The following is a 57,671-nucleotide window of genomic DNA, read 5'->3' as shown; positions in this document are numbered from 1 at the left end:
AACATAACAAATTGATCTGCCACCATCGCAATGATGAATGAAAATAGAAAGATCGTACTCCCAACGTAAATATACGTCTTTTGAGACTGCCATGTGAACAACTTTAATAAAGGCTGACCAAGCACAATTAGAAACCCATTAATTGCCCATAATGTACTGTATTGTTCTAGCGGAATACCTATATCTTGTGTATGTGATGCTATCGTTGATTGCCATTGACTATAAGCAAACCAAACAACAAAAAAGCCACTACACAGAATGAGAAGGGATCGAAAGGCCGACTTATTTTCAATCTTTTTGCTTTGCTCAATAACAGTCGTGTGCATTTGACGATCACGTTCCTCATCCATTCCACGAAAGAAAAACAATACCATTAACAGAAAAACAAAAAACAATGATGCATTCGCGATGAAAATATAGTTAAATGAAATACTTGCCACAAATCCACCAATTGTTGCACCAAGAGCAACACCTAAGTTTTGCGCAACGTATATTGCATTAAATGCGCGGCGTCCCCCTTCTGGCCAAATTGAACCAGCCATCGCAAACATAACTGGCCAAGTAGCACCTGTTCCAAATCCGATAAGAATCAGCATAATGGAATAAGGTACAATCGTATGATGAAACGAAAGGAATATTGCAGCCGAAGTTACGAGCAATGTGGAGTATAAAATCGTTTTATAAGGGCTAAATTTATCAAAAAGCGCTCCACCAATTAAATTACCTACGATAGCTGCTCCTTGATTCAACATTAAAATGACCCCAGCAAAAGCAAGACTTTTACCAAGTTCATTATGCATATAAATTGTATTGAGCGGCCATAAAAATGATCCTCCGGTTACATTAATCGTTGTAGCTATAACTAATAGCCAAATATATTTAGGCATCCCCATCATCTCTCATTCTTCTGCAAATTCTATTGATGCTTGTATCCAAACATATAAATTATTCATTTATTTTAATACAATTATGATAGGTAGGCAATGTCAAATAATAGGCATTATGATAATGAATTATCTTTTCCAAGTGCGTTTTGAAAATCAACAGGAATTACTTCACCAAAAGCTTTATAATCGTAAAATAATTCGACGTTGGGAAGTACAAAATCAATTCAAAGCTCCGTAGCATTCATCTTTTCCATTTGTCACCTCAATTCCATAACCTTCCCTACGACGATCATAGCACACTTATTGAAAATCTTCTCTGTTCACAACGACTAAAGCATGCCATAAGTATTACTTTCACCTTTTTTGACACGCTTTTTTCATATTTAACTATCAACCCTACGAATGCTAGACTTTTGCTTATCCGTTCCTACTCATCATCTAACACATATTTATTTCGCCCAGCTCCAAATCCAAACAGCATAACGAATACAGATACAGAAATGAGTATAATTAATGGAATGGTCCACGCCTCCGTTATATCAAATAAAAACCCGATAATAATAGGGCCAACTGCTGCCAATATATAGCCTAATGCTTGAGCCATTCCTGAAAGCTCTGCTGCCTGTTTCGCATTTTTTGCGCGTAACCCTAAAAAAGCCAGTGCTAAAGCAAAGCTACCACTTAACGATATTCCAATTAGAATAACACTGAAAACCATCGTGATTTCTGACTTACCTACGAGTAAGCCGCCATAGCCCCCAACCGATATACACGTCATCACAAATACAATTCCACGCTGAGACTTTAATTTACCGGCAATCATTGGCACAATAAAGCTTGCTGGAAGTCCAATAAACTGACAAAATGAAAGCATCCATCCCGCAGTTGCCATATCTACACCATAATTATGTAAAATCTCTGGTAGCCAAGAAACTGTTACGTAAAATAAGAATGATTGCAATCCTAGAAAGGAAGCAACCTGCCATGCAAGCGGCGACTTCCAAATTCGATTATCATTTGTTGTTACATAACGAAGCCCTTGACTTTTTTCTTTACCATTTTTCTTCAGCAGATATATCCAAACAGGAATTCCTAAAATAGCAGGGATGATCCAGAAGAGTAAGGAAAGCTGCCATCCAAGTCCATAATTTACAGCTAGCGGAATACTTACTCCAGATGCAGTTGCCGCCAGCACTCCCATACTTGTTGAATAAATACTTGTCATGATTCCTACCTTTGTCGGGAACTTATCCTTAATAACACCTGGAAGCAACACATTACAAACCGCAATACCTAGTCCGATTAGTAACGTACCACCAAATAAAAGGAATGTCACTGCAATTGAACGAAGAGATATCCCAACCGATAGCACAATTAAACCGAGTAATAACAGCATTTCATTAGAAAAACGATTTGCTAGTCTAGGTACAACTGGAGATAAAAGCGCAAAAGCAATTAATGGGAGACTCGTTAATAAACCAGCACTCCAATTAGAAAGTGCTAAATCATCACGAATAAAACGAATTAACGGGCCAACTGATGTAATTGCTGGACGTAAATTAAAGGATACGAACACGATACCAACTACTAATAATATCCGATACCATTGCTTTGTACGTTGCTGTTTGTTTTGTAATTGCAAAGGAGCTACTCCCTTCTAGATTTCCAACTTTGCTTTTATCATAGCATATCACGGAAAAGGAAGAAAAAAGAAGTGCGAAAGGCCTATGCTTTCCGTTCTATCCATAACAAAAAAGATCTCCTGATTCTGACAGGAAATCTTTTTTGTTTTTAACGCTATAGCATCTGATAGAGAAGACCAAACCGCATTGCATGTTCAATTTCATCTGTCATAGCGAGAAAAAACGTATCTCGAATCATTTGATCGTTAGACAACAGATAATCATCCCGGTAAGTTTCATACGCCTCTAGCTCATCATTATACGCAACCCATACCCCTTCCTTGAAATTCGAAAATTTCGTTCGAGGTGTTTTATATTTCGGTGTTTTTCCAGTTAACGCTTTATAAAGTTCCACAAAAGCTTCTAGATGTTTTTTTTCATCATTTAAAGCATGCTCTACTACGTCTTTCGCCATTTTATTCGGTGCCATTGTAGCTAGTCGCGTATAAAAATCGATTGCTCCGCTTTCCCCCTCCATGGCATGGATTAATGCCTTTAAGACTTGTTCATTCTGGCCTTGCACACGAGGATCCATTGGATATTCCCAATAAGATTGTGCACGCGGAACAGCAGTTTGATTCATTGCATAACCATTTGGATACATATAATAATACATCCTTCATCCCCTTCCACGGCGTTTTCTCTACTACTATATGCATGAAGGAGATATTGGGTTATTATCTATCTTATATATTTACGGTTAGCCTGCTTAAATCATTAAACTGCTGCTCTTTGTGATACTTCACCATTTTTTCGATTTCTTTGCAATAACCAAACTATCGCCATCAATAAGAAGCCAGCTACATTCGAATAAACTTCGGGATGAATCATGAGTAATCCTCCTAACATCAATAGGACACGTTCCCAAATGCGTGAATTGCTTACAAAAAAACCAATCATTGCACTACTTACAGCCAACATTCCAAGGAATGCGGTTACGACCGCTAATACAAAATGCGGAATCGTTACATCAACCAGCAAGAGGATTGGATCATAAATAAAGATATATGGAATAATGAACGCTGCGATAGCGAGCTTTACTGCATTTAATCCGGTACGAAAAGGATTCGCTTTTGCAATTCCGGCTCCAGCATATGCTGCCAAACAGACTGGTGGCGTTATATCGGCAACGATACCAAAATAAAATACAAACATATGTACAGCGATTGGTTCTAATCCAAACGTATTAATTAAAGCAGGAGCAGCTACCGTTGCAGTAACAACATAATTTGCTGTTGTCGGCAATCCCATACCAAGAATAATACAAGCAACCATTGTTAGCATTAATGCAAATGGAAGAATACCGCCAGATAAAGCGATAATACCCGTGGCAAATTTAGCACCTAATCCAGTAATACTGACGACGCCTGCGATAATTCCAGCAGTTGCAACTGCTGCGATTACAGGAAGTGCTACGCGTGCACCTTCCTCTAGTACATATATCGTTTGCTTCAAGGATAATCTACTTTCCTTCCGAATCAAACTAATAAGATATGCAGAAACAATACCGATTATTGCTGCTCGCTGTGGGGTAAAGCCAATCATTATTGTTCCTACAATAACAATTAGCGGTAATAGCATATATCCATTTCGTAGCATGAGCTTTTTAAAATTTGGCAATGCCTCCTTTGGTAGTCCCACAATACCTCGTTTTTTTGCTTCAAAGTGTGTTCCAATAAAGATTCCTGTAAAATAAAGCATTGCAGGAACAAGTGCTGCAAGCATAATAGTAGAAAAGTCTACACCTAAATATTCCATCATAATAAAGGCAGCAGCCCCCATCAATGGAGGCATAATCTGCCCACCAGTTGATGCCGAAGCTTCTGTAGCCGCCGCAAACTCTGGTTTAAAGCCTGCTTTTTTCATCATTGGTATGGTAAATGAACCAGAAGCTACTGTATTGCCAACTGAACTACCCGAAACCATTCCTTGTAACGCAGATGCAGATACAGCAGCTTTTGCTGTGCCACCGGTATAGCGACCTGTTAGTGAGAAAGCAAGATCATTAAAAAATGCACCGATCTTCGTATGAACAAGCATTACCCCAAAAAACAAAAAGAGAAAAATAAATTTCGAGGATATCTGAATTGGTGTTCCAAAAACACCACTTTCCTGGTACCACAAATTCGTGGCAATCCGATCAATAGAAAAGCCAGGATGCGATAAAAGCTGTGTCGGGATATATTTCCCAAAAATAGTATATAAGATGGTAATTCCAGCAACAATCACAATTGGTAACCCTACCGTTCGACGTGTTGCTTCGAGTACAAGCAAAATACCAACAATCGATAAAATCATATCAAATGGATGATATCCAGTAATTCTACTTTGAAGAATAGAATCCAAGAAAATGACCTTATGATAGGAAATGTACATTGCTAGAAAAGCGAGGATAATATCATACCAGGGAACAGTTTTTTGATGTTTTTGCATTCCTTTCTTTGCTGGAAACAATAAGAATATTAGACCTAGCGCAGTACCTAAATGAATTGCACCTTGCTTTTGTGAAGGTAACACACCAAAGTAGCCTGTATATAGATGAAAGACTGTTAAATAAACACCTAAAAAGGTAACAATCAAACCCCACTTTCCGAGATTCAATCGAAACTGGCTTTCTCGATCATATTTTTCTAGTATAGCTTGTGCTCCTGATTCTCTTGGCTGGCTTTCTCTCATTCGACCACCATCCATTTCAATAGGAACAGAATGGGGAAATCACACCAATCTGTTCCTAAATAAATACCAGTGAAACGCTTTTCCGTTTGATTCCCTTTATTAATCTACTACTTTTTTAAATCATCCAGACTTTCTATACCAGTGTTCTCTCGCGTTATAATTTGCACAACCTCTGGATAAATATGACCAATAAACGCTGCATTGGTGACCTTATTTCCCTCAAAATCTCCTGCTCCCTCGATTGCATTTAATGCAGGGACATGAACGGTCATTCCAAGGTCCATTTTTCCATCTCGAATGGAAGCAAGATTTTCGATAGATGCTCCTGTTTCTGTATTCGTTACATTAATCCCATCTATATGATTATTCCAAACACCTGCCATTTCTCCTCCGAGTGGATAATATGTTCCACCAGAACTACCTGTTCCTAGAATGAATTCTTCTTTTTCCCCTTCTATCTGAAGTTTAGCAATAGGATTATCAAATGATAAGCCTTGCTCTTTATAGTACTTTGCTGCTCCAGGATGAATTGGCAATCCTTTAGCACCATTTAGCGCATTTTCAAGCGTCATTTGGACTCCTTGCGCATGGGTTATTTCGCTAGCCTTTTCAACCATTGCTTTGGCCAATTCATAGCCAAGCTCTTCACTAATCGTGTTTGTATTTGCCATCAGGATCGCGTAAGCAGTCACTGTTTCAATGTCTTTATCCATAAAATCATACGTATCTTTTGGAATCGTATGGCGTTTATAGCCGCTATTCTTCTCCATATATGCTATTGCTTCATCTGAAAGCTCTAACATTTTCACATCACCAGCAGAAGCGTGCAAGCTCTCAATGCTCCCCGCTGGAAGACCTAGTATACCTATCGATACATCAACATTGCCATCTTGCACTTGATCTGCCGCATCTCCAAATCCCTCCTGAAACGCTTCATAATCCCCTTCCTCCAGTCCATATGCCTTTAATATTTGCTTGGATACAGCATTCGTTTCACTTGCTGGTGGTCCAATAGCGATGTTGCTTCCACCACCTCCACAAGCTGATAGCAGTAGCATTCCAAAAAATAGTAACAGAACACTCGTCCTCTTTTTTCTTTTCATTGTCTTCCCCCTTTTAGTCATTAAACATAGTTTTTGATAACGCTTTCATTAAGAACTGCAAGTAGTGTTTTTTTAAGCTTACTATGAAATAAACGGAATATCAATAATATTTTTAGTATTTTCAGATTATTGTGCTATTAATTGTGTATTTTAAAAAGAGAAGTTATTTAGATTTATTGGGGTAATTCAATAAATCCATTTTAGAAACTTTTTCGAGTGGTATTTTCGTTGATTGGGCGATTAGCTTCAAGGATGTTTGCGGGTGATATTTAATAAAATGAAGGACCTTCTCACTTTCGGTAAGACAAGTATTACACATTGAAAAAGGACTAAACTCTATTTCGTTATCACATAAACGACATTTTTTTACGATTACTCCCATTTCTCCACCCCTTCTCCTATTTTTCTTTATAATACGCTTTTTACTGATTATTATAAATATATTAATTTATCAAATAAAATGTTTTATTAAAAGAAATTATGATTAAAAAATCCCCTTTCCATCAAGAGATAGAAAGAGGATTTGCATTCATTTATTTTTCAGAGTCCGACAAATAAAGTTTACAGTTTAAATCTTCCCACTAATTCATTTAGTTGCTCTGCTTGCTTTGCTAATTGATCAGAGCTTCCTGCTACTTCTTGCATTGAACTGCTTGCTTGCTGTACAGTTGCAGCTGTTTCCTCTACCCCTGCTGCAGACTCTTCCGATACTGATGCGATTTCATCAATGGAATGATTAATCTTCTCTGTGTTTTCAGCAATATTAGCAAGATTCTCGGAAACAAAGGTAATACTTTCCGCCATGTTTGAAACTGCAGAGCTGATTTTTCCAAACGTAACCCCAGTCGATTCAATTTGTTCACTACCTTGCTCTACTTCTTTATACCCTTCCTTCAAGGAAGTCGTTACTAGATTGGTTTCCTGTTGAATTCGTTCGACGATACCAGAAATATCTGTAACGGATAAGGAAACTTGTTCAGCTAGCTTTCGTACCTCATCTGCTACTACGGCAAAGCCTCTTCCTTGTTCTCCTGCCCGAGCCGCTTCGATTGCAGCATTCAATGCAAGCAAATTGGTTTGATCGGCAATATCATTAATGACAGAAACAAGATTTGAAATTTCCTGTGATTGTGCATCAAGTCCTTCTACTTTTGTAACCGTATCACGAACCATATGGTCGATTCGTTTCATTTGGTTTGTAGAAGCATTCATTAAGTCACTACCTTCAGAGGTCATCTCAATTACCTCGTCTGCATATTGCTTAATTTGCTCGCCATTTTCATTTGTTTCCTTAACTGTCGAAGCAAATGTTCCCATAATGGAAGCGACATCACTAGCACTATTTGCTTGTGTTTCAGATCCTGTAGCTAATTCCTGCATCGTCGTTGCTACCTGCTCTGTACCGTGCATCACTTCATTGGCAGACTGTGTTAATTCTTCACTATGTGCTGCAACCGTATTTGATACATTAGATATACTCGTTAAAATATCTCGCATTTTCGCGTTCATTTCATTTGTAGCACGGGTTAATTGACCAATTTCGTCTACTGATGTTGTTTCCAATGCTTCGTGGTTCAATTCACCACTTGCAATTTGACTCATTCGTTTCGTAACTTTAATAACTGGCTTCGAAACCATACGTGCTGTTAATAATGCAATAGTAATAATAAACACTGTTGTTAAATTAGAAAACACTAAACTTGTAATTCGAGCTGTTTCTCCAGATTGAATCGTTTCATTTCCGATTTGTTCAATTCGTTCATGACTTTCTTGTGTTAGCTTTTCATAGCCATTAATAATTTCCGCTGTTTGTTCCATTGTGGCTACAAGTTTTTGATATGCTTTGTCTTTATTTCCAAGATCATAATCAACAAAAATATCATCCGTGACTATTTTTCGCCATTCCACTGTTTTTTCTATCAATTGATCAAACTCATCAGAATCATTAATTTCTCGAATGATTTCTTCATTCTCTAACCCAAGCTCTGTATATTCACTAAACGCCTTTTTATGCTCTATCGATCCTGTTAAAATATATCCTCGTGCGGCTGCAATTCTGCCGAGCATCGACTGTGTCATATTTTGATTGGCGGTTAATAATTCAAGCTCTTCTTCAATTACTTGTTTAATGGCTATGTTTGTCCCTTTCATTGCAAAGTAATTCGTTGCAGATATTGCGAATACAAGAAGCATCACAAAAGCAAAGCCAAATAGTATTTTTGTCCGTATATGTTTAAAGTTAAATAGTTTTTTCATGAATCTTCCTTCTTCCTAGTGAGTTATATTACTCGGTAGTGATTTCTTTTACTTCATCTGTTTCTTCGAGGTTTAATACTTGCTTTAAGTCTAAAAGTAAAATAAGCGTCTCTTCTACTTTAGCAACTCCTTGTAAAAATTCCTTGTCTATCCCTCGTACGATTTGTGGTGGTTCTTCAATCGCGCCATTTGCAATATCCTTTACATCTGTCGCAGCATCAACAATTAGTCCAACTTGAACTGTATCTACATCTACGACTAATATACGGTTTTCCATCGTTTCTTCTGTTATTGGGAGTGACAGTCGTTCCTTTAAATCAATAATTGGTGTTGTTTCGCCTCGAAGCGTCATCACTCCTTTAATAAAAGTTGATGTTTTCGGTACAGATGTAACTTCACCTGTTTTTTCAATCGAAACAATTTGATTCACACCCACGCCAAATTGCTGTCCATTTAATGTGAAAATAATTATTTTTCTTAGAGTTTCCATGTATTCACTCCTCACCATTATTTTATTAAAGCATTTGCATCAATAATTAAGGCAACATTTCCATCGCCAAGTATTGTTGCACCTGAGATCCCACGTACGTCACCAAGATATTCCCCTAAGGATTTTAAAACAACTTCTTTTTGCCCAATAAAGGAATCAACGATAAATCCTGTTAATTTTTCTCCTTTTTTCACAATAACAATAGCGTGCTCTTTTGCATTCTCGTTGTCGTACTCAGGTACAGAAAACACTTCCCCAAGTGCAACAATCGGTACGACATGTCCACGGAAATCGATTACTTTTTGACCACTTACATACATCATTTCACTTTCTGAAATCACAAGTGTTTCCATAATGGATGATAGTGGAATAGCAAAAATTTCAGCTTTTACTTCTACAAGTAACGTAGACAAAATTGACAACGTTAACGGTAACTGAATTGAAAATATGCTTCCTTTTCCTTTTTCCGATTCAATTGTTATGCTCCCACCAAGGGATTCAATCTTACTTTTCACAACATCAAGTCCGACACCACGGCCCGATATATCCGAAATTTGATCAGCGGTACTAAAACCAGATGCCATGATATAAGGAAATACCTCATCATCCGATAATTCGCGCCCTTGTTCTTTGGTTACTAACCCTTTTTCAATTGCTTTCTCCAATACTTTTTCTCGATTGATTCCCGCACCATCATCTTCAATATCAATGAAAACATGATTTCCACTATGGTATGCACGTAATGTTAGCGTTCCTTCTGTAGACTTTCCAGCTTGCTTTCGTAAATCTGGTGTTTCAATACCATGATCAATAGAGTTCCGGATTAAATGCACAAGTGGGTCGCCAATTTCATCGATGACCGTGCGATCAAGCTCTGTATCTACCCCAACCAATTGGAGATTAATTTCTTTTCCTAAATCCTTGGCAAGTCCTCTAACCATGCGTGGGAAACGATTGAACACTTGTTCAACAGGAACCATCCGCATGGATAAAATAATATTTTGCATGTTTTCAGCTACATAAGAAATATGCTCTACCGTTTCTGTTAACTCGTGACTTTTGATTTTCTGTGCATGATCCTCTAAACGACTTCGATCAATTACAATTTCCTCAAACAGATTCATCAAGTGCTCTATACGCTCTAAATTAACTCGAATCGTTTTTGAACCATTGCTTTTCTTCGAAGTATCTGTTGTTTTTTGCTCAAGCTGTTCATTCGTACTCGCTACTTCTTTTATTTCTTCTTTCTTCTTATCGGTCGCTTCTAATGAAAGCGATGTGATAATAACATCTTTTATTTCAGAAACCTTGAAAATCATTGCTTTTATTTCGCTGTCTTCCAGTTGGGATAAGAAAGCAATGGAAAATCCATCTTCAAAGGTTCCTTCTTCAATTTCTTCAACTGTTGGGTACGTCTTTATAACATCTCCAGCGTTTTCTAATAACTCGAAGACCATATAAGCTCGTGCACCTTTCAACACGCACTTGTCCTCAAGCTGTACTTGAATATGATAAGGCTTATATCCTTGATCCAATGCTTGTTTGATTACGGTTAACTGATATTCATCAAGATCTATTTCATTACTTACCGCTTGGTGTTCCTTTGACACTGTTTTTTCCATATTTGTTCCATTTTCAATCGAGTCAAGCCGTGCTACTAACTCTGTAACGTCTTTTTTTCCACTGTTTCCTTCACTAATTTCATTTGTCATTTCTTCTAAGTATTCAACCGCTGTAAAGGTCACATCAATAACATCTGCTGTTACATTCAATTCATTATTTCGCATCTTATCTAGCACATTCTCCATCTTATGTGTTAAGGAAGCAATGTCCTCAAACCCCATCGTTGCAGCCATTCCCTTTAATGTATGTGCTGAGCGAAAGATGTCATTAACAATTCCTATGTTTTCAGGTTCTTTTTCTAATTTTAATAAATTATCATTTACGGCTTGCAAATGCTCTCGACTTTCATCAAGGAATACTTCGATATACTGATCCGTATCCATTTTTTTCAGTCCCCTTCTTTACGCCGATTTTCACCCTAGGTACCCTATTTCAGAACAGGCTACTTGCGTGTTTTTCGATGCATTGGCTTGAATTTCTGATAAAATTCTAATTTTTCCGGCCTACCGAGAAAGAAGCCTTGTATAAATTGAATCCCTAGTTGCTTTCCAATTATGTAGTCTTCCTCGCGCTCGACACCTTCTAAGATAAACGCAACCTGATTTTTGAATTGCTTTAGCAATTGTTCAATAAACAGTTTTTTTTCATTGGATTGCGATAAATCTTCCGCATAAAAACGATCAAGCTTTGCGATATCTGGTTGAATCTCTACAATGGACTGTGTGGTTGTTTCTCCTTTTCCTACATCATCCAATGCAATCAGAAATCCCATGCTTCGTAACTGGTCCACTCTATTCAAGAGTGGATTTAATGCCAACACCTTTTCTGCCTCACTTATTTCGATGACAATGTTACTCGGACTAACACCTGTGCTTTTTACAATTTGTTTTATATGCTTAATAAAGCTTTTATTCATTAGGGTTGAGGGAAACGTATTAATAAACAGTTTCCCTTCACTACCTAAAAGCTTTAAATCCAACTGGCATATTTGAAAAATAGAGCCCATGTCTATTTCATAAAGTAATTCTTTTTCTTTTGCATAGCGAAAAAACAATTCTGGATTTGTAAAACCTTTTGGCCGAATAAGCGCCTCATAACCAGCTACTTGTTCCTCAGAAACATTCCATATCGGCTGAAAAACGTGATGAAAATCTATGTTGTCAATTTCCAAATCCTCCATCAGCATTTTCATACAACCATCCTTTATACTCTAGCTTCTTGATACAACTTTGTTCAAACTATAGTTTAAAACGTTGAACGAGTTGTTGTAATTCCTCTGCCGTTTTTGCAAGCTGGTCTGCACTACCAGCGATTTCTTCCATTGAACCACTTGCTTGCTGCGCAGAGGCTGCTGTTTCTTCAACACCTGCAGCCGCTTGTTCAGAAACAGAGGCAATTTCCTCAACGGAACCATTCATTTCTTGACTATTCGCAGTGATCTCAGAAAGGTTATTTCCAACAGCTTGGATATTCGTAACCATTTCTGTTAAAAAGCTATGAATATTATCAAACGTTTTTCTTGTCGTATTAATTTGTGCTGTTCCTTGCTCTACTTCTTTATAACCATTTTGCAAGGAAGTCGTAACAATCCCTGAGTCACTTTGGATTTGTGAAACAATTCCAGTTATATCATTTACCGAATGGGATACTTGTTCTGCAAGCTTTCGCACTTCATCCGCAACAACAGCAAACCCTTTCCCGTGCTCTCCTGCTCTAGCAGCCTCAATAGCAGCATTTAGTGCTAGTAGATTCGTTTGCTCTGCCACATCTTGAATGACAGTAACAAGCTTTGAAATTTCTTGTGATTGCTTATCGAGCCCTGCCATTTTATTTACCGCGTCTTGTACAATTTGATCGATTTTTTCCATTTGACTTGTAGAAGCAGCCATCAAGCCTCTTCCTTCTTCTGTCATCTCAAGAACTTTATCAGAGTTTAATTGGATTTGTTCCCCATTTTCATTTGTTTCGGCAATCTTTTCCGCAAACGCAGTCATGATACTTGCTAAATTACTTGCACTGTTTGCCTGTGTTTCTGCTCCTGTTGCTAATTCTTCCATTGTAACGGCTACTTGCTCTGTACCTGCTTTTACTTCGCTTGCAGATTGCGTTAATTCTTCACTATGACTTGTCACCGTCTGCGAAACAGAATTAATTTGCTCAAGCATTCCGCGTGTGTTGGCAGCCATTGTATTCGTTGCGTTTACAAGCTGTGCAATCTCGTCTCTTCCTTTTGTTTGTAATGGCTCATCATTTAAATTACCATCCGCAATTGTATTCATTCGATCCATTAACGTGCGAACTGGTCTTATTATAGAACGAGATGTTAGCAATGCGGTTGTAATTCCTGCTATTAAAATCAATGCCGAACCGATGAGGCTAAGTATGACCGACATATCTCCTCGTGCAATAATTGCTGCACTGCTCTGCTTCATTTTTTCCTCTTCAGAAGCAGTGAGCTTCTCTACTTCCTGAACGATTTCTCCGGATATGTTCTTCGCTCCTTCGAGAACATTCAAAGCCGCATCCACATTTCCTTTTTCATAATCAATAATCGCTTGGCCTACGATATCTTCCCATTGCTTCTTTTTATCTAAGATAACCGCGACACTTTCATCACCTGTTAGCTCTTTTAATTGTGCAGCTAGTTCGTCACTATTCTTAACAGTTGCTTCATATACTTGTTTAAGCTCCTTATCTCCATATAGGAAATAACCACGAATAACTGATCTACTGTCTGCTAAGTCGTATGCCAAATCATTGCTTAAACGTACAACTTCAAACTCTTGGTCCATGGTAAGCTTCGTCTGTTCGTTAATACTTTCCATCGAATAATAATAGTATGTGCTCGTAGTTGCCGAGATTGAAATAACAATAATAAAGCCTAAAAATATCTTTGTACCAATACTTTTAAAACGAAATAATTTCCCCATTTCTTCATTTCTCCTCTGTTAATCATATCTATGCTAACCGAATAAACCTGCTCGTGAGCTTTAATCAAGTAGTAAATAAATATCCATTACTCCTGTGTTTTCAAAGTTTGTTGTTAGATGTAGCGCTTTTTCATACCCAGACAATGTCGTTTTTCCTTGCATAATCGTTGGGGCGGTAATATCTGTTTGGATACCATCCTTAGCAATCGTCGTTGCGATGCTTCCTGCTAACATATTTCCTAGCTCACCACTAAAGGAAGCAAGCATATCGCCTTCTAATGGCATTCCAAACATTCCTTCACCAAGCTTGGCAAACAAATTTGTATCACCAGCAAAAATGAGCTTTCCTTTTACATCACCAGTTACTCCAATTAATACGCCATATTGAAGATGAAGTGAATTCCCTAGCAATTCGGGTTTGCTTAATTGATGATTTACAGGTACAACCGTTTTTAACCCAACAACCGTTGCATTAAGTAGTGCTGTAATTATTTGACCTTTCGTTCTTTCCGTTGTGATCGTCATAAACAAAAACTCCTTTAATTCTTCCTTTTTCTTCAGAAACAATATTTTTCTATTTCGTTTCTTGTTTTTTATCATCAGTTGTTGCTTTATCTGTTGTTATTTCTACATTTGGCAATATAAGTACTTCTACGCGTCTATTTTTCGCCATGTTTTCAGTTGTTGTATTTGGTACAATTGGACGATTATCTCCAAACCCTTTCGCACTAAACCTTTCTGGATCTAACTCCTTGTTCTCCAGTACAAGCTTCATAAAATTCACAGCACGAATAACACTTAATTCCCAGTTTGATGCAAACACAGCATTATGAATCGGTCGATCATCCGCATGTCCACTAATAACAATTTCATGTGGTGGATTGGTAACGAGAAAAGCAGAAACTTCTTTCGCAATCTTTTTCCCATCGTCATTTACTGTTGCACGACCACTTTCAAAGGTGACATCCGTCAAAATAGAAATTAACAAGCCTTCGTCCGTGAGCTTTGTCGCAATTGCCTCTGTTAAGTTTCGTTCTTCGATATAACCATTAATTTGCATTTGAAGTGTTTGTAAATGCTCAAGCTCCTGTTGTTTCGCATCCTTCTTCTCTTTTTCATCTGTTTTACCTGAATCCTTTTTTAGTTCGACCGCATCTGATCCTTCTTTCATTGGACCTTTCCCACCTGAAAACTCACTTTTAAAAACTGCCGCCAGGTCTTCATATTTCTGAACATTAATTTCACTCATGGCAAATAAAACAATAAACAAGGCAAGCAATAATGTAAGGAGGTCCGCATACGGTAGTAACCAGCTTTCACTCATCTCTTCATCATGTTTTTGCTTATTTTTCCGGCGCATCGGCTTCCATCCTTACTGCTTCATATTCCTTTGTTGACAAATAAGAGCTAAGCTTGTCTCGAACAACGATAGCTGAATCTCCGTTTGTAATGGATAAAATCCCTTCAACCATGATTTCTTTTATTTCAATCTCACGCTTAGATTTTTCTTTCAACTTATTTGCAAAGGGATGCCAAAGCACATATCCAGTAAAAATACCGAACAATGTAGCAATAAACGCGGCTGAAATAGCGGCTCCCAATGTTTCAATATCCGCTAGATCGCCTAAAGCCGCGATTAATCCAATAACTGCTCCTAATACCCCTAATGTTGGGGCATATGTACCCGCTTGTGTGAAAATAGCGGCACCTTCCTGATGTCGTCTTTCCATTGCTTCAATCTTCTCTAGCATGATTTCACGAATAAAGTCCGGTGTTTGCCCATCGATAGATAGCTGCAAACCAGAAGCTAAAAAAGCATCATTTACACTTGTAACCTGCTTTTCGAGAGATAAAATTCCTTCTTTTCGCGTTTGTTCTGCCCACTCCGTGAACATAACAATTAAATCCTTCACATTTTGTTGTTTTTCTTCTACGAACACCTTTTTGATTAACATAGGTACCTTTCGAATTGCTGATGCAGGAAATGCAATTAATACAGATGCTGCAGTTCCTAAAAATATAATTAATATCGCGGCTGGATTAAATAGTGCAATAACTTGTACTCCTTTTAATACCATCCCGACCCCAACAGCTACAATTCCTAAAATAATTCCTATCCATGATGTCTTATCCATGTGTTACCCTCCATTTTCTATTTAAAAATGACTATGTTTTATCATTCCATAGCCAAACATAAGCAGCATGTTTTTCATTTGGCAACGATTTATTCATCACAACTATGTGACTCTGCCTCTTATTTTTATGTTCCACCCTTTCAAATGGTTTTTCTTTTTAACATACAAAATCAGCTTTATTTCGTTCTTCCAACAAATGATTTTCTATTTATAGTTCGTTAGATAAGAACATTATTTTTCGATATTTTCACCCTAAAACTATTATTCTCCTTTATTTAGCATGAACATTTTTGTAGTAGACAACTTGTCTAGTCCCTGTATTATATATCGGACAGATTCCAATCAATATGTAGGTATTTTGTAATAGAAAGAATTAACTGAAAATTCATTCATAGATATTAAGACCTATCAAAGAGATAATACGCATGAGAAAAGTCTGTAATTAAAGGGGTTCTAGGTATATTTAACTGTTAAACCATGCATCTTTTTTTAAATAAAAAAGCGAGAAAGGAAAACGACAAATCGTTTCTTTCTCGCAATAGTTCCAGAGGACTTTTTCAGTGCCCTATGTAGCCTACTTCTGTTTTTTTTATGCTATAAACTTACCCATTTATTTTTAACTGCCATTAAAATAGCATTCGTTCGATCCTTAACTTTTAACTTTTTCTTAATTGATGTAACATGATTCGTTACTGTATGTCTAGAGATATAATGCTTAAGCGCGATTTCATCACTATTATATCCAAGCGCCATTTCCTCAAGAATGATCCATTCTCTTCTCGTTAACAGGCCTATTGGACGTTGTTTTTTACACTGAAAAGTTGAACGATAATCCTTCAGTAGTCTTTGTGAAAGCAATGGATGAATATATGTATTGCCTTGAACCATTATTTTAATCGATTGCATAATCTCTTCTTTTTCCATATGTAAGAGCAGATAACCATGAAGATGCATTTGAAAAAATTTCTCTCGATTCTCACTTTTCTCATCTGTCATCATAACTGCAATTGGTACATTATTTTCTTGAAAGAAAGAAATCAATCCATCTACATCTCCATCATATTCTTCATGAATGATAGCTAAATTACATTGGTATGATTTCTGTTCTAGATTTTCTTGCAATGTATCATCATACAATTTACAAGTGAAGGTTGGCAGTTCTCTTTCAATAACTTGGACAAGTCCCTCCGCCATTGTTTTATATCTATTAATGATTACAATATTACCCAATATCTTTTCACTCCCTAAAAAAAATCACAATGTATATTGTAAACGTTGTTCTCGTACGGAGCAAGAAAACGTAAATGTATGATATTGGAAAAAGAATGAAACACTATGCGTTTAATACATGCATTATCGGTAAGTCATTGGCATAATCTATTACATAATTTTTTTTACTAGATTGGATAACAATTTTACCTCGATGCTTGAATGGTTTTTTTTCAAAAGTTACTGTATTTTCTCCCATAACACACTCAAACAGCTTTATAAAATCTGCATGAAGACCATGACCAGTTGAATAGAAAGTAGAATGATCTACCTTCGAATTATCTATGAGACGAAATTGACAATGCGCAATCGAATCACAAAACCTTCTTTTATCATTCATATTAACTAGTTCGTCTGATATACCTTGATAACATATGATGTTAGCATTGTTATTAAACCCTTTATAAAGCGTTGTTAAATTTAATACAGCTTTATCATACTGGAAGGTATTTGCAAAATAAGGAAACTTAATATACAGTTTTAGCCCCGCTATCTCTTGAACTAAAAATCTCGGTGTTTCAATGTATACTGGCTTCAACCATGCAGAATTATCAATGATTAAAGAAAATAGCTGAGGAGCCATTCGATTACATAAATAAGCTAAATACGCACCATGTGAATGACCATATGCTATTACTTTATGCTCGTTAAAGGATAACCCATTATCCTTTAAAATAGCTCGGACTGCATAAAAGGAAGATAATATGTCCAACGCTTGCATAAACCCCATATCATTAAAGGAATGAACATTCTCATCCATGACCTCGGTTACAAGTAACGCGGGTAACGTATGAGACAGTACTTCTAGTACATGCTCCGTCAAACCTTCTTTTTCAAGTAAATCTTTGTGTTTATCTGGCAGCTTCTGTTTTAATGCATCCATCTCTTTTTCTGCTAAACGAACTTCTTTCGCCTTTTGCATATAGGCATTACCAAAGTAATCACATTGAATAACAACAAGATTATACTTATCGGCAAATTGTAAACGCATTTTTTTATACACTTTTGATTGTGCATTGCCTCCAAAACCTGGAATAGTTATTAGGATACCTGTGTTTTCATTTATTCCATTTGAAGGCTCTGTAAAATAAACTTGAAGGTTTCGTGGTTCTTGTGATTCTGTGTAAATATTATAATGTGCAGGCAGTGAAAATTGATGCTCAATAGCCAAAGCAGTTCCTCCAATACTAGTCTTGTATACCTTCGATAACGCTTGGTATCAAGTCTTCTAATTCCCTACTTCCATTTTTACATTGTTGTAGAAAAGTGGCAAAGGTTGCCGCAATTCGTTTTCCCTTGATAAGAAAATCCCTTTCTCCATTCAATTCATTAATTTCGTTGGATAAAAAGGTTACATGCACACGTATAAAATAAGAAAGAAAATAGTTAAAATACGTATTTTTAACCATTTCCGCATAAAGGGAATCAAAGCTTTGTAAATGCTTTTGCATTTCAACTCTCTGTTTCTTTGCGGTAGAAGTCTTTATTTGTACAATTAACCCTTCAAATCGTTTCAATAAAGCATGAAACGATTGGATACTTTTTTGAAGCTCCGTATATTTCTTCTGAATTCCTTTCTTTTCATAACTTGGTACCAGCTTGGCGTCGATTTTCGTGTCAAGTGGTTTGTCTAGCAATGATTGAATGACTTCTTCTAATGGTTGAAAAGGAACGCCTTTAATTGCTGCGCCACCCTTTGTTGTATTGATAAACCGAGTTGCTTTATAGTAATCAGCAAAGCTTTCAATACCTTCTCGCATTTTATTAAAGCCAACATTCGTTTTAATTTCATTTCCATACACATCAAGCGTTGTAATAGCATGTTCTAACTGTTCTTTGCCAATTGTTGATTGGATATGATCGTATGTAACTCCTTCTGAATAAAGGCGATTATGTAAATAGCCAAGGTTCTGACCTGCAAATATAATTGGCGAAGCCCCAAGCTTATTTAATATTTGAAATGTCATAACAGCGATAGATGGGGCATCAAGTATTAAATCTTTTTCAACATTTAATTGGTCTTCCAAGAAGTAGAAGGATGTTCGATCCTGTGTCGTAATAAAATGCATTTTCGGCCCCTTGTATTTCTGTAATGTTTCATAGCCTACACTAGAGCCAAACACCATTGGAATGTCTTCAATACCTTTCTCAATCATTTTTTTAAATACGTTTTGATTCGTCTCACTTGGATCATAGGTAAATACTGCATCTGGTAATATGTCAAACTCAAGCAAGGAATTTATTGCAGACCCTACCGAAAAAATATAAGCAAGATTATGTTCCTTAATATATCTTATATTATCGATTTCTTCTTTTAAGGATGGTCCCGCCGACACGATAATAGCAGGCTTCCCCTCGAATTGCTTTCCTATATCATCATGAAGTAGATTTGGTGTCTGTAATACATGTTCAAAATTTAGAAAACTATTTTTGATCCATCTTTTTTGGTAATTCACATTTGTATATAAGTTTGTCCGTCGATCCAATATCGCTTGTTTAATCTTTTTACGGAATTTTTTCGTTTGTTCTGGAAAAACAGTTTCATAGCTTGGCAACATAATGATATGTATCGCTTTGTTATTCCGTTGAAATTCGTGAATATATGCATCCGTATTATTCGGATAATCAATGTAAAGCGCCTTTAAGTTCTCTGTCGCCATCTCCTGTAACAATTTATTCGCTGTCATTGCTGAGAAAATTTCTGGAACGGGCTCAAACAACGAATACGAGTTCCCAGGAAATTGAGAGATAAATCTTTCGACATGATATCCCATTCCTATCCCATAAAAAAAGACATGTGTATCCTCCGTAATCGTGTCAGCATGAGAAGCAATAATTCGCTCTGCTTCACGAACAGGATCATACATGCTATGGATCATTCGCTGCTTGTCTGATTCTATCTCTACTTGAATCGTTTTTGGCCCTGATTTGGAATCAATAACTTGAAAATCAGCTATGTTATATTCATTCTCTAACATCGTTTTACGAAGCTGTGGGAATCTATTTCGTAAAAACAGTGTATTATCAATTAGCATAATTTAAATACTCCTTGTCTTCTAAAGAAACAGCTAAACTAGCTGCTAACATCTCAAGTGCTGGCGTGACTTCATAAGAAAGAATATCTGAGATCAAGATAAAATCCTGCATCTCAATTGCTTCCATTAATTGTTGAAAGCTTTTTTCACATGCAGTGATGGCCTTCTCTACATCTTCCCAATGTGCTGGCTTTTGCTCAATCGATTTCGTTGTCGCCATAAATTGTAAAATCCATTGCATGCCTTCTGCTAATTGATCAATTCCATTCCATGTTTTGTCGGTAAATTGTTCATAGCTTGCATCTACTAATTCTTTTAGTGCAGGTACAGCACCATTCAAATAATTATTTATAGATTGCATTGTTTCCCATAGCATTTCTTTTTTCGTTTTAACAATAACCTCAACCAATTGAATGGAATCGCCATGCGCATTAAAGTATTCCTCATGCTTTTCATATACTTCGATGCCATCTACAAGTAAGTGACTAAAAACGAGTTCCTTTTCTTCTATCAATTTATTAACTTGTTCATAAATGACTTGGATTGCATTTTCCTTATTATCGAGCACCATAAATTCATTATTTATTTGTAATTGCATAGTATCCTCCAGGTAATGTCTTTTCTATTATTATCGGATAGTTCGAATCGACTTTCAAGCACACACCATGATTTTTTCGTGACAGACAAATAGAAAACAAATATAGTAGAGAGTGGAGGTGTTTTCCTTGCGTATGACAATAATAGATACAAAAACCGTACCAACAATAAAAGTTGAACATACAGATGCATCAAGCCCGCTCATATTTCATAGTAAGTATAATCCACTTCGCGAGGCAGATGCTTGGGTAGAAAATGCACGAAAACATTTAAATAAAGACAAAGAAGTGACTGTGGTTGGAACTGGTGCTGGCTATCATATTTTAAAGCTTGCCGACGCGATACCTAATCTTCCAATTCGTGTACTCGAATTTAATGAAACGTACTTTACATGGTTCCAGAAAAGCGAATTCATGCCCCCTATTAAAGACAAAGCGAACGTAGAGCATATTTGTTTTCCGACATTATCAAAAGAACAGCAAGAAGGGCTTTTCACAAATATTTCAACGCGTAATTTGCTCATACATAAAAGCGGGTTGGATATCATCCCGACCAGATTTGCCACAATTAGAACAATGCTAGAAGACATTCAATTTCAAAATAATTCACTCCATAATCAGCTTAAGAGGCTAGAAGAAAATTTTAAGCTGAATACAAAAACAACCTTTAAAGGAATTGCCACCTTTAAAAATAAATATAAAGGTTCACCAATGATATTGATCTCAGCTGGTCCTTCCTTAAATAAACATATGAAGCGATTAAAGGAGATTCAACAGGAAGATAAATTTATTCTAGGAGCGGTCGGTACTGCATTAAAGCCTTTACTAGCACATGGAATAACACCTGACTTTTTTTGCTTAATTGATGCGAATCCACAAACAACAAGCCAGTTTAACGACGTTTGTTTGCCGAATACACCTTTATTTTACTTGAGTACAGCGTACCATGAGACAGTTGCCCTACATCAAGGGCCTAAATATATAATGTGGCAACGCGGTTTTCTCCCTGCAGAGGAGTATGCTAAAAATTGTGACGACCCATTAATCGAAACCGGTGGCTCTGTTGCTACAGCACTACTTGATTTGATGGTTTATTTTGGTGCAGAGCAAATCGCTCTTGCTGGACAGGATCTAGCATTTACCGATGGAGCAAGTCATGTACAAGGGGCACATCTACACCGTTCTATTGATACTTCATCCACTTTACACGAAACACTTGACTATTACGGTGAAAAAATGATTCCTACGGCAAGAAACTTATCAATTTATCGAAAATGGTTTGAACAATATGCGAAAACGCATCCGAATCTTGCATTATATAACTGTACAGAAGGTGGCGCATACATTAATCATTGGCAGCATGTTTCTTTACAAACATTTGTTGAAAATGCGATAAAAAAGTAGCGTATAAAGTTAACCTTTAAAAACATGAAAAAATGCGTTCCATAAAATATGGAACGCATTTTTTGCTTCATATGTCTTAACGAAGTAGTTGAAGAACACCTTGTGGTTGTTGGTTAGCTTGTGCAAGCATAGCTTGTGCAGCTTGAGTAAGAATGTTGTTCTTCGTGAATGCCATCATTTCTTTTGCCATGTCAACGTCACGGATACGAGACTCAGCAGCAGTTAGGTTTTCAGCAGAAGCACCTAGGTTGTTGATTGTATGCTCTAGGCGGTTTTGGTTAGCACCAAGCTTCGCACGCTCAGCAGATACTGCATCAATTGCTGTTTGGATTGTAGTAATCGCTGTGTTTGCAGTAGCTTGACCACTAATTGAAAGTCCGCTTACACCTAATCCACTTGCAGTCATAGAAGCGATTTCTAGTGTAATAGATTGACCAGAGTTAGCTCCAATGTGGAAAGTTAAAGCATTAGCTGCTCCACTTAAAGAACCGTCAAGTAATTTCTTCGTGTTGAATTCTGTATTGTTTGCAATACGATCGATTTCTTCTACTAATTGGTCAACTTCTTTTTGAAGCTCTGCACGGTCACTTGTAGTGTTTGTATCACTAGCACTTTGAACAGCTAGTTCACGCATACGTTGTAAAATGCTGTGTGTTTCGTTTAAAGCACCTTCAGCAGTTTGGATTAAAGAAATACCATCTTGTGCGTTTTTAGAAGCCATTTCAAGACCTCTGATTTGTCCACGCATTTTTTCAGAGATTGCTAGACCAGCAGCGTCATCTCCAGCTTTGTTAATACGAAGACCGGAAGAAAGCTTTTCTAAAGATCCTTGTACTTGTGTGTTATTACCTGATAGTTGGCGGTACGTATTAAGTGCCGCAATGTTGTGATTAATTCTCATGATTAATCTACCTCCATGTATTTTTAGTTTTACGATCCACATCCTTGTGTCTCGCATATATAACAACTCTATAGAGAGTTATTACCCATTTATAGTGAAATCATGGCTGCATGCCTTTTTAAAAAAGCACGTTTAACATGTTTCATTATTATTATCGGCATCCCACAAAAAATGTTTAATAGTTTTTTTATTTTTTTTTTAGAAAATCTATTTTAATTGAAAAATCCTTGTAGATTGAAGGAATTATGCTTTCATTGAACTCAACCATTTTCAATCATTTGATTTAATTGATCAATCGTCTCGGTAACAGTCGTCGCTCCCTCAGCAATTTGACAAATCACTTCATCAAAGCTCTCTAAATCCTGTTGAATGCTTTCATTGCTTCGTTCCGTATTAACCATCCCTTCATGAATCGTCGTAAATGTTTGCTCTGCTTCCTTTAAACGTACGCCCATTCCTGTAAGATGACCTTCCACCTCTTTAATGGAAGCTGCACTTAACGTAATTTGTGTGTTTGTTTGATTTACGAGCTCTGTAACATCTGTAACAGAATGCGCTGTTTGTTCGGATAATTTGCGTATTTCATCGGCAACGACCGCAAACCCTCTGCCATATTCTCCCGCTCTTGCGGCCTCAATAGAAGCATTTAGTGCAAGCAAGTTCGTTTGCTCTGCAATAGATTTTACAATTTGGATGATTTCTTTTATTTGTGTTGAGCGTGCTTCTAATCCTTCCATATCCTCAATTACTTTGCTTGCACTTACATTAACGCGTTGTAGTGAATGTTCCATTTCTCCTATACGCATTTTTCCATCTACAGCAGCATGTAATGCGCCTTCAGAAACCTCTGTACTTACCTTTGCATTCGCTGTAATTGTTCCAATTTGCGCAGTCATCTCTTGTAAAGAAGCAGTCGTATCCTCTGTCATTCGTCCGAGATCAGCTGCTGTATCGTCAAGTTGCTGAATTAATCGTGATTTCGCTGCAGAAACTTCCTCCCTTTCACGATTTGCTTCTTCATCATAGGCTTCTAATACAACCTGCTGTTCTAAATTTAATAGCTTATTAATTACTTTTAGAATGTTTACACGATCTTTTTGTAAATGGAATTGCTTTATCAGTATTTCCATTAGACCATTAAAGATTTTCTCAAAGGAAGCGATATACCACTTTTGGGTTAAGCCTATTTTGACATGAATTTTTGCAATTATCATGCGCTTTTTCATATAATCTTCATCTAATACGCCATTAAACATTTCAACAATATGTTTCGTTAATGTCGTTTTCAAACGACTAATCGAGCTGTTTGCGCTAATCAGTTCCAATAGTTTTGGATTATGCTCCAGGTTTTGATAAAAATGATCTACAATCTGTGATACGTCTTTTTCTACAAATGGCTTTAAAACTTGAGCAATAGCCAAATCTTCAAGCGATAAATCTAGCATTTTTAATTGTTTTTCTAAATCGCTTCCCTTTGTCACATGAAGCTGTGGTGATGCTTCCTCTAATAACCCCTCCAATGTAATTCCTTTTGTTCGTGATGCTTTTTTTTGAAATAGCTTGGTTTTCATGAAATTCTCCTCATTTTAAAAGTAATGTTCCCTGTTATTTATCGGTTTTTTTAATATAAAACTTTATACCCAGGATTAATTTTCCAATTATGAATAAATAATAAATAATTTTTAAATTTTTTTTACATATTCATGCAATATGTACCGATATAAGAAGTAGAAGAGTAATTATTTAATAACGCCTCGAATTCTTAGTTTAAAGCAGGTGCTCCGAACTAAATTCTATTACCGCAAACGCTTCTTTAATGTCACTTAAAACAGGTGGATTCATCGTCATTATGTTGTAATATTTATAACAATAGTTATTTAGACCTATTTAATAAATTATGGTGTAATAATAGGAATATATACCCACCAGCGTTAAAGCATATAAAAAACACAGCAAAGGTATGGTGATTGAAATGGCATATACGCAATCTGAATTGTTATTCTTAAAATTAGTTGGTGATCATTTAAAGTTCTATCGATTAGAAAAAGGATTTACACAAGAGGAGCTTTCTGAATCAGCAGGATTTTCTCGGTCCTACTACACAGAAATAGAAAACGGGAAACGAAATGTCTCTATTTTGAACCTTTACAAGCTTGCATCTGCTTTAAACGTACCAGTAAAAGAGCTAATCAATGATGCGAATGCGGAAATAAGTCCGCTTAAAACAAAGTAATTTTAGCGCCTATTCTTCATAATGTAAGCGCTCGTAAAAACATGTCTTTATATCATCATCTTTTATTCCTACATAATGGGCAATAATAACATTCAACAGGCTTCCTTCTTGGGGCCTCTTCTTTAATTACTGTTAAAAAAATCTAGATACTTTCCTCTACCAAATTCCTACTTCTTTTTCCCTCATTATATTTACTTTCCCAACTTTTTTAAGACATAAGATGGATGGACGCATTTAAATTCAATCGCTTATGTTTAATTATGAAAGCACTTTCATTGATAAAAGGGGGGTATATCTAGGATGTATAAAAAGTTTTTATCTATCATTTCCAGCTTATTGTTGCTTATCATAATAATCCCTAATGATGCACTTGGTTTCAATCAGACCTATGAAACAAATCAAAGGGAAATAGTCGTCCCTTCGAAAAAAACGACGCAATATCCATTTCCTTGGGACAAGCCCGGAAGACTGTCACCTGTTCTCCACCCAGGTTCTGCGTCGGGTGCTGGCATGCGAGAAGAGCCGCTACAAGAAATTGATAGCGTTATGGAAGGAATGATTGAGAATGGCACAATGCCTGGAGCAGTGACTCTTGTAGCTCGACGAGGACATATTGTTCAACATAAAGCTTATGGACATAGTTATCTATACAAAGATGATCGCTTTACAGAAGCAGAAGAACCAATTCAAATGAAACGTGACACGATATTTGATCTCGCCTCGATTAGTAAAATATTCACGACAACAGCTGCAATGAAACTTTATGAAGAAGGTTTGTTCGACTTAGATGATCCTGTTGCAGCTTATCTTCCGGAGTTTGCTCATAATGGAAAGGAAGAAGTTACGATTCGTCAGCTCATGACGCATACTTCCGGATTTGCACCGAGCGCACCTGTTTATGATGTAGAGGGAGATCGGGAAACTAAGTTACAATATGTGCTGCGCTATCCTTTAGCTAACACTCCTGGAACAACATATACGTATAGTGATTTGAATATGATTACACTTGGTGTATTAATTGAACGGCTTTCAGGTCTCAGACAGGATGAATATGTAAAAGAAGCTATCATTGAACCATTAGGAATGACAGATACCATGTACAATCCACCAGCATATTTAAAGGAACGAATAGCAGCAACTGAATTTCAACCTTGGACAGGACGAGGGATTGTTTGGGGAACTGTTCACGATGAAAAAGCATGGGCATTAGAAGGGGTTGCTGGACATACAGGTGTTTTTTCCACCGCTTATGATTTAGCTAAGCTCGCACATATGTATGTAAATAAAGGGTCTTACGGTGGAAAGCAAATTTTAAAACCAAGTACGATTGAACTTCTTACTGAAAACCAGCTTCCAAATTTCCCAGGTGATGATCATGGTCTCGGCTGGGAGCTTAATCAAATGTGGTATATGGATGGTCTAACAGATAAAGCTACGATGGGACATACAGGTTATACTGGAACATCAATCGTGGTCAGTCCAAACAACGGAACAATTGCAATCCTTCTAACGAATCGCGTGCATCCGACCCGAAACACGGTTTCTACCAACCCTGCACGCAGACAGCTGGCACAACAGGTCGCAGATGCTATCCCTGTTGCAATGCCTTCTAAAAAAACAAAGGCTTGGTTTTCTGGCTATGGAAGCAATATTGATCATCAGCTCACCACGACCGTTTCCTTGAAGAAAGATGCATTGCTGTCATTTCAGGCCTGGTATCGTACAGAAGAGAATGCGGATATTGGTTATGTGGAAGTTTCCAATGATGGTGATCATTGGTCAACTGTATTAACTTACACAGGAAATAGCAGAGATTGGGAAACCGACCACGTCGTCATTCCAAAGGATACAACGCATATTCGTATTCGCTACCAAACAGATACGTATTACAATGGACGAGGTATCTATATCACAAATACGTCTCTATCCTATGCCTCTGGTCTAAAAGAATGGATTCAATGGAATGCAGACGGCTGGATCGAACGAAATTATTAACAGGAGGGATAAGGCTCTTGAAAAAAACATGGATGACTCTGTTAACTTTAATCTTCGCGTGTATTTCATTTACGTATTTGGTTGCTCAAGATACACCAGCAACGAACGGTAAAGGAAAAAAACAATCTTTCCAGCTTGGTGTAGAAGCTTTATTAAGCGACCAAAAAGATTTAGTTAAAGGAAAGCGAATAGGACTAATTACTAATCCAACAGGTGTTGATCAACAATTAAATAGCATTGTGGATGTTCTTTACAAGGATCCAGAAATCGAATTAACTGCTTTATACGGACCTGAGCATGGTGTCCGTGGTGATGCACAGGCAGGAGAATATGTTGAATACTATATTGATGAACAAACAGGGCTTCCTGTATACAGTTTATACGGGAAAACCCGAAAGCCAACTCCAGAGATGCTTGAAAATGTCGATCTTCTTCTCTTTGATATTCAAGATGTTGGCACTCGATTTTATACGTATATCTATACGATGGCCTATGCCATGGAAGCAGCCCAAGAAAACAATATCCCTTTTGTTGTTTTAGATCGTCCTAATCCTTTAGGAGGTCAAAAAGTAGAAGGTCCTGTACTAGACCCGGCATATAAATCCTTTGTTGGCAACTATCCTATTCCACTTCGACATGGAATGACTGTAGGAGAATTAGCACTCCTATTTAATGAAGCATATGACATTGATGCAGATTTAACGGTAATCCAAATGAACGGATGGAAACGATCAATGGATTACTCGGATACACCACTCTCATTCGTTCTACCATCTCCAAATATGCCTACACTTGATACTGCCTTTGTTTATCCTGGCGCAGCATTAATTGAAGGGACAAATATATCAGAAGGAAGAGGAACTACGAAACCTTTTGAACTAATTGGAGCACCATTTATTAATAGTACAGCTTTTGCTGAGGCAATGAACAATATACACATTCCTGGGGTAAGGTTTCGAGCAGCCTCCTTTACACCAACTTTTTCAAAGCATAGTGGGACATTAAGTCATGGAATTCAAATCCATGTAACGAATAAAAAAGTTTACGATCCTGTTACTACCGGATTGCATATCGTTAAAACATTGCATGATATGTATCCAGACGATTTTCAGTTTAGAGCGGAAAATAGCGCTGGTATTTCATTCTTTGACAATTTGATCGGAAACGGATGGGTTCGAGAGGAAATCGAACGTGGAACATCTGTTGCAGCAATTGAAAAGAGATGGAAAAATGAATTAAAAGCGTTCAAACATCTTCGAAAAGACTATTTATTGTATAGATAGAAGGAAAGATACGAGTGACATTTTTCCTTTTTAAAAAACTAAAGCCTTAACTCTAAATTTCATAGAGTTAAGGCTTTAACTCAACTTTATTGTTTATACACTTTACCTTACATGATAGTCGAACATTGATTAATAACACGTTTTTAGTATTCATTTTCTATTAAAAACTCCATAGAAAATTGTTTCTTTTTAAGCTTTTTATCCTTCCATCCATTGAATCCGAAACTTTTGATCACCAGAAACCCATTGCAGTACACGCAAGTCATCTTCTATGACCCTTCCTATCACATTCACTTTTTCATCAGCTGGCAAATTAGACAATGTAATCTGTAATTCTCCTTGATAACGTCTATAATTCTCATTATCAATTGTGATTGTTCCCCTTGGACGTTCAATACAATTTTCGGGTTTGATTGATTCCTTGCCAATTGATGCATAGTGCCTTGACTCTACTGACCTAATACAATCTCTCGCATTATCCGAACGATTTGTATGCACCCCTGCTACCTTCTGTATTATACTTTTATCTTTTAGCTTAACTGGTTCTGCACGAAGCAATATTTCTCCTTCCCTATATGCTTGAAACTGTTTTAAGCTATCCGTACTAATTTCAATATCGCCTATTATTATTTTCTCTACTTTGCCTCTATTTTTCAGTTCCAAGAATGAAGAAAATGGAGATGCGTTTCGATGCGCTTCAAGAGTAGGCAATGTATTATATAGTGGACCTCTTAATGTATGGTCACCGGGAATAAATGCCATGATAGCTACCCCTTCATCTTTTAACCAACTATTTCTATTTTGAAAATCAGTCCAGCCGAGCCCAGTCTCCGGACGTGGGTAATAATTATGCCATGCTTCAACGTTTTCTACTACTAATCCTTTTTGTTTTAATTCATCTATTAGCTTCGGAGTTATCGTACTTGCATTTAACGCTATTTTCATTTTTTTCGACAAACGAACAATATTTTCCTCTGCCACACCATAATCAATTCGTAACCCTGTTAATCCCCAATCAAGCAATCTCTCAGCATTGCTCCAATCATACCCTAGCGTTTGTAACGAAGCTGGAGAAATATCAGCCATAAGCTCCATTTCCAATTCTTTAGCGAGTAGTCCTAAATCATATAATTGTTTTCTATAAATTGAATGATCATCCTCTGGAATATGAAGGGATGTAAAAATAGATTGAAATCCACATTCCTTCATTTTTCGGATATAAGGAGCTTGGTCACTTATAAGACCATTCCCTAAATACACGGATATCCCTATCACTTCGATAACCTCCTGCGTGAAAAAGAGGGGAATCCCCCTCTTTTTCTTTATACTATATATCTCTTGCCATTTCTTCTTTAAATCCAAATAAATAAGTAAAGAAAAATCCGCCTGCATACGAAATTACTAGTCCTAAGAAGTAAATTACAAATTTCCCATCATCAATTAAAGGGATTAGCGATAGTCCTGACACGCCGATTCCAGTTGCAGCAGTATGCATAACTGCTTGAAATGCTCCACCAAAAGATGCCCCTAGACATGCTGTAATAAATGGACGTCCTAATGGTAATGTTACTCCATAAAGCAGTGGTTCTCCAATACCTAAAAACCCAACTGGTAGTCCCCCTTTAATGATATTTCGCAAACGTTGATTTTTCGTCTTTACATAAATTGCAATTGCTGCACCTACTTGACCTGCTCCAGCCATAGCAAGGATTGTTAGTAAGGCCGTATTACCATACGTATTTATAAGTTCTAAGTGAATTGGTGTTAGTCCATGATGTAAGCCAACCATTACCAACGGAAGGAAGAACCCTGCTAAGACTGCTCCAGCAACTAGTCCGCCTACTTCTATTAATGCAGTTAATCCTTTTGTAATTCCATCCGATATAACACCTGCCACTGGCATAACCGCATACAAGGAAACAATACCTACAATTAATACGGTAAATAAAGGAGTAAAAATAATGTCTACTGCTGCAGGAATCACTTTACGTACACGTTTTTCAACAAAGCTCATGAGCCATGCTGCAAAAATCACCCCAAACAATCCGCCTCGGCCAGCAACAAGTGGCTCTCCATATATGGTTATATCTGCTAGCATCGGATTAAATAAGAACATACCTGCAATTGCACCGAGAACTGGCGTTCCGCCGAATTCTTTGGCAGTATTCCAACCAACAAGTATTGCTAGATAAGCAAAGATACCGCTTCCAAGTAAAAGCAAAATTTGCATCCATGTTTCCTCAGGACTTACTCCAGCGTTTTTTGCAAAGTTGGCTCCTCCATTAATGATACCGGAAGCAACAAGACCAGGAATAAGTGGTATGAATATATTCCCAATTCTTCTTAGAAAATTTTTAAATGGCGTTTTGTTTTTTTGTTTCATATTGTGATGTTGCAAAGCTGCTTTTTCTTCAAAGGTTAGATTGTCTAATTCTGGCTCAGCATCTTCTCCAACACCTAACCCAGTTATTTGACTCATTTCTTCAGCAACACGGTTAACTGTACCAGGACCAATTACAATTTGAAGTGTTTCGTCTACAACTACTCCCATCACTCCGTCTACTTTCTTCAGCTCATCGTAATTAGCTTTCGAATCGTCTTTTAATGATAATCTGAGTCTGGTCATACAGTGAGTGATTCGTTGTATATTTCCTTTGCCTCCTACCTGTTCTAATATGTCTGTAGCCATTTTCTCTTCTTTTCTCATTTCTACCCCTCCTTATTTGGATAACGCCTTACGAACAAAACCATTCGCTTGTTTGATTTTTCGCTGTGCTTCCACATTGGAACATTGTAGTAGAATCATAACAATTGCTGTTTTAACGTGATGATTGGATTTTTCATAGTACGCATTTGCTGTCTCGTAATCGACATCAGTTGCATCCATAATGATTCGTTTAGATCTTTCCTCTAGTTTTTGATTGGTAGGTTTAAGATCAACCATTAAATTTTGATATACTTTTCCTATTCCAATCATCGAAGCGGTGGAGATCATATTTAACACCATTTTTTGTGCGGTCCCAGCTTTTAATCTAGTAGAACCTGTTAATACTTCTGGTCCTGTTTCTAGTTCAATTGAAACCGTTGCAAACTCACTCATTTTCGCCTCCTTATTACAAGATATGCTGATGGTGTTAGAATTTTTCTCGTTTGCATATTTTAAAGCACCTATAACATAGGGCGTTCTCCCACTAGCAGCAATTCCAATAACAGTGTCATTTTCAGAAAGATGGATATCTTTTAAATCCGTTACTCCCAGTTCCTCATCATCTTCTGCACCTTCAACCGCAACAGTAAACGCTTTCATTCCTCCCGCAATTAAACCTTGAACCATCTCAGATGGGGAACCGAATGTAGGAACACATTCTACGGCATCAAGAACACCTAATCTTCCACTAGTTCCCGCGCCTACATAGATTAATCTACCACCCTTGTTAAAGGATTGGATAACAGCATGAACTGCTTTTTCAATATGTGATAGCTGCGTTTTTACAACGTTGGAAACCTTTGCATCTTCTTCATTCATTGCAACTAAAATCTCATATACAGACATTTCATCTAAATGAGTAGTAGCGTTATTTCTCTTTTCTGTCCCGAGCTTTTCTAACATATGAACCGCTCCTCCTTTCCTTTCTATCTATTTTCATTCTACAAGAATTTGAAATTAAAAGTCAATATTATATGTGTATTTTATGAAATAAAATTTCATTTATGTTAAAATTTTTACCTCCTTAGTTTCACCATTTCTTCTCTAGCTTCTTGATATTGTTCAATAACGCCTTTTCCAATGCTATTAAACAAACTAATATATAAGCTATCGATAACGGTCAATTGTGTCATCCTAGAAGTGATGCTCCCAACTCTAAAATCTTTTTCAACAATAGGGGTTGCAAGTCTAATATTTGCTTTTTTATAAAGGCTAGATTTGTTTATATTGGTTATTGCTATTAATGTTGCTCCTTTTTTTTGTGCGAACTGTGCAAGATCAAGCACATCCTTTGTTTCCCCCGACATACTGATTGCTACAAAAACATCTTGATCGGTCAAATAAGGAATAAGCGAAAGCATATAGTGAAAGTCTTGACTAAACTCCGCACTAAATCCAAGCTTAGTAAATTTATATATAGCATCCATTGCGGCAATGGATGAACCGCCTACACCAAAAAAAATAATTTTGCGCGCTTTTTTTAATACATGAACTGCACGCTCTAATTCTTTTTTTTCTAAAGAACTGGAAAGTAAATCAATTGCTCCTCTATTTACGTGGACTACTTTTTGAAATAATTCGTACGGAGAATCCTTTTTTTGAATAATGGAAAAGTCAGTAATATATTCTTCATTCGTTACTAGTTCCTGCGCTAATGCAATTTTAAATGATTTAAAGCTACCGATTCCGATTGCTTTTGCAAAACGAATAACACTCGCTTCACTAACATTTGCTTTATTTGCTAATTCCTTTGTAGTTATATTTGGAATAAGCTCTGCATGCATCAATATATATGCTGCAATTTTTTTCTCCGTTTTAGAAAAGATTGTCATTCTTTCTTTTATTCTTGACAATATACCTTCTGCCATTTTATAACATCCTCTTATCCTTTTTTGATGATACGTTCATTTATTTTATCATGTAAGAACGAAAATATATAATATGATTCTATTTATTGTTGAATTACTTCCAAAACTTGATTCACAAAATCTTTACAGCTCGCAATATCAGCTTCCTTTGGTTGTAAGTTAACCTTCAACGTTTGTGGCATTAAGTTACACTTTTTGTTCTGTAAAAGGTCATAAACTAAATCAATTGCAGCACCATAAGTATCATAAAATGAATCGGCTGAACCAAAAACTGCAAACACAGGACCACTTAAATCGCATCTATCTAATTCTTCTAGAAAATCCTCCATCTCATAAGGGGATTCCCCATTATTCCATGTATACGTTCCAATTAAAACTGCATCATATGTTGTAAACGATTCTTTACGTAGTCGATAAAAATCAATCATCTGCATTTCTACTTCACAATTATTCGCTTTTAAATGGGCTTCCATCACTTCTGCCATTTGTTCCGTACTTCCTGTAGTACTTGTATATAGAATAAGGAATTTACGCATCATACCCCTCCTTTTAGGCGCCAAAAAAGCTAAACCACCAGGCTTAGCTTTTCTATAACACTTTATTGATTTTTTTTACGGAATCACGATAAATAATTTGATGTGGGATAATGATTCGCTTTGCAGGTTCTCCTTTATTCAACGTCTTTTCAATTAATGCTTTAGCGGAGTACGCTCCCAAATCATAAATGTTAACATCAACGGTAGTTAAAGACGGACTTGTGATTTCCGAGAGATATACATTGTTAAAGCTAACGAGTGAAATATCGTCCGGAACAGAGCATTTGAATTCCTTTAGCATACTGAGCACACCAAGACTAATTAAATCGTCACTCACAACAATAGCTGTTGGTCGATCACGAAGCGAGAACAAATTCCCTACTGCTTCACGTCCTCCTGATTCCAAAAATTCCGTATGAATTTTATATTCTTGTGAGCTAACAAGACCTGCCTGCTTTAATGCAGCTTCATAGCCTGCTTCCCGATCCATTGTTACAAATAAATCAGTGGAACCACCGATAAACGCAATTTTTTGATGGCCTTGCTCAATTAAATAATTCGTTATTTCTTTTCCTGCCCGAAAATTATCATTATCGACGTGGGTAATTTCTTGTTCATGCTCATAAGGCTTCCCGACAATAACAAAAGGAAAGTCTTGCTGATGCAGAAATTTCATTAACCGATCATCCACACGAGAATAAAGTAGGATTAACCCATCCACGTAGCTTCCGTAAACCATTCGTTGTACTTCTTCAAAAATCTCTTCTTCCGTTTCACCAGTAGATAATGACAGCGAATATTGCATTTCATGGATAACTGAGCCAATTCCCCGTAATATTTCTGGAAAAAACGGATTTTGTAACGCTTTATTTGTAGATGAAGGCATTATTACGCCAATCGCTTTCGTTGATTTCACAACCAAGTTACGCGCGTTAATATTCGGATGATATCCTAATTCCTTCATTACCTTTCGTACTTTCTTTTTTGTTTCTAAGCTTATTCTAGAATTATCCGCAATTACTCTCGAAACCGTAGAGGGGGATACTCCACTGGCCTTTGCTACATCTTTAATGGTTACCATACATCCACCCCCTACCCTTCAATTAAGTAATCATTATACAAGTGTTATCACAGGATTACCTTTGCATTTTTCCCCATTTATTATAACATGCTGTCCTTCTTTTCGCCCTACTAACATTAGATTTATTTCATGGTATGGTGGTATATATGCGCCACTTTTTTCTACTGATAAAGTAATACGCTCAGCTGTAGAACGAATGTCTATATTTAGCTGTAAATAGTCTCCATTTTCAAAAGCAAATGTTTCGCCATCATCATCATAATACGTAAATTGATAGCTATCACCATCTTCTCCAGCAAACACATGTAACATTAATGTCTTATATGCTTTTTCTTTATTTGATTCCCACACCGTTTGCATAATAGCTGAGCCACGTTTCACAAAAATTGGTAACTTATCAAGTGCTGCATGGATAAGATGTGTTTTGTTTCCTTCATAGGTTGTACCTGTTTCCACATCGATCCACATCCCAGCTGGGAAATATACCGCGCGATCTGTAACGGATGGCATCATAATTGGCGCAATCATTACATTATCTCCAAGCATAAACTGATCATTAATATTATACGTTTTCTCATCGCGTGGAAACTCCATAAGTAATGGTCGCATTACAGGGAGTCCAGTTTTACTCGCCTCATAAAACAATGAGTAAAGCTGTGGCATCCATTCATACCGCATGCGAATATACTTTTTAATAATCGCTTCATACTTTTCTCCAAATTGCCACGGCTCTTGATAACGGAAGCCGATTGCAGAATGGTTGCGGAAGTAAGGTGTAAACGCCCCAACCTGTGTCCAGCGTGTAAGCAGTTCTGCATTTGTATCATGTGCAAATCCACCTACATCAGGACCAGCAAATGGAACGCCCGATATTCCAAGGTTCATAATCATCGGCAAAGCCATTTGCAAATGCTCCCAAAAGCTTCGATTATCACCAGTCCACACTGCTGCATAGCGTTGCACACCAGCGTAGCCTGCTCGCGTAAGCAAGAATGGGCGTTTACCTTCTAACTGTTCTTTTAATCCTTCATATGTTGCCTGTCCCATTAAAAAGCCATATACATTGTGCAGCTCGCGGTGTGTTGTTGGATTCCCATCGTTACGGTGCATGACATTTACATCCATTGTCTTTGTTTCATTAAAGACAGCCGGCTCATTCATATCATTCCAAATACCTTCGATGCCCATCTTCGTGTAAAAAGCATGCTTTTCTCCCCACCATTTACGTGCTTTCTCATCGGTAAAGTCAGGAAAGGCACTTACACCAGGNCCAAATACCTTCGATGCCCATCTTCGTGTAAAAAGCATGCTTTTCTCCCCACCATTTACGTGCTTTCTCATCGGTAAAGTCAGGAAAGGCACTTACACCAGGCCACACCTCGCCAAAGTAAATATCTCCTTCAATATATTTACAGAACAGATCCTGATTCACGCCTTCTTGATAAATAGGATATTCTGCGTCCTTCTTCACTCCTGGGTCAACAATTGGAACGACTCGAATTCCCATCTCACGCAAATCAGTGATTAGCTTTTCCGGATTTGGAAACCGATCCTGATCAAAGGTAAATACGCGATACCCATTCATGTAATGGATGTCCAAATGGATAACATCAAGCGGAATATCCCGAGCGATAAATTGGTCTGCTAGCTCACGAACCTCTTCCTCTGTTTCATAGCTATAGCGTGACTGATGATAGCCAAGTGCCCATTTGGGAGGAAGCGGCATTCTTCCAGTAAGATAGGTGTACTGTTCTAGTACCGTCTTAGGCTCTGGTCCTGCAAACACATAGTAATCCAGCTGTCCACCCTCTGCTTTAAACGAATAATACGACTCATGGGAACCCATATCAAAAAAAGTTCGATACGTATTATCAAAAAAGATCCCATGTGCACTTCCTTCGCGCAGCGTCATAAAATAAGGGATCGACTCATATAACGGATCGGTTTCAGGATTATGTGGTGCATACACATCTGAATTCCACATTTCATATTTTTCACCTCGTTTATCAAGGTGACCCGTCTTCTCACCAAATCCATAGAAATGGTCCTTTTCTTGTAATGCTTTATATGCGATTACTTCCCCGTTTGCTTTCGAACCCATTCCAAGCGCTGCTTCTGCAACTAGATGACGTCCATTTTGGTCCGTTATTAAAATGCGAAAAGGCGCTTTTTGAATATGAAGACGTAATCGATTTGTTTCCAGCTTATATTCCTTCACATCTTCTGTTTCCTTTACAGCCACCTTTTGCGGTTGTGCAATCACTGCTTTTGACACTTCCATGCGGGGGGCCGAGAGAGGATTCATGACAATTCTTACGATATCATCACGATAAAAACGAATTGCTACTTCTCCACCCTCACAATGAAATAAATGATAATCTGCTTTCTTTCCAACCGTTAGAAGCTTTCCAATATCTGAAAAAGCTTGATTTCTTGTTCCATTCTCTTTTTCAGGGTGAATTGCAAAGCTAGTATCCTCAAGCATGATGTGTACCTCCTGCAAAATATTCTGTTGTATCATCATGTACCTTCAATTTCTTTAATGACTCATCCTTTTGTAGCTCCAGAGGTTAACCCAGAAATTAAATAACGCTGCAAAAGTAAAAACACTAATGCGATTGGCACAGCTATCAAGATTGCTCCAGCCGCAAAACGTGTGAAATTCGTAGAGAATTGATCATTTATAAAATTAAACAGCCCTAATGCTAAGGTGAAGTTTTCTGGACTTGTTAATACAATTCTTGGTAGCAAAAAGTCCATAAATGGCGCCATAAAATTAAAGAGCGCGACAACTGCGAGTATTGGCTTTGCTAACGGAAGCATAATCGTCCAAAAAATACGTAAATGGCCAGCTCCATCTATCTTTGCCGCTTCATCTAATTCTTTCGGAATCGTATCAAAATAACCTTTCACAAGCCACGCATTAAACGGTATTTGTCCACCTAAATAAATGATTAATAATCCCCATAATGAATCGGTTAATCCGATTGTATTTAACAAAATATAAAGTGCTACCATCCCCATTAATGCAGGGAACATTTGCAGCAGTAAAAACATGTATAGTCCATATTTTCTACCAATAAACTTATAACGAGAAAACGCATACGCAATTAAAGAAGTAATAACAACCGAACCAAATGCATTTAGAACTGCGACAAACAAGCTATTTTTATACCAAATTAAATAGTCGCTTCGCGGATTCGTAAATAACCATTTATAATGCTCTAAAGTTGGATTCTCCGGAAACAAATCCGTAACTAGCATATTTGTCCCTGGATTTAAGCTCATCATAATCGCCCAAAAAAGCGGATAACCGATAATGATAAACATCACGATAAAAAACAAATAGATGAACGTCACTTCAATTTTTGATTTGGTTTTTCGATTCATTGCCATTAGTAACGTCCCTCCTCTTTAAAGGCTGCTGTTTTTCGGAATTGAAAAAATGCAAATACAGATATGAGTAATCCCATAATGATCGTAACTGCCGCTGCCATGTTGTAATTGTTTGTTTCAAATGTCAGCTTATAAACCCATGAAATTAAAATATCTGTGCCTCCTGCATTTTGTCCGCGTACTGCTGGATCTCCCTCATTAAATAAGTAGATGATATTAAAGTTATTAAAATTACCAGCATACTGCATTATTAGAAGCGGGGCTGTCGCGTATAAAAGATGTGGAAACGTAATGTGTCGAAATTTTTGCCATCTGGATCCACCATCTACATCTGCAGCTTCATACATATCTGCTGGAACACTTTGGAGCACACCTGTAAACAAGGCAAAAACAAACGGAAATCCAAGCCATGTTTGAATCATTATTAATGCAGTCTTAGCCCAAAATGGATCAGATAGCCAGGGAATCATGACATTAATTTGACTCAACAAATCCCGATTAATCGCTCCAAAGGTAGGATTAAATAAAGCAGAAAAGATTAGTATGGAAACAAATGCTGGTACGGCCCAAGGCAAAATAAGAATGGTTCGAATCGTTCGTTTGAATTTTACCCGTTTGTCATTCACTAATATTGCAAGGAATAAACCAAGCGTGATTTGTAGTGTCGTTGCAACAATAGTCCAAACGATCGTCCAGGTAAAAACATTTAAAAATGTATTTTTCCATATTCCTACTTTCATAAGCGCGGTAAAATTATCGAATCCTACCCAATTCAATAGATTTCGAGGTGGTGCATTATACTGATTATAATCAGTAAAAGCGAGGGTTAGCATAAATAATAAAGGCAGTACGACAATAAAAATTAGCATGACAAGTCCTGGTAAAATCATAAAATACGGGAAGCCGCGATCATAGAAACTTGTAACCCCTTTTAACAGCGTCTGCTTTGGTACGCCATTTTCACGAGAGATAGCTTCCTTTCGCGCGTCCATAATATTAAAGATGTAGATAGATACACCAAAGACGAGGACAATTAAAGCGATTAATCCTTGTAACAAAAGTTGAATTGAATGGTGTTCTCTAGGGATCGTCCCTAAAGTAAATAGCCCCCATATCCCTATGTCAATGTAATCCCAAGTCGCGACTAAAAATGATATCGCAATAACAAAGAATAGAAATGCTTTTAATATTCGACGATTGTATAACTGGCCAAGCCCTGGGAAAATAATAGATAGCAAGGTTGCAAGATTTCGAGGTCTACTCATACCGCCCTTCCTATTCACTTTATCGTTATCCATGCGCGTTTCCTCCTAAGCGTGCAATTGAAAATTGGTGAATGCTTCTCTAGCTAAAATAAGAGGTATGAGGGCGTTCGCCCCCATACAATTACAAATATATTCTCTATTACTTGGCTCCAGACGCTTCAATTTGATCGTGAATTGTTTGCACCGCTTCTGCTAAAACCTCTTTTACAGGCTCGCCCTTTGAAATAAAGCTAAGCGCATCATTGATCGGATCCCATACCTGTTGCATTGCTGGCACACTTGGCATCGGTTCACCATACGTTGTTTGCTCTGCAAATGCTGCAAATATTGGATCCTCTGAAATCACTGGATTCTCCAATGCATCATTACGAGGAGGCATTTCACCTGCAACATCATAGTATGTCATCGCATTTTCTTTATTTGTAATAAATTTCATTAGATCCTGTGCCCACTCTTTATTTTCAGAGTAGTAGGATAGCATGTATGACTTAACCCCAACAAATGATTTGGCATGCTCACCATTATCTAGAATTGGAAGTGGGACAGTTCCTAAATCATCACCGAGCGCATCCTTATATTCACGTACCATCCAAGGTCCATTCAATACAGTGGATACTTTTCCTTCTTTAAATAGTCCATTCATAATATCTGGTGTTAAATCTTGTGGAATATAGCCATTGTTAAACCATGATTGAACTAAGTTTCCACCTTTTATAGCCCCTTCATTATTAAGACCAATATCTGAAATATCATATGTTCCATCATTATTTGCAAATACATAAGCACCGTTACCGGAGAAGAATGGATACACAAAATAGAAATTTGCAGCTTCCATTAAAAATCCATATTTGTCTTGACTAGCATCTGTATCTTTTTCTGCGATTTCCATAATCGCTTCCATAGTTGTTGGCTCTTCTTTCACTAATGCTTTATTGTAATACATTGCATATGTTTCAATTACAGCCGGGATGCCCCAATAATCGCCATCATATGTGACCGCATCAAGTGCAGTATCTGTGTATTCGCTTTCAGAATCTCCGAAATCAACCGGCTCCACTAAGCCACGCAATACAAGGTCTCCAATTCGATCATGTGGTTGAAAAATAATATCTGGACCGTTTCCTGCTGGACCTTCAACATCTAGCTTTTCTACTTGATCAAGCATATCGACCGGAACAAGATCCACCTTAATTCCTGTTTCTTCTGTGTACTTTTCTGTAATCTGTTTAACAGCTTCTTCTTGCTTTTCTTCTGCATTCACCCATAAAAGAAGCTTTTCAGGTTTTTCTGGCATATCCCCAGCTTTTTCCTCATTCGCCTTATCATCAGAACCATTCGATTCCTCTGCCTCATCAGGACCACATGCAGTTAATAATCCAATCGCAAGTATAAATACTAAGAAAAAACTAAACCACTTCTTCAATTAAATAACCTCCCCTAATTTTTTCTTTACATGAATGCGCACATTTTGCGAAAACGTTTGCACAATCCACTTAATAGTTATTATACATCGTTTATTAATTTTTTCAAGCAAATAATTTAAATTAATTATATTGTTATAACAACATCGTTAACGCTTACATTTTCTTTAGATTACTGCTATACTAAAAAAGACAAACAGTACTATCGACTTCCTTATATTGTATTTATTTAGTTTAATAGCGCAAACGATTGTCTAAAGGAGAGAGAGCTATGATTAAAGAAGCAATCTACCATCGTCCAAAGGAAAATTGGGCATATGCCTATAATGAAACAACCTTACATATCTTTTTAAGAACAAAACGAAATGATGTCGATGCTGTAGCATTGGTGTACGGTGATCCATACATATGGAATGAAGGAAAATGGTTATATGAAACCATTGCTATGAAAAAATCTGGTTCGACAGATTTATACGATTATTGGTTTGTTGCGGTACAGCCAGAATTTAGAAGGATGCGCTATGGCTTCCGATGTAGTGATCAAACAGAAACACTTTATTACACAGAACGTGGCTGGTTTCCAACGGCTCCAACTGATACGGCCTTTTATTTTTGCTTTCCTTATATGAATAAGGCTGATCTGTTTGCAGCTCCAACTTGGGTTAAAAACACCGTTTGGTATCAAATTTTTCCTGAACGCTTTGCCAACGGGGATTCTTCCAACGATCCAGCCGGAACCTTACCATGGGGAAAAGTAGAACCTACACCTACTAATTTTTTTGGTGGAGACTTTCAAGGGGTTATCGATCATTTGGATTACTTAGTGGATTTGGGGATTACTGGCCTTTATTTCACTCCTATATTTAAAGCGAAATCCAATCATAAATATGATACGATTGACTACTTTGAGATTGATCCGCAGTTTGGAGATAAAGAAACATTTCGAACGCTTGTAGAGGAATGCCATCAGCGCGGCATAAAAGTGATGCTTGATGCAGTATTTAATCATAGCGGCTTTTATTTTGAGCCTTTTCAGGACGTATTAAAGAACCAACAAGCATCCGATTATCAGGACTGGTTTCATCTATGGAATTTCCCAGTAGGGACAAAACCAAAACCAAACTACGATACGTTTGCCTTTGAAGCAACAATGCCAAAGCTAAACACAGCTAATGAGCAAGTAAAGCAATACTTGCTAAAGGTGGCGAGGTATTGGATCGAGGAGTTTGATATAGATGGTTGGCGGCTAGATGTTGCAAATGAAGTAGATCACTCTTTTTGGCGTGCATTTCGGGATGAGGTAAAACGAGTCAAACCAGAGGCCTATATTTTAGGTGAAATATGGCATGATGCAATGCCATGGCTGCTTGGTGATCAATTTGATGCGGTGATGAACTATCCATTCACAACCAATGTGATCGACTTTTTTGCCTCCGAGCAGATCTCGGCAAGCCAATTCGCAAACAACATTACTGACGTGTTACATCAATATCCTGCCCATGTTAATGAAGTTGCCTTTAATTTACTTGATAGTCATGACACGCCTCGAGTTCTCACACTAGCAAATGGAAATATAGAGCGTGTGAAGCTTCTTTACTTATTTCAAATGACTTTTGTTGGCACGCCATGCATTTATTATGGAGATGAAATCGGTATGGCGGGCGGACAGGACCCTGGCTGCCGTGCATGTATGGTTTGGGATAACTCAAAGCAAAATCAACCATTATTCCAATTTGTAAAAGCACTCATTCAACTTCGAAAAGATCAGCCAGTTTTGGCGAATGCTGGAAGCTTCCATTTCTCGTTGACAGATGATTCTTCACAAGTAATTGCCTATGAACGAAAATCACAATCGGAAAGGTTTGTTATTTTTATTAATAACAGCAGCGACGCTAAAACCATCCAAACACCCTACAGTGGGTTTTTTCAGGAAATCTACTTTAAAGACAATGCTTTTGTTGAGCAGTCTTTAGAGTTAGCAGCGCAATCGACCTTGCAAATGCCGGCATATGGATTCCGAATGTTGAAACAGAACCAATAATGGAGAGAAAGGACGTTTTACATGAGTAACCAATGGTGGAAGGAAAGTGTAGTTTATCAAATATACCCTCGTAGCTTTCAAGACTCAAATGGAGATGGTATCGGTGATATTCGCGGAATTATTTCTCGACTTGATTATTTAAAAGAGCTTGGAATTGATGTAATATGGCTATCACCAGTGTATCAATCTCCAAATGATGATAATGGATATGATATTAGTGACTATAAAGCAATCATGGACGAGTTTGGTACGTTAAAAGACTGGGAGGAAATGCTTGCCGAGATTCATAAGCGTGGTATGAAGTTAATTATGGATTTAGTCATTAATCACACTTCTGATGAGCACCCTTGGTTCATCGAAGCGCGCAAAGATAAAGAAAATCCTTACCGAGATTATTATATTTGGCGTCCTGGTAAAAATGGCAAAGAACCGAATAACTGGGAAGCAGCCTTTAGCGGTTCTGCTTGGCAGTACAGTGCAGAAACAGATGAATATTATTTACATTTATTTTCTAAAAAACAACCGGATTTAAACTGGGAAAACAAAAACGTTCGACTGGAATTGTATGATATGATGCGATGGTGGCTCGATAAAGGCATTGATGGATTTCGGATGGACGTCATCAATTTCATTTCCAAGGACCCAGCGTTACCAGACGGAGAAGCTGTTTCTGGCAAAAAGTACGCTTCTGGTCATGCGTATTTTATGAATGGTCCAAAGGTCCATCCCTATTTACAAGAAATGCATGAACAGGTCTTAGCCAAGTACGATGTCATGACGGTTGGAGAAATGCCTGGAGTTACACCTGAGGAAGGAAAGCTTTATACAGCAGAACATCGTAAGGAATTGGACATGGTTTTTCATTTTGAGCATATGGATATTGACTCAGGCCCCGGTGGTAAATGGGACTTGAAAGCATGGTCACTCGTTGAATTAAAACAAATTCTATCAAAATGGCAGCTAGCTCTCGCAGACGAAGGCTGGAATAGTCTGTATTGGAATAACCATGATCAACCACGTATTGTATCCCGATTTGGAAATGACGCAGAATATCGGGAGAAAGCTGCTAAAATGCTAGCAACTACCCTCCACTTCATGAAGGGAACCCCTTATATATACCAAGGGGAAGAAATCGGTATGACAAACGTATCCTTTGAATCAATTGATGATTATCAGGATATCGAAACAATCAATATGTATCATGAAAAAATTGCTAATGGCAGCGATCCAAACGAGGTTCTCAGGGCAATCCATCAAAAATCAAGGGACAATGCCCGTACACCAATGCAGTGGGATAAAAGCCAGCATGCCGGCTTCACGAGGGGAAATCCTTGGATTCAAGTAAATCCTAATTATAAGGAAATTAACGTGCAAGCTGCAAGAAATGATCCGAACTCCATCTTTCATTATTATCGCAAGCTCATTCAACTGCGGAAAAAGATGCCGATCATGACGCATGGATCGTATCAGCTACTCCTGCCAAACCATGATGCGATTTTCGCCTATGTTCGAGAATGGCAGGGTGAGTATTTACTCGTGCTTAGCAATTTTAGTAAGGAGCATGTATCGATAACCCTTCCTAAGGAGCAGTGGATGGAGAAAAAAGCCAAGCTCATTATAAGCAATGATAGTGACCATTGCAGTTTAGTGGAAATGCTTGAACTTCAGCCATATGAATCAATAGTATACCATCTTAGTTAAGTGGGTGAACAAAGTAAACATCGATCGTATAGTGCGAAACAAGACTACACGATCGATTTCTTTTTGCAAGCAGTGTTTTATTTTCAAAATGCTAAAATAGTCCAATCGCTGCAATAACAGATCCTGTAGCTTGAATCCAGCTTCCAACTAAAATGAACGTTTTCCCTTTTTGCTTCATTTCTTTACCATCCTTCAGCTCATACCTCGCACCAATTGCTTGAATGGAATTTCCTATCGTTTGCAACACATTCCCTAGAATAATAATAATTTGTTCCTCTGATTCTCTGCGTTCAAAATCAACAACAGATATAATGCCTCCACCAAGCGCCTGAAGTAGATTCCCATTAATAACTAGGACATCTTTTATTTCAGAATCATTGTCTGCTAAATATCCCGTAAATACAGTGACATTACCAATCGCTTGGATTTCATTGGCAATTTTATTTAATGAAAGCTCTCCATTCGCTTGCAAGGCATTTCCCGAAGCTTGCAGCACGTTCCCCCAAAGGTCAAGGTCATTTCCCATTTCCTTGGATATTAGTTTAGATGGGGTTACCCCAATTGCAGCGATGACCGTACCGGTGGCCTGAATCCAGGATCCAATCACCTCTTTTACAGCCCGATTGACCATGTTACCACCTGATTAAAAGCATTCTTATATAAATGATATTCGAGCATACGAAAGAAGGTTAAGGAAAAAGCTAAAAACGGGCAGCTAAGTAGGGATTCTTGATCGAATTTGGGTGATTCTTGATCGAGTTGGGGTGATTCTTGATCGAATTTGGGGGGGCTTGATCGTTTGGAGCTCTTTCTTGATCGAATTGGGGTGGTTCTTGATCGAGTTGGGGCATTTCTTGATCGTTTGGGGGTGATTCTTGATCGTTTGGAGCTCTTTCTTGATCGTTTGAGGGCTTTCTCGATCGAATTCGGGCACTTCTTGATCGTTTGAGGCACTTTCTTGATCGTTTGGGGGTGATTCTTGATCGATTTGAGCTACTTCTTAATCGTTTGGAGGTACAAAACTACGGACCATAGATTCAATTTGATTAAAAAAAATATTTTCAGTTATACTAGTAGACATAGGTAAGGTACATCCTTTCTGGTTTTTGTGGTGATTAACTAGAGGATTTACCTTATCTTTTTGTTTTATACTTCTTTACACAAGATATTGTACGTCATCCTTTCTCGATCGAATTCGGGCACTTCTTGATCGTTTGGGGCACTTTCTTAATCGTTTGGGGGATTTCTCGCTCGAGTTTGGAGGTTCTCGCTCGAGTTCCCGATCCCCTCTCTCAACTCATGCGCTCCTGCCTTTTTCAATTGCTACAATCATTTCTTTCCAGTAAGATAAAATCACGATAAACGAAGCGGGTGATATGAATTGGCTCTAAATCAATTAATAAATGAAAAATCTCCATATTTACTTCAGCACGCCGACAATCCAGTCCACTGGTATCCTTGGGGAGAGGAAGCTTTTCTCAAAGCAAAAACAGAAAATAAGCCTATCTTTCTTTCAATCGGCTATAGCACTTGCCATTGGTGTCATGTGATGGCACATGAATCCTTTGAGGATGAAGAGGTAGCAGCTCTATTAAATAAATATTATATTTCTATCAAGGTCGATCGAGAAGAACGTCCAGATGTAGATTCTATTTATATGAAGGTTTGTCAAATGATGACCGGTCATGGAGGGTGGCCGTTAACCATTGTTATGACACCGGATAAAATCCCCTTTTATGCAGGAACATATTTTCCGAGAGAAAGAAAGCACGGGCTACCCGGAATAATGGAGGTACTCACACAGCTCCACCATAGCTATGTAGAAAATCCAAAACGAATTACGAAGATAACGGAACAAGTACAACAAGCCTTAGCACAAACAGTTCAAGAAAAAAGCGGAAAACGGCTATCCATCGAAACAGCTGATCTTGCCTTTCAACAGCTTAAAAAGCAATTTGATCTAACACATGGCGGATTTGGTTCAGCTCCAAAATTTCCTCAGCCTCAAAACCTATTGTTTCTATTACGGTATGCGCACTTTACCGGAAACAAAACCGCGCTGCAAATGGTGGAACGAACGTTGGAGAAAATGGCTGCGGGTGGCATTTATGATCAAGTCGGCTTTGGCTTTTCAAGGTATGCAACCGATGAAAAATGGCTCATTCCGCATTTCGAAAAAATGCTTTATGATAATGCCCTTTTATTAATGGTGTATACGGAAGCATACCAGATTACGAAAAAGACAGATTATCAAAAAATTGCCGAACAAATCGTGGCGTTTGTGATGCGCGAAATGACCGATCAGAAGGGAGCTTTTTACTCAGCTATTGATGCTGATTCAGAAGGGGTAGAGGGTAAATATTACGTATGGAAGGATGAAGAAATATTCGATATCCTTGGTGAAGAGCTTGGTCAATTATATGCCGATGCTTTTAACATAACGCCATTCGGAAATTTCGAGGGGGCAAACATTCCTAATCAAATCGGTATTTCTATGGAAAAGGTTGCCCAGCAGCATGGTTTAACCGTCGATGCACTGAATGAAAAGCTTACATTTGCACGTCGCCAGCTTTTGCAAGCAAGAGAAAAAAGAGTTTATCCACACGTCGATGATAAAATTTTAACTGCATGGAATGGACTAATGATTGCTGCGCTTGCGAATGCTGGAAAGGTTTTTAATGAATCCTCCTATACAAAGGCAGCAGAAAATGCACTTCATTTCGTTGAGCAAAATCTCTTCCTAGACGAGCGGCTTTTCACACGCTATCGTGATGGAGAAACAAAGCACAAAGCATATTTAGATGATTATGCCTTTCTAGCATGGGGATATATCGAATTATACAATGCCACCTATACTCCTTGCTATTTAGCAAAGGGAAAAGATTTACTTTATTCCATGATCGATTTATTTTGGGACAAGGATAATGGCGGGTTCTTTTTTACTGGAAAAGACGGCGAAAGCTTAATTGCCAAGGATAAAGAAGTATATGATGGTGCATTGCCATCAGGGAATAGTGTAGCTGCAGTAATACTTGTACGCATGGCGCACCTTACTGGGATATCGACTTTTTTAGAATGTGTGGATGAAATGTACGATACGTTTTATGCTGATTTACATCTTAATCCATCAGCGAGCGCATTTTTCATGCAAACCATCCTGTTGACCGAATCTGCATCAAAGGAGATTATTCTTCTCGGGAAAAAGACAGATCCCAATAGAATAAAATTTTTCCGTGATTTTCACCAAACCTTCTTACCTGAAGCTTCAATTTTAGCAGCTGAAAGCATTACGGAATTAGAGAATATCGCACCATTCACGGTAAATTATCCTGAATTAAACGATCAAACGACGATTTATATTTGTGAAAACTTTGCCTGCCAAGCACCTACGACGGATGTTAACAAAGCAATCGGTCAGCTCATACGAAATAATGAAATGAAATAGCGAAACACTTGAAAAACAGCTATAATTAAAGCAGTAGTATGTAAAAAGGAGAAAAAAACAATGGTGAAAGTAAAAATGAATGTTCAAACTGCCTATCATGGCGACTTATTGCGTGAAGGAAAAGTGTATGAGGTGGATGAGGAAACAGCAAAGCGGTGGCTTGCCAGTAAGCTTGCTGAGAAGGTAACAGAAGAATAAAATTCGAACCTAAAATAGCGTTATATAAGAAGAAATCCCGCTTTCATAGAGAGCGGGATTTCTTCTTTGTTCGTTTTCATGTAACTTCTATCGATTGGCAAAGAAGGCTTCTGCCTTTTCCAAGTATACTTCTTGATCAGGGGTTAAATCATATTCTTCCTCAATTGCATCTACAGGACACACTGCTTTACAGGCAGCACAATCGATACAAATATCTGGATCTATATAAAATTGATCCGGGCCCTCTTCAATGCAGTCAACCGGACATACACTGACACATTCAGCAGCTTTTTCCTGCCGGCATGGATCTAATATAACAAACGCCATGAAATTGTTCCCTCCCTAAATGATAACATTATTATACCCTTCCATGATATACGATAAGGGCGTCGTTCGTAAACCGCTTTGTTCTAAGGAATGTTAAACATGCCCATCATAAATGCACTGTTAGAAATAGCGCTACGCTAGATTATAAGTATGCTAACTTCTTTCACATACATCAAAAATCAATGCTACTTCAAATTTTTTCTTTTCCTGTTATTTTTTAAGCTTAGCCAATTGTTCAGCCAAAGCATTATTTTTAAAGCCATCATCCTGCTTTTTTAAATACTTATTCACATCTTTTTTCGAAACTTTCCCTTTTTTCTCTTGTTCTTTTCGTTTATTAAAGGTGGAGAGTTTTTCACGATGGCCACACTTACAAAGAAACATCTTCCCTTCTCCTTCGCCGCGAAGCTCCATTCGTTTATGACAATTTGGACAACGCGCATTCGTTACCTTGGCAATATTCTTTTTGTTCCCACAGGAGCGATCCTGACATACGAGCATCCGCCCATTCCTGTTCTTTACTTCAAGCATTAGCTTGCCACAATCCGGGCATTTCGTCCCTGTTATGTTATCATGCTTAAACGTCTCACCACTTGATTGGATTTCCGTAACAACTTCTTTTGTATAAGCTTGAATCTCCGCAATAAAGCGTTTTTTATCCAGCTTTCCTTCTGCAATTTTGCTCAGCTTTTGCTCCCATTCTGCGGTTAAAGCTGGTGAACGTAATTTTTCTGGAACGAGATCAAGCAATTGCTTTCCTTTCGATGTTAAATAAATGTACTTCCCCTTCATTTCCATCATGGCACTATGAAAGAGCTTGTCAATGATATCTGCTCTTGTTGCAACCGTACCGAGACCACCTGTTTGGTTTAATGTTTTTGCTAAGTGCTTTTCATCATTACTCATGTAACGGGAAGGGTTTTCCATCGCTTGAAGCAAGCTTCCTTCTGTAAACCGTTCGGGAGGCTTTGTTTCTCCAGTTGTAAGATGTAGCTTAGCAACCGTCAGTTCATCACCTTTATTTAAGGAGGGTAACTGTTGTTCATCGATTGCCTCATCTTCTGTAAAGCGATCATCATAGATTGCCTTCCAGCCTTTTGAAATGACGTTATTTCCTTTTGCAGTAAAGGTCTCGCTGCCTAGCTTTGCGAGGATTGTCGTTTGCTCATATTCATAAGGCGCGGACAATACAGCTAAAAATCGTTTAACTACAAGGTCATATATTTTCCGTTCCTGATCGCTCAAATCCTCTAAAATGACAGACTCTTCTGTTGGGATAATGGCATGGTGATCGCTTACTTTGGCATTATCTACAACCGATTTGGGTAGCTTCCAATCCTTTCGCTTGAGCACTCGCTGTGCCGCTTTTGCATATTGATCAACGCCACACGCATTGACTCGTTCCTTTAATGTTGGCACAATATCCGTAGAGATAACGCGTGAATCTGTTCGTGGATACGTGAGCACTTTATGCTGTTCATAAAGACGTTGCATCAAGTTTAAGGTTTGCTTTCCTGAGAATCCAAATATTCGATTGGCATCCCGTTGTAGTTCTGTTAAATCATATAACTGTGGTGCATGCTTGTTCTTATGCTTCTTTTCTATATTTTCGATTACTGCTTTCTTTCCAGTGACCTGATTGACAATATCCTCTGCTTTGTTTTTTGCAAACGTGCGATGATTTCCCTTTTCATCCTGCCACGTTAATGTAAAGCCCTTATTCGTTTTTGCTTGAATACCGTAGAAAGACCGCGGCTGAAAACTACGAATTTCTTCTTCTCTAGCAGCAATCATGGCTAGTGTGGGTGTTTGCACACGTCCACTTGAAAGCTGTGCATTAAATTTCGTTGTTAACGCTCGGGTTGCATTTAAACCAACATACCAGTCAGCTTCTGAACGCGCTACTGCTGATGCATATAAATTTTCATATTGTGAAGCCGGCTTTAATTTGCGAAATCCATCTTGAATCGCTTTATTCGTAACTGACGAAATCCATAATCGTTTTACAGGCTTTTTCACACGCGCTTTTTCTATTATCCAGCGCGCCACAAGCTCTCCTTCTCTTCCTGCATCTGTAGCAATAACGATATCCGATACATCATTACGATTTAATTGCGTTTTTACCGTATTAAATTGCTTGCCTGTTTTTTTAATGACAATCGTCTTTAAACGCGGTGGAAGCATCGGTAAATCCTCTAGTCGCCACGTTTTATATTTATCATCATATACCTCTGGGTCTGCAAGTGTAACAAGGTGTCCTAGTGCCCATGTTACGATATATTGTTTTCCTTCAAAATAGCCGTTTCCCTTTTTCGTGCATTGAAGCACTTTAGCGATATCACGACCAACAGAAGGCTTTTCTGCTAATACAACTGTTTTACTCATGTTTAAAAATCCTCTCTTTCAAAACATATCTCTATAAATGTAACACAAATTCCACACTGCTTGAATTCTTCTCTATTTTCATCTAGTACAATAGCTCTATTTGTTGCCCTTACGCAAAAAAATGATTGATCCGCCCAAACACAAGACCATCCTCTCCCATACAATAGTTAGCAATTAAAGAAAGTAAAAGTTAAAGGAATGGTGCTATGCTATATTATACAGGATTGTTACTACTTGTTATTGCTGTAAGTTTAGATGGTTTTGGTGTTGGTATTAGCTATGGAATGCGAAAAATTCAAGTACCTGCATCTGCGTTAGCAATTATTATGTCATGCTCTGGAATTATCGTTCTTTTATCTATGACGCTAGGAGGATGGCTTAGTACGTTTATTTCTCCAGAGCTAGCAAAAACATTAGGTGGATCTGTATTAATATCGCTAGGTTTTTTTTCACTTTACAACACGATCCGCTCCACAGTTAAACGCGATGATACCGAAAGTCTAAACACGGACTCTAATACAACTGGACTGCAAAATATTAAAACAGTGCTTACTACACCTGATCAAGCAGACTTAGATAAGTCTGGAAACATATCACCCGGAGAAGCGCTATTACTTGGTTCAGCACTTGCACTCGACGCATTTGCTGCTGGAATCGGCGCAGCGATCCTTGGTTATTCCCCCCTCACAACCGCTGTTATGATTGCTTTCATGAGTGGTCTTTTTCTATCTATTGGTATTCATATTGGTATTCTGCTTTCCAAGAGCAAACGACTAGAACGAATGTCCTTTGTTCCACCTGTATTATTAATTACCCTTGGTATTCTAAATATCTTTTAATCCAGAATAATGCACGAACAAACAACTACGCCTTTCTCAAAGAAGTCTCATCGAGAAAACCAGAGGCATCATTTATCCAAATTAAAAAGGATTGGGCTACGCTTAGCCCAATCCAACATCCAAGATCATCATAATTGTAAAACCGATCATTAACGCAAGTGATGCTAAATCCTTATTTCCTTCTTCTTGTGAGCCTGGGATTACTTCTTCGGCAACAACAAAAATCATCGCACCTGCCGCAAAGCTTAATGCATATGGTAACAATGGTTCAACAAACGTCACTGCTAATACACCAATAACAGCTGAGATTGGTTCAACCATCCCAGAGAACTGGCCGTAAATAAAACTTTTTCTGCGCGACATTCCTTCTCGACGTAACGGAACGGAAACAGCAACACCTTCAGGCAGGTTCTGAATACCAATTCCAATCGCTAAAGCAACTGCACTAGCCAGCGTTCCTGAATCCAAACCAGCTGCCACTGCCCCAAATGCAACACCGACTGCTAAACCTTCTGGTATATTATGTAGGGTAATCGCTAATACGAGCAATGTACTCCTTTTCTTCCGATTCGGATTGATTCCCTCCGCCTCACTCATATCTAGACCTGGATGTAAATGTGGAAGAACTTTATCCGTTCCCCATAAAAAGAAACCACCAAGCATAAAGCCTACCGCTGCTGGAATCCATGCCGGCACAGCAGAATTCTTTTCTGCCATCTCAATCGCTGGGGATAAGAGCGACCAAAAGCTAGCAGCTATCATCACACCACCCGCAAAGCCGAGCATGCCATCGAGGAATTTTTGACTCATATTTTTTTTCATAAATACAACAGCTGCACCGAGGGCAGTCATTCCATAGGTAAAAAGCGATGCGATTAACGCTTGATACATTGGATCTAATTCCATAAATGTAGCTATCATTGCTGCTTCACTCCATAATAATATTGTTACTATTATATATACAGCAATACATTTTGTCTATTTAACCGAAATTCATTTACCAAAATTGACACAATAACTACGCAACCAATCTGATGTTCGTTTCAGTGCACTACAAGTATTCATTTCTTGTCATGAATAGAAAAACAGATACCATCATATAGGAAGTATTTCCTTTATCATGGTATCTGCTTTATTTATTTGTTCTTATATCATTGAAATAATCCAGCCTATAACAACAATAGCCCCGATAATCATTAAGATTGTTCGAATCATGTTTTTCATCCTCTCCCGTTCTTAATAGCACTTCTTACTTTTACTTTAATACCCAAATGCGCTCGAGCAAAAACATGAATTTCTTTTTAACGGTTTTCGATGCAAAAAATCATTATTTATAGGAACAAAAATAAGTTGACATGACCACCAAAATATGAGATTATAATGTGTACTGCAATTAAAGTAACACAATTGCTGGCATTCTGCAGTGTTTTTAAGGATGCTTATTCACACTGGCGCGACTAAAGGGTCGCAAGGACGTAAGAGCAGGTAGGGCTTACGTTGCTTAAGTTAGAAAACCGGTGGAAGATGAACCGCGGATATAGGCTTGGAGCGTTACCAAGCCGATGAAAAATTTCGTTTTTAACTCTATATAGCAGTGCTTTCCTATAAAACGAAACGAATACGCCTCTAGAAAAGGCGCTAAATAAAATGAAAAAGTTTGTGTTACTTTAACATCAAAGGGGTACTCTTTTTAAGGAAGGGTATCCCTTTTCCAATACATACAAATGGAAGGATGAAGCATTTTGGTTTTAGCAATAGGGACGATTGAAACGATGCAGGTAGATCGTTTAATTGAAAATGGATATGTATTACAAAAAGATTTGGATGAAGCATTATTACACCATAATGAAGCAACAAAACCACTTGAAACAGGCGAAGAAGTTGAAGTGTTTCTTTATCATGATAAAAAAGGAAACATCACTGCAACAATGAGCTTACCTGAAATTAGTATAGATCAATACGGGTGGGGAGAGGTAGTCGAATCAAAACAAAATCTTGGTGTGTTTGTTTCCATTGGAACAACGAAGGATTTTCTTGTATCAAAGGATGATTTACCACTATTTGAAGATGTTTGGCCACAAGCCGGAGATCAGCTTTACGTTACATTAGGCAAGGATCGAAAAGGTCGCTTACTTGCACTTCCTGCCACAGAAGGTGTCATAAATGGCATTCGCGAATGGGCAGCTGAAGAGTATTTAAACAAACAAGTTACGGGGCATGTGTATCGAACAAGTCGAGAAGGAACAGCAATCATCACAGATGAAGGATACCGTGGCTTTATTCACCATTCTGAACGAAAGACCGAACCAAGATTAGGTGAAAAAATTCAAGGTCGAGTTATTGATGTAAAAATAGATGGCACATTAAATGTAACCCTTCGACCATTAAAGCAAGATAGTTTGGACGAGGATGCAGCGATCATCCTTAATCATTTGCAGGAACACGGTGGTGTAATTCCTTTTACCGATAAAAGCGATCCAGAAGATATACGCGCAACGTTTCAAATGAGTAAAGCTGCCTTTAAACGCGCACTTGGAAGACTTATGAAACAGAAATTGATCGAACAACGAGATGACAGTACTTGGCTACTGTAATACATTCCTTCATTCATAGTGCGAGATTTCAATAGCGCTATGAAAATACAGAAAAAAAGAGCGATGTTTATTATACACATCGCTCTTTCTCTTATTTATGAAGCTTTTACATTAACATGAACAATAGAAGTTATGATTGTACCAATCGCAGCAGAAAACATAAATGCAATTCCCCAGCCGCCAAGTGGTGCCCCCATCATTTCTATTTTCCCTACCATGGTTGCAGATACGACCATGACTAAGCCGCTACCAAAGATTACTAATGCCGGATAATACGGCAGGTACGTTGCCTTCGAAGCTGCTTTCGCTAGTGCAAAACCGATAACTAGCAATACGAGTGTCATAACCGCACCAATGATAACTACGGATTCGACCATTATTTCACCCCACAAATATATTATGTATCAATCCATTGCATACTCCATTTTAGTCTACAATCGAATATTCAGAAAGTCAATGTTTCCACGATGGATATCGTAGAATTAGAACTAGATGTCCTATATTGATACAAATCCTTCTCTAAATTTCCGCTAAAGAAGCGTTATCGTTTATAATAGATAAATATAAAGCAACATAGACAGCAATCAATCCCATATAATTAATTAAAAGGAGGAATACATATGCTACAATTTGAAGATTACAACTACGAAAGACCAGATTTAGCAAAAGAAAAAGCTGCATTTACACATTTATTAACTGCTTTTCAAACAGCAAACAATGCAGAAGAACAAACAAAAGCAATCGAGAAGATCAATACCTTCCGTAATCATCTTGCAACATTGTACAATCTCGTTTACATTCGAGCTTCTATCAATACAAAAGATGATTTTTATCAAAAGGAACGGGATTATTGGAATGATATCCTTCCAGAAGTACAGCAAATGAATACCGAATTTTATAAACAGCTCGTTGCTTCTCCGTTTCGTAATGAATTAGAAGAAAAATGGGGAACCCAGCTTTTTCAAATTGCTGAATATGAAATGAAAGCCTTCTCGCCTGAAGTCATTCCATTACTGCAAAAGGAGAATAAGCTGACATCCGAATATGCAAAGCTTGTCGCTTCAGCTGAAATAGATTTCGATGGAGCAACATATACGTTAGCACAGCTGGGACCATTTACGCAAAACAAGGACCGTGCTATTCGAAAACGCGCAGTAGAAGCACGGGCATCTTTCTTCGAAAATAATGCCCAAACCTTTGACAGAATTTATGACGAGCTTGTCAAAGTTCGCCATGACATCGCATTAAAGCTAGGATTCAAAAACTTCGTCGAGCTTGGATATATTCGCATGCAGCGCATTGACTATGATGCAAATATGGTTGCTATCTTTCGCAAACAAGTACGGGATTCTATTGTTCCACTCGTTTCAAAGCTTTACGAAAAACAAGCAGAACGTATTGGTGTAGATTCCATGAAATTTTATGATGAAGACTTTAAATTTCAAAGTGGAAATGCCACTCCAAAAGGGACTCCAGAATGGATTATTAACAATGGAAAATTAATGTATGAACAGCTTTCAAATGAAACGAATGAATTTTTCCACTATATGCTCGACCGAAATCTAATGGACTTAGAAGCAAAAAAAGGAAAAGAAGCTGGTGGATATTGCACCTTTATTGAAGACTATCAATCTCCATTTATTTTCGCAAACTTTAATGGAACGTCAGGAGATATTGATGTTTTAACACATGAAGCTGGACACGCATTTCAAGTTTATTCTAGTCGTAACATCGGCATTCCAGAATATTTATGGCCAACAAGTGAATCCGCAGAAATTCATTCGATGAGTATGGAATTTTTCACATGGCCATGGATGGAAAATTTCTTTAAAGAAGACACAGAAAAATACAAGTTCTCTCATTTAGCAAGTGGACTAGAGTTCTTACCATATGGTGTTGCAGTAGATGAATTTCAACACCTTATTTACGAAAATCCTGAATGGACACCTGATGAACGAAAAGCAGCTTGGAAAAAGCTAGAAACTATTTACCTTCCCCATCGGGATTATGATGGACAGTCTTATTTAGAAGCTGGGGGATTGTGGCAGCGTCAAGCACATATTTACGAAATTCCATTCTACTATATTGATTATACGCTTGCACAAATCTGTGCCTTTCAATTCTGGAAGCGATCCCTGGAAGACCATGATAAAGCTTGGGAGGATTACGTAAACCTTTGCAAGTTAGGTGGTTCAAAATCCTTCCTTGGATTGGTTGAAGCAGCACATCTACAATCTCCGTTTGAAGAAGGAACGGTAGAATCAATCGTTCAAACGATTGAAAACTGGTTAAATGCTGTCGATGATCAAGCATTATAATCCATACTTCTAACATTAACAAAGCTAGGACAAAGGTTTCTACTTGTCCTAGCTTTTTATTTCGCATAAATAAAAATTAATTATTTCTGGAAGATTCTTTTTTAATTATACCTGCACGATCCCAATCAACTAGATTTTCTAATAAAAGTGACAGCACGATTCCTACAAGTAACCCATTACTAATTAATGGGCGTATGACAGCTGGAAGCGAACTAAAATATCCAGCAGGCATCGTCATAATAATTACTCCTGCAAAAACAGGAATAGCCGACCGATATACATTGACAATCGTAAATTCAACGTTTTTAAAATAGGCTACGGACGAACCGAAAAGCTGTAAATAAGCGACAAAGAGCACCGCACTACCTACACTTAATGGAAGCATTGTAAAAAAGTCGCCGATTGCAGGAATGAGCCCCATCATAAAAAAGAGAATGCCGCCTAAAACAAAAGGCAATCTTCGTAAATCGCCAGTTTGCTTTAAAAATCCAATGGATGATACATATGGGGCATATGGAACTAATCCAAGCAGTCCAGAAGCTGTAGAAAATGCGCCATTAATTGCAAAATGATTCCGATATTCCTTTTTTGTAGTTGTGCGTTGATACATCGGATCTGTTCCTTTTAGTGCGCCAAATGTATTCGCGATATTTAATAAACCAGTCATAATAACGGTAATAATTATTCCCCATTCTAACTGTGGTTTTCCTAATGGAAAGATTGCAATATCAAACAAGGACGTCTCAATTGATGTTTTCTCCGCACCAAAAATCGTTGCATGCAATACCCAGCCAACACACATTCCAATTAACAAGCTATACCTACGCAATATTTTCGGTCCTTTAACACTAATTAAAATTACGATGGTAACAATAACGAGTGATAAAGGAGCGATCGTTACATCAATTTCACCTGGTAAGGAAACATCGCCAAAGGGAATTCCAAGCATCCCCTTCATAAAAATCCCGACGAGTTGAATGCCGAACAAAAACATGAAAACACCCATCACTGCAGAATTAAACAGCTTAGCTAAGATTGGTCCTAATCCAAA

46 protein-coding genes and 1 pseudogene (2 of these 47 only partly in view) are annotated in these 57,671 nt (G+C 37.8%); 11 read left to right on the top strand and 36 right to left on the bottom strand.

The genetic code is table 11. The features are described 5' to 3' along the window. The 17 genes from QBK89_RS01510 to QBK89_RS01430 all read right to left on the bottom strand — a co-directional run. A protein-coding gene (locus QBK89_RS01510; RefSeq protein ID WP_284139234.1) for an MDR family MFS transporter crosses the window boundary here: on the bottom strand, positions 1-887 show its 5' portion. 271 nt of this gene lie to the left of the window's left edge; only the first 887 of its 1,158 coding nucleotides appear in the window; it begins with the start codon at positions 885-887; its stop codon lies beyond the left edge, outside the window. Between the two features lie 427 nt (positions 888-1,314). Next, on the bottom strand, positions 1,315-2,529 hold the full coding sequence (locus tag QBK89_RS01505) for a CynX/NimT family MFS transporter (RefSeq protein WP_284139233.1): 1,215 nt from the start codon (positions 2,527-2,529) through the stop codon (positions 1,315-1,317). A gap of 155 nt (positions 2,530-2,684) precedes the next feature. Continuing rightward, positions 2,685-3,185 (bottom strand): ferritin family protein, encoded by a 501-nt coding sequence (locus tag QBK89_RS01500; protein WP_284139232.1) that lies wholly within the window; start codon positions 3,183-3,185, stop codon positions 2,685-2,687. 101 nt (positions 3,186-3,286) lie between these two features. Then, on the bottom strand, positions 3,287-5,245 hold the full coding sequence (locus QBK89_RS01495; protein ID WP_284139231.1) for a TRAP transporter permease: 1,959 nt from the start codon (positions 5,243-5,245) through the stop codon (positions 3,287-3,289). Positions 5,246-5,352: 107 nt separating this feature from the next. After that, complete coding sequence (locus QBK89_RS01490; RefSeq protein WP_284139230.1) at positions 5,353-6,348, bottom strand: TAXI family TRAP transporter solute-binding subunit; 996 nt, start codon at positions 6,346-6,348, stop codon at positions 5,353-5,355. Between the two features lie 561 nt (positions 6,349-6,909). Next, positions 6,910-8,604, bottom strand: a complete 1,695-nt coding sequence (locus QBK89_RS01485; protein WP_284139229.1) for a methyl-accepting chemotaxis protein — start codon at positions 8,602-8,604, stop codon at positions 6,910-6,912. A gap of 28 nt (positions 8,605-8,632) precedes the next feature. Next, positions 8,633-9,094, bottom strand: a complete 462-nt coding sequence (locus QBK89_RS01480; RefSeq protein WP_284139228.1) for a chemotaxis protein CheW — start codon at positions 9,092-9,094, stop codon at positions 8,633-8,635. 17 nt (positions 9,095-9,111) lie between these two features. Beyond that, entirely contained in the window at positions 9,112-11,100 is a 1,989-nt protein-coding gene (locus QBK89_RS01475; protein WP_284139227.1) for a chemotaxis protein CheA, read from the bottom strand. Positions 11,101-11,159: 59 nt separating this feature from the next. Next, positions 11,160-11,909, bottom strand: coding sequence for an EAL domain-containing protein (locus tag QBK89_RS01470; RefSeq protein ID WP_284139226.1), 750 nt, complete (start codon positions 11,907-11,909; stop codon positions 11,160-11,162). A 46-nt stretch (positions 11,910-11,955) separates the two neighbouring features. Beyond that, on the bottom strand, positions 11,956-13,647 hold the full coding sequence (locus tag QBK89_RS01465; protein WP_284139225.1) for a methyl-accepting chemotaxis protein: 1,692 nt from the start codon (positions 13,645-13,647) through the stop codon (positions 11,956-11,958). A 60-nt stretch (positions 13,648-13,707) separates the two neighbouring features. Beyond that, entirely contained in the window at positions 13,708-14,172 is a 465-nt protein-coding gene (locus QBK89_RS01460) for a chemotaxis protein CheX (protein ID WP_284139224.1), read from the bottom strand. Positions 14,173-14,221: 49 nt separating this feature from the next. Continuing rightward, a complete protein-coding gene (gene motB, locus QBK89_RS01455) occupies positions 14,222-15,007 on the bottom strand; it encodes a flagellar motor protein MotB (protein ID WP_284139223.1) in 786 nt (261 codons plus the stop codon). After that, complete coding sequence (gene motA, locus QBK89_RS01450) at positions 14,991-15,782, bottom strand: flagellar motor stator protein MotA (RefSeq protein WP_284139222.1); 792 nt, start codon at positions 15,780-15,782, stop codon at positions 14,991-14,993. Before motA ends, motB begins: the two co-directional genes overlap by 17 nt. A gap of 594 nt (positions 15,783-16,376) precedes the next feature. Continuing rightward, positions 16,377-17,012, bottom strand: coding sequence for a helix-turn-helix transcriptional regulator (locus QBK89_RS01445; RefSeq protein ID WP_284139221.1), 636 nt, complete (start codon positions 17,010-17,012; stop codon positions 16,377-16,379). 103 nt (positions 17,013-17,115) lie between these two features. Continuing rightward, on the bottom strand, positions 17,116-18,222 hold the full coding sequence (locus QBK89_RS01440) for a DUF2920 family protein (protein WP_284139220.1): 1,107 nt from the start codon (positions 18,220-18,222) through the stop codon (positions 17,116-17,118). A gap of 16 nt (positions 18,223-18,238) precedes the next feature. Beyond that, positions 18,239-20,086 carry a motility associated factor glycosyltransferase family protein gene (locus tag QBK89_RS01435; protein ID WP_284139219.1) on the bottom strand — a complete coding sequence of 616 codons (1,848 nt, stop codon included), beginning with the start codon at positions 20,084-20,086 and terminating at the stop codon, positions 18,239-18,241. Then, positions 20,076-20,684 carry a hypothetical protein gene (locus QBK89_RS01430; protein ID WP_284139218.1) on the bottom strand — a complete coding sequence of 203 codons (609 nt, stop codon included), beginning with the start codon at positions 20,682-20,684 and terminating at the stop codon, positions 20,076-20,078. The genes QBK89_RS01435 and QBK89_RS01430 overlap by 11 nt, the downstream gene beginning before the upstream one ends. Positions 20,685-20,817: 133 nt before the next feature. Here QBK89_RS01430 and QBK89_RS01425 point away from each other — a divergent pair, with 133 nt between their 5' ends. After that, on the top strand, positions 20,818-22,086 hold the full coding sequence (locus QBK89_RS01425) for a motility associated factor glycosyltransferase family protein (RefSeq protein ID WP_284139289.1): 1,269 nt from the start codon (positions 20,818-20,820) through the stop codon (positions 22,084-22,086). 76 nt (positions 22,087-22,162) lie between these two features. Here QBK89_RS01425 and QBK89_RS01420 read toward each other — a convergent pair whose 3' ends face one another. Continuing rightward, on the bottom strand, positions 22,163-22,987 hold the full coding sequence (locus QBK89_RS01420) for a flagellin N-terminal helical domain-containing protein (protein ID WP_284139217.1): 825 nt from the start codon (positions 22,985-22,987) through the stop codon (positions 22,163-22,165). A gap of 260 nt (positions 22,988-23,247) precedes the next feature. Then, positions 23,248-24,558 carry a globin-coupled sensor protein gene (locus QBK89_RS01415; RefSeq protein WP_284139216.1) on the bottom strand — a complete coding sequence of 437 codons (1,311 nt, stop codon included), beginning with the start codon at positions 24,556-24,558 and terminating at the stop codon, positions 23,248-23,250. A 401-nt stretch (positions 24,559-24,959) separates the two neighbouring features. Here QBK89_RS01415 and QBK89_RS01410 point away from each other — a divergent pair, with 401 nt between their 5' ends. The 3 genes from QBK89_RS01410 (at position 24,960) to QBK89_RS01400 (ending at position 28,498) form a co-directional block, all read left to right on the top strand. Then, the gene (locus QBK89_RS01410) at positions 24,960-25,220 is read left to right on the top strand and encodes a helix-turn-helix domain-containing protein (RefSeq protein ID WP_284139215.1); all 261 of its coding nucleotides are present in this window, start codon (positions 24,960-24,962) and stop codon (positions 25,218-25,220) included. Between the two features lie 300 nt (positions 25,221-25,520). Next, on the top strand, positions 25,521-27,215 hold the full coding sequence (locus QBK89_RS01405; protein ID WP_284139214.1) for a serine hydrolase domain-containing protein: 1,695 nt from the start codon (positions 25,521-25,523) through the stop codon (positions 27,213-27,215). Between the two features lie 17 nt (positions 27,216-27,232). After that, complete coding sequence (locus QBK89_RS01400) at positions 27,233-28,498, top strand: exo-beta-N-acetylmuramidase NamZ family protein (protein WP_284139213.1); 1,266 nt, start codon at positions 27,233-27,235, stop codon at positions 28,496-28,498. 198 nt (positions 28,499-28,696) lie between these two features. Here QBK89_RS01400 and QBK89_RS01395 read toward each other — a convergent pair whose 3' ends face one another. From QBK89_RS01395 to QBK89_RS01345, 11 genes and pseudogenes are all read right to left on the bottom strand, one after another. Next, positions 28,697-29,773 carry a DUF871 domain-containing protein gene (locus QBK89_RS01395; RefSeq protein ID WP_284139212.1) on the bottom strand — a complete coding sequence of 359 codons (1,077 nt, stop codon included), beginning with the start codon at positions 29,771-29,773 and terminating at the stop codon, positions 28,697-28,699. A 52-nt stretch (positions 29,774-29,825) separates the two neighbouring features. Further along, on the bottom strand, positions 29,826-31,205 hold the full coding sequence (locus tag QBK89_RS01390) for a PTS transporter subunit EIIC (protein WP_284139211.1): 1,380 nt from the start codon (positions 31,203-31,205) through the stop codon (positions 29,826-29,828). A 12-nt stretch (positions 31,206-31,217) separates the two neighbouring features. Further along, entirely contained in the window at positions 31,218-32,108 is an 891-nt protein-coding gene (murQ, locus tag QBK89_RS01385) for an N-acetylmuramic acid 6-phosphate etherase (RefSeq protein ID WP_284139210.1), read from the bottom strand. A 113-nt stretch (positions 32,109-32,221) separates the two neighbouring features. Beyond that, positions 32,222-33,073 carry a MurR/RpiR family transcriptional regulator gene (locus QBK89_RS01380; protein ID WP_284139209.1) on the bottom strand — a complete coding sequence of 284 codons (852 nt, stop codon included), beginning with the start codon at positions 33,071-33,073 and terminating at the stop codon, positions 32,222-32,224. 83 nt (positions 33,074-33,156) lie between these two features. Continuing rightward, positions 33,157-33,612 (bottom strand): flavodoxin domain-containing protein, encoded by a 456-nt coding sequence (locus tag QBK89_RS01375; RefSeq protein WP_284139208.1) that lies wholly within the window; start codon positions 33,610-33,612, stop codon positions 33,157-33,159. Positions 33,613-33,661: 49 nt separating this feature from the next. Then, positions 33,662-34,690, bottom strand: a complete 1,029-nt coding sequence (locus QBK89_RS01370; protein WP_284139207.1) for a LacI family DNA-binding transcriptional regulator — start codon at positions 34,688-34,690, stop codon at positions 33,662-33,664. Between the two features lie 33 nt (positions 34,691-34,723). Beyond that, positions 34,724-35,959, bottom strand: a pseudogene (locus QBK89_RS01365) (glycoside hydrolase family 31 protein); the annotation flags it as partial. Further along, entirely contained in the window at positions 35,937-37,175 is a 1,239-nt protein-coding gene (locus QBK89_RS01360) for a TIM-barrel domain-containing protein (RefSeq protein WP_349774614.1), read from the bottom strand. The gene QBK89_RS01360 and the pseudogene QBK89_RS01365, both read right to left, overlap by 23 nt. Before the next feature lie 62 nt (positions 37,176-37,237). Continuing rightward, a complete protein-coding gene (locus QBK89_RS01355) occupies positions 37,238-38,080 on the bottom strand; it encodes a sugar ABC transporter permease (RefSeq protein ID WP_284139288.1) in 843 nt (280 codons plus the stop codon). Between the two features lie 5 nt (positions 38,081-38,085). After that, on the bottom strand, positions 38,086-39,384 hold the full coding sequence (locus tag QBK89_RS01350) for a sugar ABC transporter permease (RefSeq protein WP_284139206.1): 1,299 nt from the start codon (positions 39,382-39,384) through the stop codon (positions 38,086-38,088). A 106-nt stretch (positions 39,385-39,490) separates the two neighbouring features. Next, positions 39,491-40,774 carry a sugar ABC transporter substrate-binding protein gene (locus tag QBK89_RS01345; RefSeq protein ID WP_284139205.1) on the bottom strand — a complete coding sequence of 428 codons (1,284 nt, stop codon included), beginning with the start codon at positions 40,772-40,774 and terminating at the stop codon, positions 39,491-39,493. 269 nt (positions 40,775-41,043) lie between these two features. Here QBK89_RS01345 and QBK89_RS01340 point away from each other — a divergent pair, with 269 nt between their 5' ends. Together QBK89_RS01340 and QBK89_RS01335 are read left to right on the top strand one after the other, a co-directional pair. Then, complete coding sequence (locus tag QBK89_RS01340; RefSeq protein ID WP_284139204.1) at positions 41,044-42,813, top strand: glycoside hydrolase family 13 protein; 1,770 nt, start codon at positions 41,044-41,046, stop codon at positions 42,811-42,813. A gap of 21 nt (positions 42,814-42,834) precedes the next feature. Beyond that, a complete protein-coding gene (locus QBK89_RS01335) occupies positions 42,835-44,514 on the top strand; it encodes a glycoside hydrolase family 13 protein (protein ID WP_284139203.1) in 1,680 nt (559 codons plus the stop codon). Between the two features lie 91 nt (positions 44,515-44,605). Here the strand turns inward: QBK89_RS01335 and QBK89_RS01330 are convergent, their stop codons facing one another. Next, entirely contained in the window at positions 44,606-45,145 is a 540-nt protein-coding gene (locus QBK89_RS01330; RefSeq protein WP_284139202.1) for a DUF6944 family repetitive protein, read from the bottom strand. Positions 45,146-45,895: 750 nt separating this feature from the next. Between QBK89_RS01330 and QBK89_RS01325 the strand changes: the two genes are divergently transcribed. Next, entirely contained in the window at positions 45,896-47,959 is a 2,064-nt protein-coding gene (locus QBK89_RS01325; protein ID WP_284139201.1) for a thioredoxin domain-containing protein, read from the top strand. 60 nt (positions 47,960-48,019) lie between these two features. Beyond that, entirely contained in the window at positions 48,020-48,157 is a 138-nt protein-coding gene (locus tag QBK89_RS01320) for a hypothetical protein (RefSeq protein ID WP_284139200.1), read from the top strand. Between the two features lie 87 nt (positions 48,158-48,244). Here the strand turns inward: QBK89_RS01320 and QBK89_RS01315 are convergent, their stop codons facing one another. Both QBK89_RS01315 and QBK89_RS01310 read right to left on the bottom strand, forming a co-directional pair. Beyond that, positions 48,245-48,484, bottom strand: coding sequence for an indolepyruvate ferredoxin oxidoreductase subunit alpha (locus QBK89_RS01315; RefSeq protein WP_284139199.1), 240 nt, complete (start codon positions 48,482-48,484; stop codon positions 48,245-48,247). A gap of 210 nt (positions 48,485-48,694) precedes the next feature. Next, positions 48,695-50,869 (bottom strand): DNA topoisomerase III, encoded by a 2,175-nt coding sequence (locus tag QBK89_RS01310; protein WP_284139198.1) that lies wholly within the window; start codon positions 50,867-50,869, stop codon positions 48,695-48,697. A 206-nt stretch (positions 50,870-51,075) separates the two neighbouring features. Between QBK89_RS01310 and ytaF the strand changes: the two genes are divergently transcribed. Next, positions 51,076-51,708, top strand: coding sequence for a sporulation membrane protein YtaF (gene ytaF / locus QBK89_RS01305; protein ID WP_284139197.1), 633 nt, complete (start codon positions 51,076-51,078; stop codon positions 51,706-51,708). 102 nt (positions 51,709-51,810) lie between these two features. Here the strand turns inward: ytaF and QBK89_RS01300 are convergent, their stop codons facing one another. Further along, positions 51,811-52,629, bottom strand: a complete 819-nt coding sequence (locus QBK89_RS01300) for a ZIP family metal transporter (protein WP_284139196.1) — start codon at positions 52,627-52,629, stop codon at positions 51,811-51,813. A gap of 821 nt (positions 52,630-53,450) precedes the next feature. Between QBK89_RS01300 and QBK89_RS01295 the strand changes: the two genes are divergently transcribed. Continuing rightward, complete coding sequence (locus tag QBK89_RS01295) at positions 53,451-54,302, top strand: CvfB family protein (RefSeq protein WP_349774613.1); 852 nt, start codon at positions 53,451-53,453, stop codon at positions 54,300-54,302. Between the two features lie 95 nt (positions 54,303-54,397). On the opposite strand, the gene QBK89_RS01290 is transcribed toward QBK89_RS01295, so the two are convergent. Continuing rightward, positions 54,398-54,679: a hypothetical protein gene (locus tag QBK89_RS01290; RefSeq protein WP_284139195.1), complete on the bottom strand. Its 282-nt coding sequence runs from the start codon at positions 54,677-54,679 to the stop codon at positions 54,398-54,400. Between the two features lie 243 nt (positions 54,680-54,922). On the opposite strand from QBK89_RS01290, the gene QBK89_RS01285 reads away from it, so the two are divergent. Beyond that, positions 54,923-56,620 (top strand): M3 family oligoendopeptidase, encoded by a 1,698-nt coding sequence (locus tag QBK89_RS01285; protein ID WP_284139194.1) that lies wholly within the window; start codon positions 54,923-54,925, stop codon positions 56,618-56,620. Between the two features lie 76 nt (positions 56,621-56,696). Here QBK89_RS01285 and QBK89_RS01280 read toward each other — a convergent pair whose 3' ends face one another. Next, positions 56,697-57,671, bottom strand: partial view of a uracil/xanthine transporter gene (locus QBK89_RS01280; protein ID WP_284139193.1) — the 3' portion only. Its footprint extends 354 nt past the window's final position; only the last 975 of its 1,329 coding nucleotides appear in the window; its start codon lies beyond the right edge, outside the window; its stop codon occupies positions 56,697-56,699.

Origin of the sequence: Virgibacillus sp. LDC-1, from assembly GCF_030137545.1 — a bacterium.
Lineage (GTDB): Bacteria > Bacillota > Bacilli > Bacillales > Amphibacillaceae > LDC-1.
Note: the sequence above shows the minus strand (reverse complement) of the source record. Positions and strands in the feature narration are given on the sequence as shown.

Bases quoted from the DNA above. Each gene is read 5' to 3' on its own strand.
- QBK89_RS01500 (WP_284139232.1), bottom strand. From the start codon at position 3,185: ATGTATTATTATATGTATCCAAATGGTTATGCAATGAATCAAACTGCT.
- QBK89_RS01495 (WP_284139231.1), bottom strand. From the start codon at position 5,245: ATGAGAGAAAGCCAGCCAAGAGAATCAGGAGCACAAGCTATACTAGAA.
- QBK89_RS01490 (WP_284139230.1), bottom strand. From the start codon at position 6,348: ATGAAAAGAAAAAAGAGGACGAGTGTTCTGTTACTATTTTTTGGAATG.
- QBK89_RS01485 (WP_284139229.1), bottom strand. From the start codon at position 8,604: ATGAAAAAACTATTTAACTTTAAACATATACGGACAAAAATACTATTT.
- QBK89_RS01480 (WP_284139228.1), bottom strand. From the start codon at position 9,094: ATGGAAACTCTAAGAAAAATAATTATTTTCACATTAAATGGACAGCAA.
- QBK89_RS01475 (WP_284139227.1), bottom strand. From the start codon at position 11,100: ATGGATACGGATCAGTATATCGAAGTATTCCTTGATGAAAGTCGAGAG.
- QBK89_RS01470 (WP_284139226.1), bottom strand. From the start codon at position 11,909: ATGAAAATGCTGATGGAGGATTTGGAAATTGACAACATAGATTTTCAT.
- QBK89_RS01465 (WP_284139225.1), bottom strand. From the start codon at position 13,647: ATGGGGAAATTATTTCGTTTTAAAAGTATTGGTACAAAGATATTTTTA.
- QBK89_RS01460 (WP_284139224.1), bottom strand. From the start codon at position 14,172: ATGACGATCACAACGGAAAGAACGAAAGGTCAAATAATTACAGCACTA.
- motB (WP_284139223.1), bottom strand. From the start codon at position 15,007: ATGCGCCGGAAAAATAAGCAAAAACATGATGAAGAGATGAGTGAAAGC.
- motA (WP_284139222.1), bottom strand. From the start codon at position 15,782: ATGGATAAGACATCATGGATAGGAATTATTTTAGGAATTGTAGCTGTT.
- QBK89_RS01435 (WP_284139219.1), bottom strand. From the start codon at position 20,086: ATGCTAATTGATAATACACTGTTTTTACGAAATAGATTCCCACAGCTT.
- QBK89_RS01430 (WP_284139218.1), bottom strand. From the start codon at position 20,684: ATGCAATTACAAATAAATAATGAATTTATGGTGCTCGATAATAAGGAA.
- QBK89_RS01425 (WP_284139289.1), top strand. From the start codon at position 20,818: ATGACAATAATAGATACAAAAACCGTACCAACAATAAAAGTTGAACAT.
- QBK89_RS01420 (WP_284139217.1), bottom strand. From the start codon at position 22,987: ATGAGAATTAATCACAACATTGCGGCACTTAATACGTACCGCCAACTA.
- QBK89_RS01415 (WP_284139216.1), bottom strand. From the start codon at position 24,558: ATGAAAACCAAGCTATTTCAAAAAAAAGCATCACGAACAAAAGGAATT.
- QBK89_RS01410 (WP_284139215.1), top strand. From the start codon at position 24,960: ATGGCATATACGCAATCTGAATTGTTATTCTTAAAATTAGTTGGTGAT.
- QBK89_RS01405 (WP_284139214.1), top strand. From the start codon at position 25,521: ATGTATAAAAAGTTTTTATCTATCATTTCCAGCTTATTGTTGCTTATC.
- QBK89_RS01390 (WP_284139211.1), bottom strand. From the start codon at position 31,205: ATGAGAAAAGAAGAGAAAATGGCTACAGACATATTAGAACAGGTAGGA.
- murQ (WP_284139210.1), bottom strand. From the start codon at position 32,108: ATGTTAGAAAAGCTCGGGACAGAAAAGAGAAATAACGCTACTACTCAT.
- QBK89_RS01380 (WP_284139209.1), bottom strand. From the start codon at position 33,073: ATGGCAGAAGGTATATTGTCAAGAATAAAAGAAAGAATGACAATCTTT.
- QBK89_RS01375 (WP_284139208.1), bottom strand. From the start codon at position 33,612: ATGATGCGTAAATTCCTTATTCTATATACAAGTACTACAGGAAGTACG.
- QBK89_RS01370 (WP_284139207.1), bottom strand. From the start codon at position 34,690: ATGGTAACCATTAAAGATGTAGCAAAGGCCAGTGGAGTATCCCCCTCT.
- QBK89_RS01355 (WP_284139288.1), bottom strand. From the start codon at position 38,080: ATGAATCGAAAAACCAAATCAAAAATTGAAGTGACGTTCATCTATTTG.
- QBK89_RS01350 (WP_284139206.1), bottom strand. From the start codon at position 39,384: ATGGATAACGATAAAGTGAATAGGAAGGGCGGTATGAGTAGACCTCGA.
- QBK89_RS01340 (WP_284139204.1), top strand. From the start codon at position 41,044: ATGATTAAAGAAGCAATCTACCATCGTCCAAAGGAAAATTGGGCATAT.
- QBK89_RS01335 (WP_284139203.1), top strand. From the start codon at position 42,835: ATGAGTAACCAATGGTGGAAGGAAAGTGTAGTTTATCAAATATACCCT.
- QBK89_RS01330 (WP_284139202.1), bottom strand. From the start codon at position 45,145: ATGGTCAATCGGGCTGTAAAAGAGGTGATTGGATCCTGGATTCAGGCC.
- QBK89_RS01320 (WP_284139200.1), top strand. From the start codon at position 48,020: ATGGTGAAAGTAAAAATGAATGTTCAAACTGCCTATCATGGCGACTTA.
- QBK89_RS01315 (WP_284139199.1), bottom strand. From the start codon at position 48,484: ATGGCGTTTGTTATATTAGATCCATGCCGGCAGGAAAAAGCTGCTGAA.
- QBK89_RS01310 (WP_284139198.1), bottom strand. From the start codon at position 50,869: ATGAGTAAAACAGTTGTATTAGCAGAAAAGCCTTCTGTTGGTCGTGAT.
- ytaF (WP_284139197.1), top strand. From the start codon at position 51,076: ATGCTATATTATACAGGATTGTTACTACTTGTTATTGCTGTAAGTTTA.
- QBK89_RS01300 (WP_284139196.1), bottom strand. From the start codon at position 52,629: ATGATAGCTACATTTATGGAATTAGATCCAATGTATCAAGCGTTAATC.
- QBK89_RS01290 (WP_284139195.1), bottom strand. From the start codon at position 54,679: ATGGTCGAATCCGTAGTTATCATTGGTGCGGTTATGACACTCGTATTG.
- QBK89_RS01285 (WP_284139194.1), top strand. From the start codon at position 54,923: ATGCTACAATTTGAAGATTACAACTACGAAAGACCAGATTTAGCAAAA.